At 52.7% G+C, this 57,671-nt stretch carries 45 protein-coding genes, 1 tRNA gene and 2 pseudogenes (1 of these 48 running past the window's edge); 28 read left to right on the plus strand and 20 right to left on the minus strand.

The features are described from left to right. A pseudogene (locus MKX42_RS32920) lies at positions 1-887 on the minus strand (collagen-like triple helix repeat-containing protein); the annotation flags it as partial. 250 nt (positions 888-1,137) lie between these two features. Then, positions 1,138-2,613 carry an ABC transporter substrate-binding protein gene (locus tag MKX42_RS32925; RefSeq protein WP_340757946.1) on the minus strand — a complete coding sequence of 492 codons (1,476 nt, stop codon included), beginning with the start codon at positions 2,611-2,613 and terminating at the stop codon, positions 1,138-1,140. Between the two features lie 79 nt (positions 2,614-2,692). Between MKX42_RS32925 and MKX42_RS32930 the strand changes: the two genes are divergently transcribed. Continuing rightward, positions 2,693-4,585 carry a sensor histidine kinase gene (locus MKX42_RS32930; RefSeq protein WP_340757948.1) on the plus strand — a complete coding sequence of 631 codons (1,893 nt, stop codon included), beginning with the start codon at positions 2,693-2,695 and terminating at the stop codon, positions 4,583-4,585. Continuing rightward, positions 4,560-6,176 (plus strand): response regulator, encoded by a 1,617-nt coding sequence (locus MKX42_RS32935; RefSeq protein WP_340757949.1) that lies wholly within the window; start codon positions 4,560-4,562, stop codon positions 6,174-6,176. The genes MKX42_RS32930 and MKX42_RS32935 overlap by 26 nt, the downstream gene beginning before the upstream one ends. Positions 6,177-6,188: 12 nt before the next feature. On the opposite strand, the gene MKX42_RS32940 is transcribed toward MKX42_RS32935, so the two are convergent. After that, on the minus strand, positions 6,189-6,917 hold the full coding sequence (locus tag MKX42_RS32940; RefSeq protein WP_340757951.1) for a protein-glutamine gamma-glutamyltransferase: 729 nt from the start codon (positions 6,915-6,917) through the stop codon (positions 6,189-6,191). A 123-nt stretch (positions 6,918-7,040) separates the two neighbouring features. Next, positions 7,041-8,741: a DUF4127 family protein gene (locus tag MKX42_RS32945; RefSeq protein ID WP_340757953.1), complete on the minus strand. Its 1,701-nt coding sequence runs from the start codon at positions 8,739-8,741 to the stop codon at positions 7,041-7,043. A 687-nt stretch (positions 8,742-9,428) separates the two neighbouring features. On the opposite strand from MKX42_RS32945, the gene MKX42_RS32950 reads away from it, so the two are divergent. Next, entirely contained in the window at positions 9,429-10,025 is a 597-nt protein-coding gene (locus MKX42_RS32950) for a lysozyme (RefSeq protein WP_340757954.1), read from the plus strand. A gap of 116 nt (positions 10,026-10,141) precedes the next feature. On the opposite strand, the pseudogene MKX42_RS32955 reads toward MKX42_RS32950, so the two are convergent. Both MKX42_RS32955 and MKX42_RS32960 read right to left on the minus strand, forming a co-directional pair. Continuing rightward, positions 10,142-11,702, minus strand: a pseudogene (locus MKX42_RS32955) (IS1182 family transposase). A 343-nt stretch (positions 11,703-12,045) separates the two neighbouring features. Beyond that, the gene (locus tag MKX42_RS32960; RefSeq protein ID WP_340757955.1) at positions 12,046-12,645 is read right to left on the minus strand and encodes a hypothetical protein; all 600 of its coding nucleotides are present in this window, start codon (positions 12,643-12,645) and stop codon (positions 12,046-12,048) included. Between the two features lie 494 nt (positions 12,646-13,139). Here MKX42_RS32960 and MKX42_RS32965 point away from each other — a divergent pair, with 494 nt between their 5' ends. Next, on the plus strand, positions 13,140-13,538 hold the full coding sequence (locus tag MKX42_RS32965; protein WP_340757956.1) for a GNAT family N-acetyltransferase: 399 nt from the start codon (positions 13,140-13,142) through the stop codon (positions 13,536-13,538). A 1-nt stretch (position 13,539) separates the two neighbouring features. On the opposite strand, the gene MKX42_RS32970 is transcribed toward MKX42_RS32965, so the two are convergent. Beyond that, on the minus strand, positions 13,540-14,808 hold the full coding sequence (locus tag MKX42_RS32970; RefSeq protein ID WP_340757957.1) for a PucR family transcriptional regulator: 1,269 nt from the start codon (positions 14,806-14,808) through the stop codon (positions 13,540-13,542). 326 nt (positions 14,809-15,134) lie between these two features. Continuing rightward, positions 15,135-16,268: an alanine dehydrogenase gene (ald, locus tag MKX42_RS32975; protein ID WP_340757958.1), complete on the minus strand. Its 1,134-nt coding sequence runs from the start codon at positions 16,266-16,268 to the stop codon at positions 15,135-15,137. A 311-nt stretch (positions 16,269-16,579) separates the two neighbouring features. On the opposite strand from ald, the gene MKX42_RS32980 reads away from it, so the two are divergent. The 5 genes from MKX42_RS32980 to MKX42_RS33000 all read left to right on the plus strand — a co-directional run bounded on the left by MKX42_RS32980 (position 16,580) and on the right by MKX42_RS33000 (position 23,072). Beyond that, a complete protein-coding gene (locus MKX42_RS32980) occupies positions 16,580-17,899 on the plus strand; it encodes an ABC transporter substrate-binding protein (protein ID WP_340757959.1) in 1,320 nt (439 codons plus the stop codon). Positions 17,900-18,529: 630 nt separating this feature from the next. Continuing rightward, on the plus strand, positions 18,530-20,302 hold the full coding sequence (locus MKX42_RS32985; RefSeq protein WP_340757960.1) for a sensor histidine kinase: 1,773 nt from the start codon (positions 18,530-18,532) through the stop codon (positions 20,300-20,302). Positions 20,303-20,329: 27 nt separating this feature from the next. Then, positions 20,330-21,121 (plus strand): response regulator, encoded by a 792-nt coding sequence (locus MKX42_RS32990; protein WP_340757961.1) that lies wholly within the window; start codon positions 20,330-20,332, stop codon positions 21,119-21,121. A gap of 229 nt (positions 21,122-21,350) precedes the next feature. After that, positions 21,351-22,232: a carbohydrate ABC transporter permease gene (locus MKX42_RS32995; RefSeq protein ID WP_340757963.1), complete on the plus strand. Its 882-nt coding sequence runs from the start codon at positions 21,351-21,353 to the stop codon at positions 22,230-22,232. 12 nt (positions 22,233-22,244) lie between these two features. Then, positions 22,245-23,072: a carbohydrate ABC transporter permease gene (locus MKX42_RS33000; RefSeq protein WP_340757964.1), complete on the plus strand. Its 828-nt coding sequence runs from the start codon at positions 22,245-22,247 to the stop codon at positions 23,070-23,072. Between the two features lie 189 nt (positions 23,073-23,261). On the opposite strand, the gene MKX42_RS33005 is transcribed toward MKX42_RS33000, so the two are convergent. Beyond that, on the minus strand, positions 23,262-23,993 hold the full coding sequence (locus MKX42_RS33005; protein WP_340757965.1) for a class I SAM-dependent methyltransferase: 732 nt from the start codon (positions 23,991-23,993) through the stop codon (positions 23,262-23,264). A gap of 379 nt (positions 23,994-24,372) precedes the next feature. Here MKX42_RS33005 and MKX42_RS33010 point away from each other — a divergent pair, with 379 nt between their 5' ends. Next, positions 24,373-25,296 (plus strand): hypothetical protein, encoded by a 924-nt coding sequence (locus tag MKX42_RS33010; RefSeq protein WP_340757966.1) that lies wholly within the window; start codon positions 24,373-24,375, stop codon positions 25,294-25,296. A 130-nt stretch (positions 25,297-25,426) separates the two neighbouring features. Here the strand turns inward: MKX42_RS33010 and MKX42_RS33015 are convergent, their stop codons facing one another. Further along, complete coding sequence (locus MKX42_RS33015; RefSeq protein WP_340757967.1) at positions 25,427-26,656, minus strand: Zn-dependent hydrolase; 1,230 nt, start codon at positions 26,654-26,656, stop codon at positions 25,427-25,429. A 195-nt stretch (positions 26,657-26,851) separates the two neighbouring features. On the opposite strand from MKX42_RS33015, the gene MKX42_RS33020 reads away from it, so the two are divergent. The 4 genes from MKX42_RS33020 (at position 26,852) to MKX42_RS33035 (ending at position 31,590) form a co-directional block, all read left to right on the plus strand. Beyond that, positions 26,852-27,727, plus strand: a complete 876-nt coding sequence (locus MKX42_RS33020; RefSeq protein ID WP_340757968.1) for an aldose 1-epimerase family protein — start codon at positions 26,852-26,854, stop codon at positions 27,725-27,727. Between the two features lie 211 nt (positions 27,728-27,938). After that, complete coding sequence (locus MKX42_RS33025; protein ID WP_340757969.1) at positions 27,939-28,928, plus strand: glycosyltransferase; 990 nt, start codon at positions 27,939-27,941, stop codon at positions 28,926-28,928. Then, positions 28,925-30,031: a polysaccharide pyruvyl transferase family protein gene (locus MKX42_RS33030; RefSeq protein ID WP_340757970.1), complete on the plus strand. Its 1,107-nt coding sequence runs from the start codon at positions 28,925-28,927 to the stop codon at positions 30,029-30,031. Before MKX42_RS33025 ends, MKX42_RS33030 begins: the two co-directional genes overlap by 4 nt. Positions 30,032-30,075: 44 nt before the next feature. Then, the gene (locus MKX42_RS33035) at positions 30,076-31,590 is read left to right on the plus strand and encodes an oligosaccharide flippase family protein (protein ID WP_340757971.1); all 1,515 of its coding nucleotides are present in this window, start codon (positions 30,076-30,078) and stop codon (positions 31,588-31,590) included. A gap of 167 nt (positions 31,591-31,757) precedes the next feature. Here the strand turns inward: MKX42_RS33035 and MKX42_RS33040 are convergent, their stop codons facing one another. Then, positions 31,758-32,849: a threonine aldolase family protein gene (locus tag MKX42_RS33040; RefSeq protein ID WP_340757973.1), complete on the minus strand. Its 1,092-nt coding sequence runs from the start codon at positions 32,847-32,849 to the stop codon at positions 31,758-31,760. Positions 32,850-33,044: 195 nt separating this feature from the next. On the opposite strand from MKX42_RS33040, the gene udk reads away from it, so the two are divergent. From udk to MKX42_RS33080, 8 genes are all read left to right on the plus strand, one after another. Beyond that, positions 33,045-33,674, plus strand: a complete 630-nt coding sequence (udk, locus tag MKX42_RS33045) for a uridine kinase (protein WP_340757974.1) — start codon at positions 33,045-33,047, stop codon at positions 33,672-33,674. Between the two features lie 103 nt (positions 33,675-33,777). Continuing rightward, a complete protein-coding gene (locus tag MKX42_RS33050; RefSeq protein ID WP_340757975.1) occupies positions 33,778-34,293 on the plus strand; it encodes a hypothetical protein in 516 nt (171 codons plus the stop codon). Positions 34,294-34,597: 304 nt separating this feature from the next. Beyond that, entirely contained in the window at positions 34,598-35,497 is a 900-nt protein-coding gene (locus MKX42_RS33055) for a carbohydrate ABC transporter permease (protein WP_340757978.1), read from the plus strand. Then, positions 35,494-36,372 carry a carbohydrate ABC transporter permease gene (locus tag MKX42_RS33060; RefSeq protein WP_340757979.1) on the plus strand — a complete coding sequence of 293 codons (879 nt, stop codon included), beginning with the start codon at positions 35,494-35,496 and terminating at the stop codon, positions 36,370-36,372. The genes MKX42_RS33055 and MKX42_RS33060 overlap by 4 nt, the downstream gene beginning before the upstream one ends. A 39-nt stretch (positions 36,373-36,411) precedes the next feature. Beyond that, positions 36,412-37,800: an ABC transporter substrate-binding protein gene (locus tag MKX42_RS33065; protein ID WP_340757981.1), complete on the plus strand. Its 1,389-nt coding sequence runs from the start codon at positions 36,412-36,414 to the stop codon at positions 37,798-37,800. A gap of 100 nt (positions 37,801-37,900) precedes the next feature. Next, complete coding sequence (locus MKX42_RS33070; protein ID WP_340757983.1) at positions 37,901-38,893, plus strand: LacI family DNA-binding transcriptional regulator; 993 nt, start codon at positions 37,901-37,903, stop codon at positions 38,891-38,893. A gap of 13 nt (positions 38,894-38,906) precedes the next feature. Continuing rightward, positions 38,907-39,902, plus strand: a complete 996-nt coding sequence (locus MKX42_RS33075; protein WP_340757985.1) for an N-acetylglucosamine kinase — start codon at positions 38,907-38,909, stop codon at positions 39,900-39,902. 6 nt (positions 39,903-39,908) lie between these two features. Next, a complete protein-coding gene (locus MKX42_RS33080; RefSeq protein WP_340757987.1) occupies positions 39,909-41,222 on the plus strand; it encodes a 6-phospho-beta-glucosidase in 1,314 nt (437 codons plus the stop codon). A gap of 64 nt (positions 41,223-41,286) precedes the next feature. Here MKX42_RS33080 and MKX42_RS33085 read toward each other — a convergent pair whose 3' ends face one another. Next, positions 41,287-42,006, minus strand: coding sequence for a bZIP transcription factor (locus MKX42_RS33085; RefSeq protein ID WP_340757989.1), 720 nt, complete (start codon positions 42,004-42,006; stop codon positions 41,287-41,289). Positions 42,007-42,131: 125 nt separating this feature from the next. After that, entirely contained in the window at positions 42,132-42,947 is an 816-nt protein-coding gene (locus tag MKX42_RS33090; protein WP_340757990.1) for an AraC family transcriptional regulator, read from the minus strand. A 126-nt stretch (positions 42,948-43,073) separates the two neighbouring features. Here MKX42_RS33090 and MKX42_RS33095 point away from each other — a divergent pair, with 126 nt between their 5' ends. After that, positions 43,074-44,360, plus strand: a complete 1,287-nt coding sequence (locus MKX42_RS33095) for a Gfo/Idh/MocA family protein (RefSeq protein ID WP_340757992.1) — start codon at positions 43,074-43,076, stop codon at positions 44,358-44,360. 203 nt (positions 44,361-44,563) lie between these two features. On the opposite strand, the gene MKX42_RS33100 is transcribed toward MKX42_RS33095, so the two are convergent. Continuing rightward, positions 44,564-44,647, minus strand: a tRNA-Leu gene (locus MKX42_RS33100). Between the two features lie 251 nt (positions 44,648-44,898). Here MKX42_RS33100 and MKX42_RS33105 point away from each other — a divergent pair. Further along, positions 44,899-46,692 carry a helix-turn-helix domain-containing protein gene (locus tag MKX42_RS33105; protein ID WP_340757993.1) on the plus strand — a complete coding sequence of 598 codons (1,794 nt, stop codon included), beginning with the start codon at positions 44,899-44,901 and terminating at the stop codon, positions 46,690-46,692. An 84-nt stretch (positions 46,693-46,776) separates the two neighbouring features. Here the strand turns inward: MKX42_RS33105 and MKX42_RS33110 are convergent, their stop codons facing one another. Both MKX42_RS33110 and MKX42_RS33115 read right to left on the minus strand, forming a co-directional pair. Next, positions 46,777-47,682 (minus strand): AraC family transcriptional regulator, encoded by a 906-nt coding sequence (locus MKX42_RS33110; RefSeq protein ID WP_340757995.1) that lies wholly within the window; start codon positions 47,680-47,682, stop codon positions 46,777-46,779. Between the two features lie 108 nt (positions 47,683-47,790). Continuing rightward, positions 47,791-48,678 carry a GNAT family N-acetyltransferase gene (locus MKX42_RS33115; RefSeq protein WP_340757997.1) on the minus strand — a complete coding sequence of 296 codons (888 nt, stop codon included), beginning with the start codon at positions 48,676-48,678 and terminating at the stop codon, positions 47,791-47,793. Between the two features lie 189 nt (positions 48,679-48,867). Here MKX42_RS33115 and MKX42_RS33120 point away from each other — a divergent pair, with 189 nt between their 5' ends. Beyond that, positions 48,868-49,257 (plus strand): hypothetical protein, encoded by a 390-nt coding sequence (locus tag MKX42_RS33120; protein WP_340757999.1) that lies wholly within the window; start codon positions 48,868-48,870, stop codon positions 49,255-49,257. 101 nt (positions 49,258-49,358) lie between these two features. On the opposite strand, the gene MKX42_RS33125 is transcribed toward MKX42_RS33120, so the two are convergent. The 3 genes from MKX42_RS33125 to MKX42_RS33135 all read right to left on the minus strand — a co-directional run bounded on the left by MKX42_RS33125 (position 49,359) and on the right by MKX42_RS33135 (position 54,105). Continuing rightward, a complete protein-coding gene (locus MKX42_RS33125) occupies positions 49,359-50,645 on the minus strand; it encodes a glycoside hydrolase family 18 protein (protein WP_340758001.1) in 1,287 nt (428 codons plus the stop codon). Between the two features lie 172 nt (positions 50,646-50,817). Beyond that, positions 50,818-53,604 (minus strand): glycoside hydrolase family 3 C-terminal domain-containing protein, encoded by a 2,787-nt coding sequence (locus tag MKX42_RS33130; RefSeq protein WP_340758003.1) that lies wholly within the window; start codon positions 53,602-53,604, stop codon positions 50,818-50,820. Between the two features lie 309 nt (positions 53,605-53,913). Beyond that, entirely contained in the window at positions 53,914-54,105 is a 192-nt protein-coding gene (locus MKX42_RS33135; protein ID WP_036726332.1) for a hypothetical protein, read from the minus strand. A gap of 194 nt (positions 54,106-54,299) precedes the next feature. Here MKX42_RS33135 and MKX42_RS33140 point away from each other — a divergent pair, with 194 nt between their 5' ends. The 3 genes from MKX42_RS33140 to MKX42_RS33150 all read left to right on the plus strand — a co-directional run bounded on the left by MKX42_RS33140 (position 54,300) and on the right by MKX42_RS33150 (position 57,280). Further along, complete coding sequence (locus tag MKX42_RS33140; protein ID WP_340758047.1) at positions 54,300-55,610, plus strand: putative DNA modification/repair radical SAM protein; 1,311 nt, start codon at positions 54,300-54,302, stop codon at positions 55,608-55,610. After that, a complete protein-coding gene (locus tag MKX42_RS33145) occupies positions 55,610-56,473 on the plus strand; it encodes a TIGR03915 family putative DNA repair protein (RefSeq protein ID WP_340758004.1) in 864 nt (287 codons plus the stop codon). Before MKX42_RS33140 ends, MKX42_RS33145 begins: the two co-directional genes overlap by 1 nt. 474 nt (positions 56,474-56,947) lie before the next feature. Then, positions 56,948-57,280 carry a hypothetical protein gene (locus tag MKX42_RS33150; protein ID WP_340758006.1) on the plus strand — a complete coding sequence of 111 codons (333 nt, stop codon included), beginning with the start codon at positions 56,948-56,950 and terminating at the stop codon, positions 57,278-57,280. Between the two features lie 313 nt (positions 57,281-57,593). Here MKX42_RS33150 and MKX42_RS33155 read toward each other — a convergent pair whose 3' ends face one another. Beyond that, positions 57,594-57,671, minus strand: the 3' end of a protein-coding gene (locus tag MKX42_RS33155; RefSeq protein ID WP_340758007.1) for a phosphoketolase family protein. It continues 2,307 nt past the right edge of the window; 78 of the gene's 2,385 nt are visible here — the last part of the coding sequence; its start codon lies beyond the right edge, outside the window; it ends in the stop codon at positions 57,594-57,596.

The raw sequence follows: 57,671 nt of genomic DNA on the forward strand, positions 1-57,671 counted from the left end.
GCCCCGGTCACTCCCACGCCTGTTGCGCCTGTCGGGCCCGTCACCCCGGTCGCTCCTGCTCCTGTTGCGCCTGTCGGGCCCGTCACCCCGGTCGCTCCCGTCACTCCTGCGCCTGTTGCACCTGTCGGGCCCGTCGCCCCGGTCACCCCTGCTCCTGTTGCACCTGTCGGGCCGGTCGCCCCGGTCACTCCTGCTCCAGTCGCGCCTGTTGCACCCGTCACCCCGGTCGCCCCGGTCACCCCTGCTCCCGTTGCGCCTGTCGGGCCGGTCACTCCAGTCGCTCCAGCACCAGTCGCCCCGGTTACTCCCACTCCCGTTGCGCCTGTGGGGCCAGTTACTCCGGTCGCACCCGTTGCTCCGGTCACTCCCGCGCCCGTTGCGCCTGTTGGACCCGTCACACCCGTTGCGCCGGTCGGGCCGGTCGCCCCGGTCGCCCCTGCTCCAGTCGCTCCCGTCACTCCCACTCCCGTAGCGCCTGCCGGTCCTGTGGCTCCGGTCGCCCCGTTCGCCCCAGTAGCCCCCGTTGCACCAGTATCACCCAGCAGTTCAGCCGAGACCAGCCGGTGGGCAGTGACAAGCTGTCCCGTGCTGCTCTTGCCCCATACGGAGATCTGAACCGGATCATCTACAGTTGCCGGAGTGGCAAACACAAATTCAAAGGCGTCCAGATCCGCATAGTAAGTATTAGTAATAGATCCATTGGCAGCTATATTAAGTGATTGACTGACATACAGTACCCGCATGTCTCCCTGCATATAATAGCCTTGTAAAGATACTGTAGAAGCTGCAACACTACTGCGGTTATCAATTCTGACCGTAACCTGTGTAGTGGGTCTTACTCCTCCAACTGCATTGTTTTCCAGTGGTCCTGTGGATAGTAGAGTCATTTCCCAGTCTCCTTTAACGACAGATTTGTATTGTTCTGATAGATTGTCCTTTCCTCGCTTAATCTATCTTTTAACTACATAGAAGCTAGCAGCAGAAAGATGGATCAATATAGTAATATTCTGCGATTCCGGCACGGTGTGTGCAGTAGAGCTAGATTCCGGCAGGCATCCCGTATAAATAGGAGACAACACAAAGAGAACCTCCCCTCAGCCGCAATGGCCGGGAAAGGTCCCTGAATATAAGCCTATTCTATTCCCGTCCGCTGCTTGAACGGCTCTGCAGACTCTCCCCCAATAACGGGGAACGGGGATCGAACTGCGGGTAGATATACTCCTCACGCCGAAAAGAATACCCGGTAGCTGCAATATCCAGCATCTGATTCAGCCGTTCACTCTCGCTGCCCAGTCCCTGGTCCAGCGGAATATCCCCCGCGATGATCCGCAGGTACAGCTGCATTCTTGGGCGGTCACCTGAATAACGCGGCTCCATCGACACCGTACTCGGGTCGTATTGGTCCATGATCTGCGGGGAGAGCGGATAGATCGATTCTGCTGCGGTGGGATAGAATTCCCTGAAGTGGCGCAGCCCATGTGAAGCGCCCGGCTTATCCATAATCCCGTCTGTCACCGGGAGGGCGAGCGCCTGCTGGTACAGCATGCCCAGGAAACCCTGCGATTGAAGAAATCGCCAGACCTTCACCGCAGCCTCCCGGCTCTGCGATGCACTGTTCACCACCAGCGGAGCATGAGGGACCATCATCAGGGCCCCGGCCCCGCGCCGTGACAGGTCCGCTGCCGGAGGGAGCGCTACCCCCCAGTCATCCTTAGGCATATACTCCTGCAGCCTTACATAATCTTTGCTGGTAACATACATCATGCCGATATTGCCGTCCGCGAATTGCCGGAGCGCACTGCTCAGCTTCAGCAGAGTCTCCCCCGGATAGAGACTGCCCTGCCGCTTCATCTCCCGTACCATTTGCAGCCAGGGAGCATACACACTCAGGTCATAACGGCCCGACCGGTAATCATAAAGATAATAACCGCTGTAGGTATTCGATAGCTCCAGTCCAGCCTGAAGACTGGCCCGGCTATCCCCGGCGGGCAACGCGAAGCCGTATTTGTTCACCGGTGCTCCGGCCCGGCTGATCTGCAGGGCTGCCTGCTCCAGTGCAGCGAAGGTAAGCGGAGGCTGCTCCGGGTCAAGTCCCGCGGTCCGGAACAATTGCTTATTGTAGATCAGTCGCACGGTATCAATACTGGAGGGCATGAAGTAGATTCCGCCCTTGAACAACGGGCCTGACGCGAACTTCCTGGCCCATACCGGGAAGCGCAGCAGCCATGCGGCATCCAGCTCCGCAGACAGATTAGCGAGATACCCCTTGTTGACATAAGTCGCCAGCCAAGCGTTATCGACACTGAACACATCCGGTCCCTGCCCGGAGGTCATCAGCATATTCAAGGTATCGTCGTATGCGTCTGTAGCAAGGTTCATCACTACAATCTCAATCTGATCGGGATTTGTTTTATTATAATGGCTGATGGCGTTCTTCACTTCCAGGTTCTCCATCCAGTCAGACAGGGCGATCCTCACCCGGGTGGCCTGTGCCGCCGGTACGGCCTTCTCATCCGGAGTGAGGTCCGGCAGCAGCGGGCGGTTATAACCAAGAGTGTAAATAGCCAGCCCGCAGCCTAAGACGGCAATAAGATAGAACAGTAACCTTTTCACACTGCACCTCCTGCGTTGACATCCTGACTTTACGCGTTTTACAATGTATACCAGTTATTACCTCGGAAGGAGGACTCCGATGAAGAAATATTACGATTCGTTGTCGAAGGCACTCTTCCTCTATAACTTCAGCATCCGCAGCCGCCTGATTCTCTACTTCCTCTTCCTTGTTCTTCTCCCGACTACGATCATCTCGGTCACCATCTATAACAAATCCGCCGGGATCATTACCCGGAATATGAATACATCGATTGAGAATAACTTCAATCTGGTTCAGGATAATCTGGCCCGGCGGTTCGAAGCCGCCAATCAATCCATGACTGCGCTGTACCTGAATTCTGAATTCGCGGACCTCATCTCCTCCAACCGGCCAACAGACAGTACCGGAATCATTAATGAACTGGCAGCCCTTAGCAAAATCCTTGAGGATTTCCCCGCGAACGGGACCTCCGGCAGCAACTTCGTTCCTATGCTCTATATGCTGAACCGGCCGGAATATACCCAATATAATTTCTCGCGGCGTGTATTCAATATCGATCTTATCACCTTGAAGCCCTGGTACTTAGGCATTCCGGCCAAAGCCGATTTTGCCGTGGTCGGCCTTAGCTCGCTGGATTCCAGATTCACCCTCAAATTCGCGAAGCGCCTGTTCGGCATCCGGCATGCACAGCTGCCCTATGTCGGACTGCTCACCCTCGATATCCCGGCGGCCGAATTCAGCACGCTCCTGGAGCATTATAAGCCCACGCCCGGCAGTAAGGTCTATATCGCAGACAAGGCCGGAACCATCGCCATCAGCCCTGAGCCGTCACTCATCGGCCAGAATATCGCTGCCCAGGATTATTACAGCAAGCTTAACCTGACTACAGACCATACTGACAACACCGGTAACCCATCCCCTCCAGACCACCCGTCCGCTCTGCATTCCTTCCGCCACTCCATCGGCAGCGAGGAGATGCTCGTCTCATACAAAACCCTGGAGAACACCGGCTGGACCATCCTGTCCTTCTCGCCTGTCCGCGAGCTTAACGGGGAGCTGATCTCCTTCCGCCGGGTGATGTACGTCGTCATTGTCATCTGCATGCTCGTCTCCTTCCTGATGGCGCTGCTGCTGTCCGAGAATATCTCCGCACCCATCCGCAAGTTCATCCAGTCGATGTCGCATGCCGAGAGCGGAAACTTCAATATCCCCATCCGCTACCGGCGCAAGGACGAATTCTCCTATTTATTCAACCGCTACAATAAGCTGCTCCAGCAGATTAAAGCGCTGATCGACAAGCTCTACGTCACCGAGCTGCGCAAAAAAGAAGCCGAACTGCAAATGCTCCAGGCCCAGATCAATCCGCATTTTCTCTACAATACCCTGGACTCCATTAACTGGATTGCCATTAACCACGATATACCCGAGATCAGCAGCATGGTCACCTCGCTCTCGGATTTCTTCCGGTACAGCCTGAGCAAGGGCCGCAATATTATCCCGCTCCGTGATGAGCTGCGGCAGGTCGAGAGCTATCTGCAGATTCAGCAGTTCCGCTTTCAGGACCGGCTTCACTATGAGCTGGAGGAGACGGACCGGGCGCTGGCAGAGGAATGTCTGGTGGTGAAGCTTAGTCTCCAGCCGCTGGTGGAGAATGCCCTGATTCACGGGATTCAGCAGCGGCGGGGCACCGGCACGATCCGCATCCGGGTAGAGCAGACGCAGGAGCTGCTTAGCATCTCCGTGTTCGACGATGGAATAGGCGCCGATCCCGCACGGCTGAACCAGCTGCTGGCAGACCCGCAGCCGGGCAATCAGTCTTACGGCATCCGCAATGTGCATATGCGGATCCGGCAGTTTTTTGGAGAGTCCTACGGCATCCGTTATTACGACAATACCGAAGACGACTGCGGTCTGCTGGCTGTCATCCGGTTCCCGGTGGTCACTACTTGGAATGAGGTGAATGAAGATGTTAACGATGATCATAGCAGATGACGAGCCGTTTATCCGCAGCAGTCTGATCCGTGTGTTCGATTGGCAGGAAGAGTTCGGGATTGAGATTATCGGGGAAGCCTCGGACGGGCTGGAAGCGTACGAATTATGCCTGAAGCTCCGGCCGGACATCCTGTTCACCGACATTATGATGCCGCTAATGGGGGGACTTGAGGTAGCAGAGAAGCTGCGGGAGGCAGGCTGTGCCACCCGGATTATTATTATCAGCGGCGCCCAGGACTTCTCCTACGCCCGGGAAGCACTGAAGGTGAACGCAGAGGGATATATTCTGAAGCCTGTCAAGCTGCCCGAGATCCGCAGTGTTTTCCTCCAGGCGGTGGCGAAGCTGACAGAGGAACGCGAGCAGCAGCTGGATATGAAGCAACTTAAGCAGCAGCTTCAAGACAATATGCCGCTGCTGCGGGAGAAATTCCTCCAGAATCTGATCGCTGGCCTCTACCGCAAGGAGGAGGAGATCTGGCAGAAGATACAGTATTTCGCCCTGCCCTTCCAGCAGGGGACGCTTCTCAGCGTCTGTGTGCTCCAGTTGGATGAATACCGGAGCGCGGTGGATAAATACTCGGAGGAGCACAAGCAGCTGCTTTATTTTTCTATCCAAAATATCATCCAGGAGAGCCTGGACAGCCACCCTTGCGCCATCAGCTTCGTGGCCAGCGAGAACGAGTTCATCCTGGTGTTCTGCACCCCGCAGACGCCTCCGTCCCACTCCATCTCCGGGACCTGCGGGCAGATTATTGCCAACATTCAGAAGTATCTGCGGCTGGATGCCTCCGTCGGCATCGGGCGGGCTTGTCCGCTGGCGGGCCAGCTTGAGGATTCCTATAAGGATGCGCTGGCCGCGCTGGTGTACAAATTCTATACTGGACCTGCCTCCGTCCTCTACATTAACGATATCCAGCCCGACACAGAGAAGCTGCAGAGCACCTTTATCTATAAACTCCAGGCCCGGCTGATGAATGAATTGAAGGCAGGACATACGGACTCCGTCACCCGGCTGATGGAGCAGCTCTTTGGCGGGCTGGCCGGGCCCAAGCATAGAATTGAATATGTGCAGAGCCTCTGCGCGGAGATGATTTTCACCTCCGCCAGAGCGCTATATGAGATAGATGAGGATATCGGGCAGGTGCTGAGCGACCGGATTAGCATCATGGATAAGCTGTATCAGCAGACCACGATCACCGGCCTTAAGGCGTATATGCTGTCGCTCCTGCATGACTTAAGCGCTTATGTAGCAGGCAAGAACACCTCCAGGAACAGCCGGATCGTCAGCAGCATCCGCACCATCGTTCAGGAGGGATACGCCTCGGAGCTGTCTGTGTCCAGGATTGCCGAGGAGGTGTTTCTGACACCTAACTACATCAGCCTGCTGTTCAAGAAGGAGACCGGCGGAACCATTACCGACTATATCACCCAAATCCGCATAGGCAAGGCGAAGGAGCTGCTGCTGACCACGGACCTGAAGGTCATGGAGATCTCGGAGCGGGTCGGCTATGAGAATCCCCATTATTTCAGTACTGTTTTCAAAAAAACCACCGGTCTGCACCCGCTCAAGTTCCGTTCGGCCAAGGATTAGACCGCCTCCGAGCTAGCGGATAATATAAGATTTCGTACCTATTCTGGAGAAGATGGCCGTTTTTGCATTCACTTTGGAGGAGAGCGGCGGGCTCAGCCGTGAGTTGCCAAGCGAAGCAATATAGGCAAAATCCGGGTGAAGCCCCTCATCCGCCAGATAGGCAGAGGTCCGGCTGCCCGGCACCCGCTCCCTGTTGAGCGAGGTTATCATCTGAGTGGCATTCTTAATTCCGAGCCCGTGTCCGTAGTAACTGTCTCTGGACAACATAATCGCGTTCTCCCCCTGCCATTCCGGCTTAGCCGGATCATGGTCGGGATTCTTGAAATAGACTACATCGCCCGGCTGTAGCTCATTCCTGTTGAACGTGGTAATCAGCTTCAGATTGCTGTCATAGTTCCAGTCCCACAGGTACAGGCCGGTGAAATATCGGTTGAAGGCCGCCTCTCCGATCATGTTGATGGTTGCTTTATAGAGAATCATCACCATCGCCATAGCACATTCGAAGGCATACAGCTGTCCATTGACAAAAATATCATTAATCGCCGCCGAAGGAGTGACATTTGCATTCAGCTCAAATCCACCGCCTCCTGTACGTGTCCAGTACCTCGGATTGCAGCGGGAATTCTCGAAGGTCGAGAAATCTGTCCCCCCTACATTCATTGCCCGGGCTGCCGCAATAATCTCCCCCCGCATTCTGCTCTCAAAGGCCATATCCGCCGGAGCCGCGTATCCATACCCCATTCTGCTTCCCCCTTTCGTCTTCTTGCCATGAAATATAGGTTATTGTACGTGTCGGGCCTCCTATTGGTGCGTAAACAGCCCCCCGTAATCTATCCACGGGGAGCTGCCGGTCAGAAACACCTATTATTCTAACGTGACATGAGGATTCAAAGTAATTTCAAAAGCGCGGCCCCAAATATAATCGGGATCATCGTATGGGAGAACTGCACTGGCGTATTCGGAGAAGACCCAATGGCCCCCCTTAATCTGCCGGATACTGCACGCCGGTTCGGCACTGCCGATCAGGAAGGCGCCCGTCCCGGCAAGCGCGGCTGTGTGTGTCTGCATCCGCTCTCTCAGCAGAGCCTGAAGATGAGCGTAGTCCTCCGGGCTATTGAACAACAACATGTTCTGATCTGTAAAAGTCGCAACATTCTCATACAATGAATGGGCTCTGGAGTACGTCCGGATTTCGCCAATCGCCAGCCTTTTGTAGAAGTAATCCTTCAGGAAGCGCTTGAACAATAGCGAGCCGTGAGCGTTAACTGCAAGATCCAGCGCCGCCGCATCGGTCTCTGTAACGACATAAGCATACCGGGCCTGGGCCATGCCCAGTGCGAGGCCGATTTTGTTCCCCGGCGTATTCCAGCCGCTGTATCCTAATAGCGCGCCAGTATGCCTGCTGCCCAGCAGAGCCTCAGTTATACTTGCATCTGCTGCACCTGCGCCGACACAGTCAATCACTACCGAAGGGATGAGGCGGGAATTGTTATCCTCGATACGGTTAACCGCAGCCAGCGCCTGATCCGCTGCTGTAATCGCGATAATCTCCACCTCACGGGCATCGCCTACCGCCTCTCCCCCCACAATATCCAGATGGCGCAGGATGTTCTGATGCACATCCATATATTCATACGGACTCGTAAGGGTAGAGCCATGCGGTCCGAAATATTCAACGGTATACCTGGTTGTGGCTCCGTTCCGGTAGAGCTGATTCGCCATCCGCGCCAGTAAGGACTGTCCCAGTCCGTCTGCATCCGGGAGAATGATGGCCCGGTCCGGATTTTGACCCTGAGTCCCGCCCAGCCATTCATTAATGCCTGCTTCCATATATTGAATCTCGTTAATCTGCACGCCCTGAGTATTGGCATCATCCACACCGATAGCAAGGAAATCAATAGAGCCCTCCTGCGCCAGCACCTCCAGAATATAGCGGTTCGTCTTGAACTTATGCGCTCTGGTATTGTAATACTGCTCTTTATCAAAAGTAGCTGTACTGCCATAGGCACCCGTCGGGGACAGGTTATATCCGGTAAGAATATCTTCGAACTGCGTGAAGCTTCTGCGCGGCTGAAGCATGAAATTACGGGACTCCGTATACGCCGCGAGGTCCAGCCCTTCCGCAAAAGAGGTGGTGGCCAGCCTCATAATCGTATCCATTACATACACCGGCTTGTCCGGGTAAGCTTGCTTCACTTCACGGATGACGTTCAGCAGATTTGTAATTGCAGCGTCATACGCCGGGTAGACACCGCCCGCATCCGCCCGGAGACGGCGGCTCCCAATCAATCCCCCGTAGGCAAGCATGTCCGCCGAGAGAATATAACCGTCCACGGACGCCGCATGATCCAGAATAAATTGCCGGATTTTGGCGGTATCTCCGTAGGCCGGTGAGGAGGTGGTCAGCAGGGTTGTGCCTGATGCTGTCTTTTGCGAATCCAGGCGATTCTTAAGATCCGTTACATCCGGTGTGATCACATCAATGCCCGCCGATCTCCCCTGCACAATCACATCATCCAAATTAACAGGCCGATCATCCAATGGTACATATAGCACTTTCTTCATTGATGTCACGCTCCCTCTAGTTAGCAGATAGGCTCAGAACAGATGCCTTCACTATATAAGGAGATTTACACAGATAGATTACAACCAGAACAATAATTTTTTTTTGCCACGCGTCCATAAAAGGGAATATACATTGACTCTAGTGTTTACAGTGTTAAAATACAGGAACATTTGTTCTTATTATTTGGAAAATGGTTGTAAAAAAGGAATCTCATCTCTCTTTATTGTGTAGGAAGGAACTCTTCAAGAGGAAGGGGGCAGACAATGAAACCGGATGATAGTTTAAATCGCCGTTTTATTTCGTACATGGCCAATCTTATCTATTACAACTCTATTAATTATGACAAAAAAAGAAGAATGAAGGACACTCGGTTATGTCTACAACCTTAAGGACGAGGAGATAGCCCGAAAATTGGGTTACACCCAACAAAATATCTCCAAACACCGGTTAAAAGCTTTAGAAAAATTGCGCCGGTTACTAACGGAGGGATGATAAGGAAATGTTTACTCAATTATTAGTACAAGCACAACGAGACAAGGATTCGGAGGCGACATTGCATATCCAGACTCATTTCTCTTTATATAATGTGAAGACAATATGGCATTGCAGAAAACTTGGGAATGGTGCTCTGGCTTTGATTCCTCCCTATTGTTCTTCTACTAAAAATAATTTCAGGAGTGATTATTATGGCAAATCTAGGCACTGGCGGAGCAGACCTTATCAAATCGCATGAGGGATTTTCCTTGAAATTTTATGGAGATCCTGTTGGGTATCCAACAGTTGGTTGGGGACATCTGATAACAAGGAATAAAACATATACTAAAAATACAACAGGTAATCCAAAGGATTCTCTTCTAACCCAAGCACAAGCTGATGCTCTATCAAGCTCTTTGAATCTAGGTTATACTTCACCAATTTCTCAGTCTAAGGCAAATACTTTTTTCACTGAGGATACTGCTAAGGCTGTAGCAGCAGTAAATAAATTGTCACTTCCTAATGGCCATACACTTTCGCAAAATCAGTTTGATGCCCTTGTTTCGCTCACTTTTAATGGAGGTTCTGGGGTGCTAGCAACCGCTGATGTACAAGCTATGCTTAAATATGAGCAAATATATCCATCTTTTTATGGCCCAATTTCAACAAATGAGCTTAATAATTGTTCGAAATTGGTCAGCAAAGCATTTTCATATGATAGAAGTTTACAAAGACGAAGAAATGAAGAAGCAACTTTATTCTGTAAAGGCAGACAGTATACTCACAAATATCCAGTATACACACTATAGTTTAATCGTTTTACGGCATAAACAAGGGGCTGTCCCAAAAGTAGATACTCTACTGGTGGGAAAAAATCCCATGCCTTCTTAAAAGATGAATTTGTAAGAAAGGGAGCGATTCTCCGTTATTGGAGGATCGCTCCCTTGCGTTTCTGGTCATTCGCTGCTTGCTTCAGCAGGTTGTGAGCAAGCGAAAGCCAACCGACCTCTAGCGTCACTTTTTCCATGCCGCGAAGCAGAAAGCGCCGGAAGCCCCGGTTATTCTTTAATTGTCCAAATACACTTTCCGGCTCCGTCATTCGACGTACGGCCAATAGATAGCCTTCCTCGCTTCGGAGGATTTCTTTCGCCTGTTTCTGGTATCTAAGCCGCTCCAAACTGACTGCGATTTCCCGGTTTCCGCTTCCCTTCGTGCAGTTTTCTTTTAGCGGACAACTTCCACAGCTTTGACTTTGGTAATGACGCTTCTTAATTTCGTATCCACTCTCTGTGGTTTCCTTGCTCTCTCGTTGGAAATCCAGCGGGTGTCCAGCTAAACACGTCCAGCGATCCTCGGATCCGTCGTAGGCCCAGTTCTCGATTTTTCCGACGTCGGCTTTCCAGGCTTTGCTCTTTTCTTTGTGGTAGGTGCTGTATTTCACGACGGCCTGTATCTCGCTCTTTTCCAGATAGGCGTAGTTTTCTTCACTTCCATAGCCGGCATCTGCAATGACCGTCTTTGGAAGTTTCCCGAGGAATTGCTTTGTTTTTGCCAGATGTGGTTCTAAACAGCGGGTGTCACCCGGTCTTTGATGGAGACTGTAGGCCACAATAAACTGGTTTTCGGTCCCGATCTGTAGATTATAACCTGGCTTCAGTTGGCCATTTCGCATGTGATCTTCTTTCATCCGCATAAACGTTGCCTCGGGATCGGTCTTGCTGAAACTGTTCCGGTCCCCAAGCAGCTTTTGATATTGTTCGTACTTCTGCAGTCGAGGGAGCAAATCCTTACGCAACGTCCGAACCGTCTTTTTTAGGGGCTTGTCTTTCGGTTTTTCGGCAAGCTGAGCTTCAAGCTTTTGCACGGCTTGTTCGAGTTTCTCACTGTCCATTTCCGAACCGGTGCTGAGTTCAGCCAGATCTTTGCCCTGGTTCTCTTGTTCTTCCTGCTCTTCCGCTGCGTCAATGTCAGCGAATAGGGCCTGTACCTTATCTTGCAGTTTCGCTTTGTGTTTGCTGACCGCTTTGCTCCAGACAAAGGTGTAGCGATTGGCATTCGCCTCGATCTTAGTGCCGTCCACAAAATAATGCTCCAGAGACACGTATTTTTCGTTAGCCAGAAACTGAAGCACGGCGGTAAATACCGTTTCGAGGACATTTCTCATCCGCTGGGAACGGAAGCGATTCAGCGTGCGGAAGTCGGGTCGCTGCCGTCCGGCCAGCCACATGAAGGGAATGTTCTCCCGGACCGCTTTGGCGATTTGGCGAGACGAATAGATTCGCTGAGTGTACGCGTAGATGATGACTTTGGTAAGCATTTTAGGATGGTAGCTGTCACGGCCGCCGCCGGGATAGGCCGCGTCAAAAATGGCGTTGTCCAGCCGATTGACGGCGGCATTCACGACACGAACGAGGTGATTTTTCGGGATATCTTCTTCCAGATCCCATTGGCAAGCAAAGTTGGTCCATGGTATATTGAATGTACAAAGAAACCTCTCCTTTGAAATGGTTGTGTGGTAACTCCATTTTAACAAAAGAGAGGTTTCTTTTTGTGATTTTAGAAAGATTTGAAGAAACTTTTCCCGCTTAAACAGCGGAGAGGACGGAACGACCTGCGGAAAAGCGGCAGCGGTCGCCTTGGTCTCCGGATTTTCACCGCTAAGGGGAATGAAAAAAATCTGGAGACCACAGCGACCCAAACAACGGTCCGTTTGCGCAGCGTTCACCCAAGTGCTCACGTTGATCCTACTACAAAATAAAGAGCTGTCCCAAGCAGCCATTTCATGGCTTTTGGGACAGCCTCTTGGCTTATTACATAACCTTAATTCATTTAATCAGTAATTTTTTTAAGCTCAAAAATAGTTGCCTCAGATAACAAGATAAGCCTATCGTTATTAATAACAAAAAAAGTTACACTTACAGGTATTCTAAGTTTTGTAGAAGGGTCACTTATATCCATTACTTTTAATACATCATTTATCTTTAAGTCCGGGATGTCTATTTTATATAATCTATAAAAAGCGTCAGAGTTATTGCATGTCGCTGTAATCTGATATAATGGATTTTTTAGCTCATATTGATAATCACTGTAGTTTTTAAGTCCTTTGGATGAAAAAAAGTCTTTATTGATGATAATTTCATCTCCAATAAATTTTTGCCCTGTTGGATATTCAGAAGCATCATTATATGAATTTGCAAATCCTAAAAGCTTCTCAACTCTCCAGGTTCCATAGAAATATTGTTCAGTTTCACTATCCAAGTTTATATTTTCTGCATTAAAACAATCGGATTTGTTTTCAGGAATAATAGCCTCCTGAGTTTCAGGTTTAGGCTCACTAGAAGTATTGGGATTTGATGCCTTTTCAACATTTCCACAAGCCGATGCTAACATCAACATAATCATCATACAAGCCAATATTGTTTTTTTCATATCTCACACTCCTACTATAAATTAATGTTTCCGCATGTTTACTCGCTATACTAATTGAATTAATCCGCGTATGGATTAAAATCTGTTCCATCTTTTTTTGTTCACTATGTACCTTCACTGTTGTATAACAAATCTCCTTTCGTCTGCCTTAGCAGAAATTATATCAGAGCAAATGAAATCATGAATGACATAATATTAACATTATTTACGATTTAAGTTAAATTCATGTCAATACTTTCTTTCTTTTTGGTACCATCTACCCGGATACAGTGTTGGATATACCCGTAAGTCTTCTCAACATAAAAGCCTACCCAGTTTAAAGGCAGACTCTCTATATTCATTCAGTATTATTCAGAAAAGTTAATACCACTTAACTTCCGTTCACAACCCCATCAAATGAACTATTTGTTATAGACGATGCAAGAATATTCTTTATCCAATTGTGTTCATTTATAGATTAGAATAATAAAAATGAATGTGAAAGGAGAGTCATTATGGCATTAGAATTCAAGGTCAATGAACAGCTGCTGCCTGAACAAATGGCCGAGGTGTTTAGATTATCGGGGCTTAAGCGGCCTTATAACGATTTAGACCGTATGGAGAAAATGATTGATCAGGCCGATATCATCATTAGCTGCTGGGACGGTGAGCGTGTAGTAGGCTTAGCACGGGCCATCACCGACTATTGCTACTGCTGTTATCTGTCGGATCTGGCCGTCATTAAGGAGTATCAGAAGCAGAATATAGGCAAAGACCTGGTGCAGCTGCTTCAGGAGACATTAGGAGATCAGGTGTCCATCGTGCTGCTGTCTTCCGAGGAAGCTCTATCGTTCTATCCTCAGATCGGTTTTGAACAGGCTAATAATGCGTTTCGGATCGCCCGGAAGCATTAAGCTACACTCCTGACCTGGAAGCCTCCTGGAACCATAGATTCACCTGCGCGGTCTCCTCGGTCAGAAGATCCAGGTAGATGGAGGTACGGTAGTCGGTCTCCTTGAGGCTCCTGCCTGTAATCTCGGTGATCCGGTTCAGGCGGTACATTAAGGTATTGGTATGAATATGCAGAAAAGCGGCCGATTCCTTCAGGTTCCCGTCCAGCGACAGATATACGGCTAGGGTCTTCAGGAGATCGCTCTTATGCTCACGGTCATGCTCCTTCAGCGGATAGAGAAGCAGGCTCCGGCGGGTCCGGGTCCGTTTCTGTTCCAGAATAGCCGGAAGGTACGCCCAGAACCCGATCTCTTCATAGAGCAGGAGCTCACGCGTATGATAAGGCAGCAGCTTCTTCATCTCCAGAATCTGTAGCGCTTCGCGGTATGCTTCAGCAGCTGAGGTATATTCGCGGTATTCAGCACTGCAGCCTGCTGTAAGCTTGCCGCCTTCGCTCTGGCCCAGCTCCACTAGCAGCTTGTGCAGGAACGAAGACAGACGCCCGGTCCCTTCCACCGGAAACATAAAGGAGAAAAGAATAATCAGCCGGTTCTGCTCGGCAGTCTGGAACAGCAGCCGCTGCCCGCTATAGGTGTCCATCACCCGGCGGAAGCTCTGCAGGAAATGCTCATCCACCGGCCCGTTGCTCTCAAGTACTCCGATGTAATAGCTCTCCGGCAGCAGGAGCGATCCGGCCTCTGCCTCCTGGCGGATATGGGTTTCGCTCTCATAATGCGAGGTCAGCAGCTTCCAGAAGAAGTCCTCCAGGGCCTTCTCCTGCTTCGTCTTCCAGCCGCGCTGCTTCAGCAGATAACGTCCGGCAATCCCGGCAGCCTTCTCCACGATACGCTCCGCATGACCTTCGGCAAGATTCCCACCGTCCACTACCCAGATATAGCCCAGAATCTCCTGCTGGTGCTTGATGCACATGGCCAGCCGCGGGCCCAGCCCGACCTCCATTACCGCAGGGATGCGAATCGGATGCGTGCTGCTCTCCAGCTCATGCATAACTCCCTTTTTGCGCAGGCCGATAATGACCGTGCTGGGCACCTTTTTGCCAATGATGGTCGATATCCGCGCCGGATCACTCTCCGTCTGATGGGAGCTGTACCCGATCACATGATGGTTGCTGTCCTCAATCGTAACCTGGGAATGGAGCGATTCGCTGAGCGTATCCGCCAGGGATTCCATACTGTCAAAAAAACGGTCAAATGACGGCTCTGATTGTGCCAATGTTCCCACCTCAACCTGAAGAATAGCAGAATAAGTGATTACATTATAGTACGCTGCCTGGCGGTTGCCTATAGGAATAAAACAAATTTCAGTAGAAAACCTGACATATCATGAAGAATTTGCGTCAAAAGCAAACTGGTGCGGTGCAAAACCTCACATGAATGAAGTACACGGCATATCTGCCTTCGCACCCTCGACATGCCCATTATGATCGGTTTTTCGATTACCTCCGGCCCGCACACCACAAAAAAAGCCCGATGATCACTCACCGGACTCCATCTCTGTCTATTGCGATACCCCTCTAGCCGACGTTTTATCTCTACAAATTAGATCAGCGTGAACTCCTGCTCTACAGCAGCCTCGACCGTGAAGTACTCTTCCCCAAGCGCTTCGGCTACGGCCTGGCAGGTGATTTTGCCGTTGGCTACGTTGACGCCGCTCTTCAGACCAGCATTGTCTTCGATGGCCTGGAATACGCCTTTGTTGGCAATTTGCAGAGCATATGGAACGGTGACATTGGTTAGGGCGATGGTCGAGGTTTTGGCGACTGCCCCCGGCATGTTGGCGACCGAATAGTGCAGGACTCCATGCTTCTCGAAGACAGGGTTATCGTGCGTGGTCACCCGGTCAATCGTCTCCACAATTCCGCCCTGGTCAATCGCCACATCAACAATGACCGAGCCCGGCTTCATCGTCTGCACCATTGCTTCCGTTACCAGTTTAGGCGCCTTCGCGCCTGGAATCAACACTGCCCCTACCAGGAGATCCGCTTCAGCAACAGCCTTAGCAATGTTGTACGGGTTAGAGATCAGGGTGCTGATCTGGGCCCCGAAGATGTCGTCGAGCTGGCGGAGCCGGTCTGCGCTCAGGTCGATAATGGTCACCTCGGCACCAAGTCCGATGGCCATCTTGGCTGCGTTCGTGCCGACCACACCGCCGCCAATAATGCTGACCTTGCCGCGGCTTACGCCGGGAACACCGGAGAGCAGGATACCCTGTCCGCCGTAGTTTTTTTGCAGGAATTGCGCACCGAGCTGTACAGCCATACGTCCGGCTACCTCGCTCATCGGGGTGAGCAGCGGCAAGGTACGTCCATCCACTACGGTCTCATAGCCGATGGCGAATACGCCTTTATCCTTCAGGGCAGCAGCAAGAGCAGGCTCTGGAGCCAGATGCAGATAAGTAAAAAGGATAAGTCCCGGGCGGAAGTAGCCGTATTCACTGCTCAGCGGTTCTTTTACCTTCATTACCATTTCAGCGGCAGCCCACACGGCGGCAGCTTCTGCAACCAGCTCAGCCCCGGCTGCGGCATACTCTTGATCCAGGAATCCGCTGCCTACACCAGCTCCAGCTTCCACCAGCACCTTATGGCCTTCTGCGCTCAGACTCACCACACCCGCAGGGGTAATCGCTACGCGGTTTTCGTTGTTTTTAATTTCTTTCGGTACGCCAATAATCATCTCTCATCGCTCCTGTCAGGTAGGGTTCTCTTATGTGAAGAATCATAACATACGGGTTGCTGCTGCATTTTGGGTAAAAAGAAAAAGATTATCTGCCATGATTGTGTTTTTACACAATGGGCTTGAAACGCCGCACCAGTTGCTCCCGGAATAGAACGTTTCCCTGCACTATTGCCGCCCTAGCCCTAATCCGGGAGATAATATAAAGTTATGTTCCATATTCTCCTGGTTTTTGTTCCTTCTGACGCTTCCGGCCATCTGCTATTCTTGAGTTGCAAGCTTATACAGTACACACAGGGAGGTTGTCGCTTTTGAACAAGAGCCGTGTTATTGCCGGAATCACTTCACTCGTTCTGATCACGGGCCTGGCCGCAGGCTGCGGGAACAGCAGCAATTCAACTTCAATGGACACAGAAAACTCTGCCACAGGTAAGAATACACCGGTAACGCTCAAAATGTGGGGCGGTGTCCCCCCGGAATCCGGTCCGCAGCAGGTCATGGACAACTGGAACAAGGAGCACCCCGATATTCAGGTGGAATATGTACGCTATGTCAATGATGATGACGGCAATCTGAAGCTGGACACGGCGATGATTACCGGCCAGGATGTGGATTTGTTCGTGAACTATACAATCTCCCATGCCGCCAAGCGGGTGGAATCCGGGCTGGCCCTCGACCTAAGCAGCTTCACCGATTACAACATTGAAGAGAAGATGGGCGCAGAGACGGAGAGCTGGAAGATTGACGGCAAGTTCTACGGCGTTCCGACGACCAAAAGCTCATTCTTCGTTGCCCTGAACAAAGACGCCCTGGACAAGGCCGGCCTGCCGGTTCCGAAGGAATGGACCTGGGATGAGCTGCGCGAGTATGCGAAGAAGCTGAAGAACGGCGATTCCTACGGTTTTATTCAAAATATGGAGCCCTTCGTGGACCCTCTTGACTCTGTACTGTCACAGGAAGGCTACACGAAGCCGGACGGCACCTCTAATCTGGATCATCCGCTGGTCAGACAATGGCTGGGGACGCTGAACGGGATGATGCAGGAGGATAAGACTACCCCGCCGCTCGGCGAACAGTTGACCTCCAAAATGCCGGTGGAGCAGGTCTTCCTCAGCGGAGAGGTGCCGATGCTCAATATCGGGGCGTGGCTGCTGCGCAGCTCGAATAACTTCACTGACTTCCCGCGTGATTTCAAAATTGCCTTCGCTCCGGTACCCCGGCTCGCCGAATCTGCCAGTGATTACGTGACCCGCGGGGGCCTCGGCGATTACATCTCCATTAACGCCAAGTCGGGGAAGCAGGAAGCGGCCTGGGAATTCCTGAAATGGTATTCCGATGGCGGCATGGCCCCGATGGCAGAGGGCGGGAGAATCCCGGCCTCCAAGGATGCCAAACAGGAGGATGCGCTCAAGAGCCTCGTCGGCGACAAAAGTGACTCCTACGATCTGGACTCCCTGATGTACGTCATGTTCGACAATAAGACGCCAACCTATGTCCGCAGCCTGCCGCAGGAGGTAATGGACCTGCGCTCACAGGAGTACGAGAAGTATTTCCTCGGCTCCCAGTCGCTTGACCAGACCGTGCAGGCCATGGCAGCCCGGCATAACGAGTATTTGAAGCAGAAGAAGTAGCGGCGAAGGTGAGGACGGAACTGGAAATAGAGAAATATAGCGCATCATACGGGAGGCTTGCCATGGGAATCATGGCGCCTCTCTTTCTTTTGTCTTGCCCTATCAGGAACAGGCTAAGCCTTGAATGAACGCGCAAGCCCCAGCCGTGTTCTTGCGGACTTGGATGCGCTTATTTGGGCAAATCCGGCTATTCTGGAGACTATGCGGACTCAGATGCGCTTAACTACCATTTTCCCCTTCATTTCCGGCTACCTGGAGTGATATAAAGGCCTCTCAGTCCGCCTGCCGGCATAAAGTTGGTCTTTTCGGCAAATAAGAGCACCTGAGTCCGTCGGTCCACAAATATAGGGGGTTAGTATCAGTGGGCACGAGGATTTTGGCCGAGAAATACCCCTGCATACTCCATCGGGTCCTTGACCATGCGGGGCGGATAACTATCCGTCCGCCTTGTCCCGCTGTCAAGCAGCCCAAGTAGAACAAATCTATGCATTTCCTCCCTTCCCCCATGCCTGCTGGAACAAATCCATGCAATTTGAAATATCGCCAATCCGGCGGAGGGAGTATGCTATAATCTAGCATATCAACCGGCCCGAACCGGGCAGGTTCAGTCAGGCTTGGAGGTGCTTCCCTGTGTCACAGCTGCTGCGTGTGCTGATTCCCCAGAAGTTGAAATACCGCCTGTTCGCCGCGTTTGTGTGCCTGATTCTGCTGCCGTTCGGCGCACTGAATGTCTATAATTATCAGCGCATTGAGACGCTGGTCCAGAAGAAAATCAGCCAGCAGAGCCACTATCAGCTGGAGCAGATGTACCGCACGCTGGAGGACCAGATCAGCATCGCCTTCAAAACGCTGCTGTTCCTGAAGCAGGATGACACTGTGAAGTCCGTGCTGCTCCATCCCGGACAGCGTAATGAGCTGGAGAATAAGCGGCTGATGGAGAATATTTTCAAGAATCTGAACAATAGCTTCTTCCTGTATAATCCTTCGGTCTACTTCATGATTCTGGACTTATCTGAAAGCGCATACACCTCATACCCGCCTAAGGATTCACTGGTATACTCCAAACTGCGGGCCAATCCGGGGTTCGACCGGAAGCAGATGGATAACAACTCCTATCACTGGGTACCCAATGATACTAACTACGTGCTGCGCGATGTCTCTACCAGCGCCTATCTTCTGTCCTTATACGCTTATCTGGAGGATGCCCGGAACCAGCCGTATGGCATGGCCCGGATCAGCATTGATTATACGTACTGGCTGCGCTCCATCCACAAGCAGTCCGATCTGGAGCAGCAGTATTTCCTGATCACCCGCTCGGGCGAGGATATCTCGCAGTCGGTTCCGGGCAGCCAATTATCCGGGAAGGTGAAAGCGGGCTTTGCCGGGCAGCCGGGACAGCAGTATTTCATCGACAAAGACTCGAATGCCCTGATTAATTATATCTATGTGGAGTCGCTGGACTGGTATATCGTCAACCGGATTCCGCTGTCTGTGCTGTTCGTGGAGATCGAGGGGCTGAAGCAGCAGTACTTCCTTACGTTCCTGGTGCTGACGAGCATCTTCCTGATGATGACCTTCGTGATTGCTACGACCATTACGCGGCCCTTGTCCCATCTGCAGAACAAGATGAAGGCGGCGGTGCAGAAAAGCCTGAAGATCCGCCTGCCGGAGCACAAATTCAGCGGCGAGATCCTTGAGCTGACCCAGACCTTCAATACAATGCTTGACGACACCCACCTGCTGATCCAGAAGCTGAAGGCGGAGGAGCGCCAGAAGGAGGCGGTACATTTTCAGATGCTGCTGGCCCAGACGAATCCCCACTTCCTGCTGAACACGCTGAATACGATCAAATGGATCGCCATCCGCGAGCATAACGAGGATATTACGAACATGACTCTGTCGCTCGGCAAGCTGCTGGAGGCCAGTCTGAACACCGATAAGGATCTGATCCATCTAAAAGATGAAATCGAGCTGGTTGAGGCCTATGTCCATATTCAGCAGGTCCGGTACGCGCACAAATTCGACTGTACGTTCACGTATGACGAGGACATTCTGTATGCTCTGGTGCCGAAGCTCAGCCTTCAGCCGCTGGTGGAGAACGCCATTATTCACGGAATCAGCAGACTGCCCGGCCACGGCCTCATTGAGCTGAACGTCCGCCGCGAAGAGCACAGGCTGATTGTCGAGATTAGGGATAACGGCGTAGGCATGGAGCAGACCGGCGGCACCAAGGCTCCGCGTAAGCGTCCGGGCATCGGACTGAGTAATATTCAGGAGCGGCTGCGGCTGCTTTTCCGGGAGGAGGGACAGCTTAAGGTTCTCTCATCCAGCGAAGGCGTTACGGTGCGCTTGACGCTGCCGCTGCTAATGTCCACGCCTTACGGCAACGAACATCCGGCTTAAGGCACATAACTACGGGAGGGATTACACATGTGGAAGGTACTGCTGGTGGAGGACGAGGTGTTCGTACGGGAAAGTGTGCGCGAGATTATCGCCTGGGAGGAGCTTGGCTTCACGGTCAGCGGAGAAGCGGGCAACGGGGCAGAAGCGCTGGAGATGATCCGCGGGGATACGCCCGATCTGGTGATTTCGGATATCGTCATGCCGGAGATAGATGGCGTCGAGCTGCTGCGCAGAACCCGTGAGGAAGGATTTGATTCCCGCTTTGTCATGCTGACCTGCATGAATGATTTCGAGAATGTGCGGCTGGCCATGGAATATGGGGCATCCAATTATATTCTGAAGCTGTCGATGAGCGTGAATTCACTCCGGGACACACTGCGCAAGATCAGCGGCGAGCTGGAGAAGAACCGCAAGGTTGAACCGGATAGCCCTCAGGAGTCTAAGGTGTCCCCGCCGGCCCATGAGGAGATTACGAGCCACCCGGAGATTCAGAAGATCCTGCACTATCTGCACGAACACTACGCTGAGGATATTACGGTGAAGTCGATGTCCCAGTATGTCATGATGGCCGAGAATTATGTCAGCACCCTGTTCAAAAAGAAAACCGGCCACACCCTCATCCACTATCTGCACCGTGTACGGGTAGATCAGGCGATCCGGCTCCTGACTGGCTCCGACTTGCCGGTCTATGAGATCGGCAACCGGGTCGGCTTCGTGAGCGACAACTACTTCATCAAGATCTTCAAGCGACTGACCGCGCAGACGCCCAGCCAGTACCGGTACAATTTGCGGGAGAAGCAGGACACACTAAGCCTTTAGCCTGCTTATACAACCGTATAGCCATACCGCTTCAGCGGCGTTCCCTCCGGGAATGCCGCTTTTTTGGCCTGAACACAGATAGAACATAACTCAGATTGAAACGCCTCCCACCGCTTGCGTAATTGTATATTTCTGTGCCATGAAGTGGGTGGTTTTGTTCCTTATCCCCCGGACGGACGCTTGCTATGCTTGTAATGTACTTATTAAGACCTGAAGGAGTGGGGCTATTGTGAAAGCAACCTGGATGCGACGTCAGCAGCTGCTGGGCTATCTGTTTATCGGGCCCAATATGATTGGCGTGATGCTGTTTTTTATCATACCGGCGATGTATTCGTTCTATCTCATGTTTACAGATTACAAGTTTATGAATCCCAATACCAAGTTCATCGGGCTGGCGAATATCCGGCGGATGCTGGGGGATGAAGTTTTCTATATTGCCATCAAGAACACGCTGCTGTTCCTGGTCTCCGTTCCCATATCGATTGGGCTGGCGTTCCTGGTGGCTGTCATTCTGAACCGTTCCGTCTATCTCAAAAAGCTGCTCCGCGCCCTGTACTTCATGCCCTACATTACCAGCGGCGTAGCCGTAGCCTTCGTCTGGATGCTGCTGTTCCACCCGAATAACGGGCCGATTAACGGCATTCTCCGCTCAATGGGCGTCGACAATCCTCCCGGCTGGCTGTCCACGATGGATACGTCCATGTATGCGATTGATATCATCTGGATCTGGTTCATGCTCGGCTATAACATGATTATCTACCTCGCCGCCTTGCAGGAGGTGTCCGGCGAGTTGCTGGAGGCAGCCACTATCGACGGTGCCCGCACCTGGCAGACGATCCGCAGCATTCTGTGGCCGCTGGTGAGTCCCACTACTTTTCTGCTGCTGATTACCGGGCTGATCATGTCGATCAAGCAGTTCGGCATCATCCAGGCGATTACGCAGGGCGGACCAGGGAACAGCACCACTGTATTATCCCTGTTCATCTATCAGAATGCCTTCCGCTATTACGAGATGGGCTATGCGTCAGCGGTCTCCTGGGCCCTGTTCCTGATCATTCTGATTTTCACCGTCATTCAATGGCTGGGCCAGAAACGCTGGGTTCACTACTAAGGAGCTGAGAATATGAATAAAGCCGCCGTTACCAAAATCATCACTACACTAATCATGCTGTTCTTCAGCATCGTCATGATTGTGCCCTTCCTCTGGATGATCAGCACCTCCTTCAAAACCCCATCCGAGGTATTCCGCTATCCGATCCAGTGGATTCCCGACCACTTCAACTGGAGTCATCATATCAAGGTGTGGTCCGGCCAAGGCAGCTTCGTGCCTTACTATCTGAATTCCCTTAAGGTCGCTGTGCTGAGCACCATCGGCGCTGTCGCCCTGTCCGCCTTGGCGGCCTACGGCTTTGCCCGGATTGAGTTCAAGGGACGCAACACGATGTTCCTGGTCTATCTGTCCATGATGATGGTTCCTCCGCAGGTGCTGTTCGTGCCCAAGTTCATCATGTTCGACTGGGCCGGCATCTATAACACCCACTGGGCGCTGATCCTGCCCGGTATGTTCACTATCTTCGGTGTATTCATGATGCGGCAGTTCTTCCTCTCCGTGCCCCATGAAATCTCGGAGGCCGCCTTCATCGACGGTGCCGGCCATTTCCGCATCTTCTCGCAGATTATCCTGCCGATGGCCAAGCCCTCGCTGGCAACCCTGGCGATTATCGACTTCTCCTGGCACTGGAACGATTATGAGAACGCGCTCGTCTTCCTGATCGACCAGGACCTGTTCACCGTTCCGCTCGGGCTGCAGAATTTCATCCTGGAGAACAATGTCGATTACAACGGCATGATGGCCGCCGCCACCGCCGGTATCATTCCGATGATTCTCGTCTTCCTGCTCGGCCAGAAGTACATCATTGAAGGAGTGGCCAGCTCGGCGGTGAAGGGATGACAACTGATTGTATTTCGTGCAATAGAAAACGTATAGCTGATCGTAAAATGATGTTCTATTGTATTTCATACAGTGGAATGTTGAGTTTTGGGTGAAAAATGGCCTTTTTTCAACATTCAACTGTACGGAATACAATAGATCCTATTTTGAAGCCTTTTTTACAGTATTCTATTGTACAAAGTGCAGTTGCTATCGTTCTAGCGCCTTCACCGCTACCCAGCTGTCAATCAGATAAGCGCCGAAGAACCGGGATATGGCCGTGAAGCCGGCCTCCTCCAGCAGCTTCTCCATCTCTGCGGCAGGAAGCGGATGGGAGATGACTCCGAACGATTGCTCGAAGGTCTGCCACTGTTCCTCTGCGATCCCGTTCCCCAGCATATGCAGCCGCCAGCCTGCCATCTGAAGCTCCCATGCAGGAGTACCCGGCACCCCGCAGATGGCGGACAGGCACAGCGGCGCGCCTGGCCGAAGCCGCGCGGCAATGCTGCGAAGGAGCGCCAGCTTACTCTCCCTCCCCTGCACGAAATGAAGCACCAGCATACAGGTTGCGGCATCGTATGCTCTAGTACAGCTCCAGGTACTAATCTCCGTATGATGCAGCCGCACTCTATCCAGCAGACCCGGTTGACCCGCAGCCTCCAGCCGCTGCTTGGCAGCCTGAAGCATACTCTGCGAGGTGTCCAGGCCGCTGAACCTCCAGGCCGGATGGCTTAGGCCCAGCTTCAGAATCTCCTGGCCCCCGCCTGCTCCAACGATCAGTAGCCTGGGCTTCTCCTGATTGTCCAGCCGCGCTGTTAGCAGCGTATCCATCAGGTCATATTGCAGCGTGTATCCGGGGATTTTGCGGCTGATATTCTGTACGTACTGATCTCCGTCTGCCTGCTCCCATGGGTTGGCTGCATTGGATATATGGTTCTTCATTTCATCCCCTCCGGTGTGGTCATCGGTATAATGACCGTAACGGCACAGTCATCCCCAATAACGAATAAGGTTCATTATTAGGGATATCGTCCGGAACCGCCATCCCACATAGCTGGGATCTATAGAACGGGCCGCTCATACTAATCCCCCGAAAGCCCCCGCCTTTAAAAAGCACAATAATCCGAACCTGCTTTGTTCCTACACCATTCGCGGCGGCACGCATCAGAGATACTGTGACGGCTCCACCAGGGCATGGGCTGATTACAGTGAAGGATATTCTCTACTAAACAGAAAACTAGTCAGTGATCGACAACTTCCGATGAAAAAAATGTATAATAATACCATATAAAGTTTTGTAACAATACGGGAGGTAAATATTTTGAAAAAAATATCACTTGATGAGTTTTTGAGATTAAGAAAACTGATTCACCGTAATGCTAGACCACTTGACTTTACAAAATGGAAGTATTTATTTGAAAACGGGAGCTGCGAGGAATTCCTTTCGGTTCTGTCCAGTTATCAAAATGAGGATGGCGGTTTTGGTTACAACATCGAGTGTAACAATTGGAATCCTAATTCTTCTCCCTATACAATATGTATAGCGTTGGATTATCTGGACACGGCAGATGATTCTATTAGCAGTATAAAAGATACAATTATTAGGGGTATCCTCAAATACCTTGATTCCGGTACATATTTGTTGGATGACGGCTGGGTGGGGATGCAAGGAATCCCCAGCAACAATGATTTCGCACATTTGCCATGGTTTCATTTCGACCCGAAGAAAGCCACGGAAGCTGATATTGGAGTAACAAAGAGACTTTCAGACTTTATACTCAAATATGCAGACGAAAACAGTGATATCTACCACAAAGCAGTGGCTTTAAAGGACAAGTATAAGCTCTGTGGTCAAATCCTACTCAATGGCGTCCCCGATTATGACCCGTTATCGTTGGAAATGAAATCTTTTGACCCTGCAACATGGCATTTTTGGTTGCCATTGCCAGTGTATTTTATTGGTTCACCAAAAAGCAGGTATTATCCAGAATTTAAACATGTTGTAGATATAAATCTGGATACGATTATAGACACACTGCATAATACAAATGAGATTCGAATAGCACCTGAGGAAGAATTAAACACATATGAACAGAATAACCCGCATCCGGACGGCAAACGATGGTGTGTCACTGAACAAGCCATCGGAAATTATTATTGGGGTACTCATAATATCACCTCCAATTTGGATATTTTGAGGAAGTTTGATAGATTGGATTTCAATTTACCTATTCACGCAAAATGAGCATAATAAAAAGTTAGCTTGGTTCGTAATCTTTATAAATTGCGAATTTAAAAGGAGGGAAAATTGCATCCCTCCTTTTAGCATATCCATATACCAATATTACTATCTAACTAAGCTTAGTACCCGCCGCTCAGTCGCGGGACAGCACCGACAGCACCGTCTCCAGCACCACATTCACGCCCATCTCACAATCCTCGTAGGAGGTGAGCTCTTCCTCGCAATGGCTTTTCCCGTTCACACTTGGGACGAAAATCATCGCCGACGGCAGGAACCCGGCCACGAACTGGGCATCATGCCCCGCGCCGCTCGCCAGCTTCCGGCTGCTGTAACCTAGCTTCTGCGCGGCCTGCTCCACCAGCGCACAGATCCCCGGATTAAACCATACCGTGTCGCGGCCCCACAGCTTCGTCTTCGACACGCTGCAATCCAGCAGCTCCTCCGGCAGGCCGTGAATGACTGCCTCGACCTCCCGAACCACATCCATATCCTTATGTCTCGCTTCCACGGTGAAGATCACCTTGTTCGGAATGACCGTATGGATATTCGGCAGCACATTCATCCGCCCCATCGTGTAAACCAGCTCAGGGTCCAGCACCGCCAGCTTGCGGCGCAGCTCCGTAATAATATCCGCAGCGGCAAATAGCGCATCCCGGCGCATATCCATCGGCGTAGTCCCGGCATGATCCGACTCCCCGGTCACTTCAATCTCATAGCAGGCCATGCCCACAACACAGTCAACCAGACCGATCTTAACGTTCTCCTTCTCCAGCACAGGGCCTTGCTCAATATGCAGCTCCAGATAAGCGGCCGCTTCGCTGATCCGGTTCTCAACCTCCCCGGCGTAACCGCTGGCCTCCAGCGCCTCGCCGAAGCTGATCCCCTCCGCATCCTTCTTCTCCAGCATAGCCGTCTTATTGAACCTGCCGGACAAGACGCCTGAGGCCATCATGGACGGCTCGAAGCGGGCACCTTCCTCATTGGTGAAGTTCATCACCGTGACAGGCAACCGGGGCCGAATCCCTTGATCCACCAAGGTTCTCACCACCTCAAGGCCGGCAATCACCCCGAGCACACCGTCGAATCTGCCACCCTTCTTCACGGTATCCAGATGTGAGCCTATCACTATCGGCGGCCTCTCTTCACTGCCAGCCAGAGTGGCATACATATTGCCCATATCATCCACCTTTACGGTCATGCCCAGCTCTTCACAGCAGGCGGTGAAATAGCCGCGCACCCGCACATCCTGCTCCGACAGCGATAACCGGGTAACTCCGTTATGGTCTGTCCGCCCGAAATCGGCAAAGGCCTCAATCGTATTCTTCAGCCGCTCACCGTTCACCAATAGTTGCTTAACCTGCACCGGCTTATTCCCCCGTTTCCGCTGATATGGAATGATTGCTATCCTTATATGTTAACGAATTCCACCTGTTTGTCATTGTACATACTGTAAAAATTATAGGCTGGAGAATTTCCGTTATTTGCTGGCACCTGCGGGGAAGTCTGTTAGAATATGAGACATCAGGATTACATATTGCAGGGCGAGAGGGGTAAAAGCATGAACACTATTTTGCGCAGCGGCCTGGCCGTGGCCGAGATCAGTTCACTCGGTGCTGAGCTGGTCAGCTTCAAAAGAACGGATACAGATACTGAATATATGTGGAACGGAGATGCCGCCTATTGGACAGGCCGTTCCCCGGTGCTGTTCCCAATGATCGGGGGAGCCGCAGGCGAAGCGGTCCGGGTAGACGGGCAGACGTATCCGCTGGCCCGGCACGGCTTCGCCAGACGCAGCGAATTCACGCTGGTGGAGTCCAGTGAGACACGGGCGGTCTTCCGCCTCTCCCACAGCGAAGATACGCTGGCCAGCTACCCGTATCCGTTCCATCTATCTCTGACCTATACTCTGAACGGCAGCACACTGGACATCGGCTACCGGGTGGAGAATCCCGGAGAAGGGGAGATGTTCTTCCAGCTTGGCACCCATCCGGCGTTCAACTGCCCGATTGGAGGAGAAGGCCGCTTCACCGACTACTATCTTGAGTTCGAACAGCCGGAGCGCCTGGAGCGCTTATTCCTGAATGAGAATGGCCTGATCACTCCGGGCCAGAGCGAGACTATGCTCGGCGGGGACAACAAGCTGCCGCTGAACCACGACATGTTCGCGCATGACGCCTTGGTCTTCCGCAATGTCCAGTCCAAATCGGTTGCCCTGAAAAGCAGACAGTCGGACCGGAGCGTAACAGTCGCCTTCACGGGCTTCCCCGATCTCGGCATCTGGCAGCCGAAGAATGCGCCGTTCGTGTGTATCGAGCCTTGGCATGGCGTGGCCGATCTCGAAGGCTTCACCGGCGATTTCCGGGAAAAGCAGAACGCCATCTCCCTGCCGCCGGACGGCCAGTTTACCAGCGCGCTGACGATTACATTTAACTAAATTTAAGCAGGCGAAAGGCCACAGTCACCCCATGGTGCTGCGGTCTTTTTGCTGCGGAACAGCGGCTTCCCGTCTGGCAGTCCACGCCCCTCCTCAAGCGATAAGTACACTTTAGTAGTATATACAACCTTTTGACGCGGATAGTAAGATATTCACAAATCAAGTGACGCGTAGACCCGAATCAGAACCGGGAAAGGAAGTGACTGCTCGAGTGAAGCCAGAGATAAGTATTATTGTGCCTATCTACAACGTGGAATTGTACCTGAGGAAGTGTGTGGATTCGATATTGGCGCAGACCTTCCGCAGCTTTGAATTGATTCTGGTCAATGACGGATCACCCGATAAGTGCGGCGAGATATGCGAGTATTACAAGGAACTGGACCCCCGTGTCGTCGTCATTCACAAGCAGAACGGCGGATTGTCCGATGCCCGCAACTATGGAATTGATGTGGCAGAGGGCCGGTATATCGGGTTCGTCGACAGCGATGACTGGATTGAACCGGACATGTACGAAGCCCTGCACGGACTCATCACCGCCCACAATGCAGATATCGCTGTATGCGGCCATTGCGAGGTACAGGATGATGTCAAGCTGGAAAAATCCTTCACGCACCAGGTGCGTGTATACGATAATGCGCAAGCCGTTGACAAGCTGCTTGAGGATACCGAGATCCAGAACCTTGCCTGGGATAAGCTGTATAAGGCCGAGCTGTTCAGCCAGGTAAGATATCCGGTCGGCCGGTATTTCGAGGACATTTTTACCACCTATAAATTATTCCTCCAGGCGAACAAGACCGTCTCGCTGGACTCACCCAAATACCTGTATCTGAAGCGAAGCGACAGCATCACCGGAGCGATGAACAACCGGAAATATTACGACCGCTTCCGTGCGGCACTGGAGATCTACGAGACGATTCAGGATAAAAACTATCCGCTCGCCAAAGAAATCTCGTTATCCCGGACCGTAACCGAAGGCATTGAGCTGTGCAACTTCCAGCTGATTACCGGCGAGACTGCAGTGAACAAGGAATATCTGGCCGAGCTGGGCGGGTTCCTGAGCAAGCATACCTCCGCGATCCTGCGCAACCGCATCATCCGCCGGGAGATGAAGACCGCAGCCCTGCTTATTCTGACCAGCTCCACAGTATACAAAATGCTGTATTATTCCAAACTCCGTTTGAAGGGAAGTAATATGATATGAGCCAAGCCCTTGAGAAGATCCTTCCGCTGTCTTTCCGCAATTATGTAAGCAATATTCCCGTCTATCAATATTATAAGGGCTATCTGAGCTACCGGAATGCATATAAAGACAAGACGAAAGCCATTTACGTCGTCGGCTCCCCCGAGCATGACAATCTGGGCGATCACGCCATCACTTATGCGCAGATGAATTTTTTGCGGAAAGCTTTTCCCGACTATACCCTGATTGAGATTGTCGCCAACCGGCTGATGCATAACATGAAGTGCCTGGAGGAATTCTGTTCCCCGGAGGATATCTTCGTGCTTCAGGGCGGGGGCAACTTCGGAATCGAGTATTTCCGCGAGGAAGAGGTGCGCCGCAAGATTATCTCTGAATTCCCAAATAACAAAATCATCGTCTTCCCGCAGACCATCTACTTCGGTGATACCGAGCTGGGGCGCGCGGAGTTCAAGAAAACACAGGACCTCTACGGTTCCCATAAGGACCTCACTCTGGTCGCCAGAGAAGCAACGTCGTACGAAATTATGAAAGCAGGTTTCAGAAACAACGCAGTGCTGTTAACGCCGGACATTGTCATGTCCCTGGATATCACTGACCCTCCCAAGGAGCGTCACGGTGCCCTTCTGTGTATTAGAGCCGATAAGGAAAGTATTTTCAGCGAGCAGGATAAAAAGGTCATTCAGGAGTACACCTCCAAGCACTACAGCACCACTACCTTCACGGATACCTGCATCCTCCGCCCTGTCTCGCTGGAAGACCGGGATCACGAGCTGAACACCTTATGGAACCAGTTCAAGGAGGCCGAGGTTGTGATTACGGACCGCCTGCACGGGATGATTTTTGCAGCGATTACGTCCACGCCTTGTATTGCGCTGGGGAATTACAATTATAAGGTCGTAGGCAGCTACGAATGGATCAAGCATCTGGGCTATGTGAAATTCACGAACGATGTGAAGCACATCCCGGCATTGCTGGAAGAACTGAAGACGATCCAGCGTCCCCGGTACAATAATGAATTCTCGTTCCAGCACTACAGCCAGATCATTGAATCCATGGCAAGCAGCAGCGCTAGAGAACCTGCTTCGTCTATCGTTACCGCTTAAGATAAGCACAAGACACTCTCTGTAGCGAGGAAGCGATCCCACCCTTGAAAACAAATATAAAACTTGCTGCAATCATAACCTATGCTTCGGTCTTTCTGGGCGTCATTATCTCCCTGGGCTCGACGCCGTTCATTGTGTCGACCCTGGGGAAATCCGAATATGGATTATTCGCGCTGGTGAACTCCATCATCGCCTATATCGTCCTGCTGGATCTGGGCTTCGGCAGCGCGGTCATCCGCTTCAATGCGAAATACATCTCTGAGAATGACTCCGCAGGCCAGCGCAATATTAACGGAATGTTCCTGCTGCTGTTCTCAGCCATCGGACTCCTCTCCTTACTTGCCAGTGTGATTCTGGTGTTCAATTTCGATTCGATCTTCAGCAGCCTCGATGCAGCTGAGCTCGGCATTCTGAAGACCATATTCATCATTGCTGCCATCAATGTGGCTGTCTCGTTCCCGCTGAATATCTTCAGCTCGATCATTACGGCCTATGAGCGGTTCGTCTATCTCAAAATCATCAACCTGATCCGCGTGGTCCTCTCTCCGGCCATGATGGTGCTGGTCCTGCTGTTCGACTTCAGATCGACAGGAATGGTTACCGTTGCGCTTGTGCTGAACCTGGCGATCGGCGTGATCAACGTGGTCTTTTGCCGCACCAAGCTGAATCTGAGGGTCCGGTTCCACGGCTTCGATACCAAGCTGTTCAAGGAGATCTTCAGCTATTCGTCCTATATCTTATTGTCGTCGATCGCCTTCCAGATCTATACGAATGCTGATCCGCTGATCATCGGGATGTTCCTCGGGGCTACGCCCATCGCCATCTTCGCCATCGCCGCCCAGCTCAACACGTATATTCTCAACTTCTCCAATGTGCTGGCCAGCTTCTATCTGCCGAAGCTCACCAAGATGATCGTCAAGGGTGCAGATCAGGCGGCCTTAATGCTGGAGCTGGTCAAAATTGGCAGAATACAGGCGCTGATCGTAGGCTACATCGTCTCGGGCTTCGTGTTATTCGGACAGAGCTTCATTCTGATCTGGCTCGGCCAGGATTACAAATATGCGTACACGGTTGCGCTGATCATCATCATTCCCCAGATCACGTCAATTGTGCAATCGCTGTTCGCCACCATGCTGGAAGCGATGAATATGCACAGGGTGAAGGCCTTCATCTATTTCTCTGTTGCTATTCTGAAGGTGGCCTTAACCTTCTGGTTCATCCGGATCTGGGGGATTACAGGCTGCGCCATTGCTACGGCTATCGGGATGATCATCAATGTATGCCTGAATAATGTGTACTACAAGTATAAATTGAAGTTCGATATCCTTCACTTCTGGCTGCAGATCATCCGCGTCTTCATTCCGGTGGTGCTGCTGTCCGGTGCGTGCGGGTTCCTGCTTAGCTTCGTGAGCATCACTTCTTACGTGTACCTGGGCATGTATGTCATCCTGTACTCCCTCATCTATGTGCTTACCATGTGGCTGTTCGGACTGAACGGGGCAGAGAAGAAGATGGTGGCCGGACCGGTGAGAAAAATGGCTCTGCGGAGTCAGGCCTAGTCTGCATCCTCCAAGAAGAAAGATAAGGAATTTTTGTTGCGCGATGCATATAAATTCTTATCTTTGAACCCAGGCGCTGCCTTTCGCTGTTCCTGCTTCCACCTGAACTGCAATCAGCAAACAGCCTCTGCGGACTTCCGCAGAGGCTTGTTACCTGTCTAACAGAGTCAGAGCAGCTTCAGCCGCTCATCCAGCAGCCGGAATGCTTCCCTCAGAGCCGTCTTGGAGACGCCGCCGTAGACATCGCCTATGTTCAGCTCATAGTAACAGGCGGTCTCTCCGGTTGGCTTGAGCCGTGGTGTCAGGCCAATGCCGGTCTCGTTATAGATCCCAATCAATACGGGGGCGAGTTGCTCCTGCGGCAGCGCGAAATGAATATGGAACATATTCGAGACCGGAACCTCCGGCAGTGTAGATACTTTATGGCAGCTGTTGAATAAGGCCGCCAGCTCCTTGGCCTGCTCATAGTATTCTGGCATCCTGCTAATTCGCTGCCGGTAATAATACCGGGCCGGGACAATATAGGGATAGAGACTGATCAGGTCACCGCCGTGGCGGCGTTTCCAGATCTTCGACTCCTCTGTGAAGTCCCGGCTCCCGGCTAAGATCGCTCCGGCAATCCCGCCAATGCCCTTGTACAGGGAGACATACACGCTATCGAACAGCGCGCAGACCTCGGCCGCCGTCTTGCCGTAGTAAGGCAGCACCTCGAACAGCCGCGCCCCGTCCAGATGGAGCTTGATTCCCTGCTCCCGGCAATACGCCGATATCGCTTCCAGTTCCGTATACTCCGGCAGCTGTCCGCCGATCTCCCGCTGCGGCAGCTCCAGCAGCAGACAGGCGATCCCCGGACCCATCCCCTTCACATCCCCGAGGGTAATCAGCCGGTCTGCACTGCCCAGCAGCAGCGGCTCCAGATGATGCAGCTCCTTCAGGCCGTCCTGCTCATGAATCTCCAGATGGCATAGCGGGTGATAAGCGACCCTTTTGCTGCCTTCACGGTCACTCCAGATCCGCAGGGCAATCTGCTGGGCCATCGTGCCGCTGGGGAAGAACACGCTGCAGTCTTTGCCCAGCACCTCTGCCATCTCCGCCTGGAACTCCTCAATCACCGTCCCTGTCCCGTACAAGTCCGCAGCGAGGGTAGCCTCTACACTGGCCAGCGCTTTTTTGAGTACCGCTGCATCCCGTCTGCCATGTCCTGCAAGCTGCACCTGCGTCCTGCCGAACGCCTCCATTAAAGCATTCTCCTCGTTCATTTTGTTATCCCAGCCCCCTTCTCCGTAGCATCCGAACTGAATGAATCCTTGAAATTATATCATTCCCCTACAAAATAACCGAATGTTTTGAATATTCACATGATATTCCTCTCCAGCAAGGTGAAATAAGTTGACCGCTGTGCTACAATATTGGAATTGCAAAGGCAATTGCTTAGGGAGGTTTATAAATTCACCATGCTTATTATTGGTATCGCCGGCGGGACCGGCTCCGGCAAGACAACGGTAGCGCGCTCCGTGATTGACCGTCTTGGCTCTGACAAAGTAACATTCATATCCCAGGATAACTACTATAAAGACCATTCTTACCTCAACATGGCTGAACGCGGTGCAATTAACTATGACCACCCGCTGGCCTTTGACACGGAACTGCTGATCGAGCATCTGGATTGTCTCAAAGCGGGACAAGCCGCCTTCGCTCCCGTGTATGACTTCACGGTTCATGCCCGTTCAACCGAGAAGACTGTGGAGCTTGCCCCGAATAATATCGTCATTCTAGAAGGACTGCATGTGCTGTCCGATGAGAAGCTGCGCGAGCAGCTCAACATCAAGGTGTTCGTGGACACCGATCCCGATGTGCGCATTCTGCGCCGGGTGCTGCGGGATATCGAGGAACGCGGGCGAACCATCCGTTCAATTCATACGCAATACCTCACCACGGTGAAGCCGATGCACGAGGCTTTCATCGAGCCCTCCAAGAAATACGCCGACCTGATCATCCCGGAAGGCGGACAGAATCAGGTCGGAATCGAGCTGCTGTCGGTACTGACCGAGAAGTATCTGTCCGGCGATCATCAGTGGAACTGAATTAAGCTGCGCACCAGCTGTTAGGGGTGCAAGGACCGTCCGGCAATGCCGGACGGTTTTTTGTTGTTCCGGGGAGTATAATGTAATCGGAAAACCGATTACATTGGGCAGCGCGAGGGCTGACGGGCTGATTGTAATCGGTTTTCCGATTACATCGGGCAGCGCGAGGGCTGACGGGCTGATTGTAATCGGAAAACCGATTACATTGGGTGGCGCGAGGGCTACCGGGACGATTGTAATCGGAAAACCGATTACATCGGGCAGCGCGAGGGCTGACGGGCTGATTGTAATCGGAAAACCGATTACATTGGGTGGCGCGATGGCTGACGGGGCGATTGTCGTCGGAAAACCGATTACACCGGGCAGCGCGAGGGCTGCCAGGCTGATTGTAATCGGAAAACCGATTATATTGGGTGGCGCGAGGGCTACCGGGACGATTGTAATCGGAAAACCGATTACATCGGGCAGCTCGAGGGCTTCCAGGCTGATTGTAATCGGAAAACCGATTACATTGGGCGGCGCGAGGGCTGCCAGGCTGATTGTAATCGGAAAACCGATTACATTGGGCGGCGCGTTGACTGACAGGCACTTTGTATGCAAATCTGTCGCCCGAAGGTGAGCTGATCCAAAAATCGCGCTCATAAGTCACATAACCTGACACAAAATTCTTATTAACACTAGAATTTTCATCATTTTCAGCAAACTAATTCATTCACTTGTTATATTTTCTGACTGATAGCGCTTTATCCCCTAAATAAAGGGTTGATTATTTCCGTTTCATCCACTATGATTAGGGAAACAGACAGCATTAAAGTTAAAGCGATTTAACTTATGATTTTGTTTTACCTACTTATATTGCATATTTCGATTTTTATTTACTGCTAAAGTTAAAGCGCTTATACTTTATAGGAAGAAAGGCTGGTGTGTTCGTGATTAAGAGTGAGAGCCGGCGGCAGACATTCTACATGTATCTGTTCATTTCCCCCTGGCTGGTCGGCTTCCTGATCTTCGCCCTGTACCCGATCCTGTCATCGCTGTATTACAGCTTCACCGACTATGACATCATTCATCCGCCCCAATTCATCGGCCTCGCTAACTACACGGAGATGTTCCACAATGAGCTATTCTGGCGTTCCGTGAAGGTCACCCTGAGATATACCTTCATCAGCGTTCCGGTACAGCTGCTGCTTGGCCTGGGATTCGCCCTGCTGCTGCATCAGACTCTTCCCTGGCGCGGCTTCTTCCGGACAGCGATGTATTTCCCCAGCATGGTCTCGGGCGTGGCCATGTCGCTCCTCTGGTACTGGATCTTTAATCCGCAGATCGGCCTCTTCAATTATATGCTCTCCTGGTTCGGCATTCAGGGCCCGGCCTGGCTGATGAACCCCGATACAGCGCTGTATGCCCTAATTATCATGTCTCTCTGGACAGCAGGCTCGGGCATGATCCTCTTCCTTGCCGGTCTGCAGGGCGTCCCGGCCAGCCTGATCGAAGCTGCCAATCTGGACGGCGCAGGACGCTTCCGCATTTTCCTGAATATTACGCTGCCAATGATCTCGCCTGTCCTGCTGTTCCAGCTGATTATGGGTCTGATCGACTCCTTCCAGGTGTTCACGCAAGCCTTCGTCATGACGCAGGGCGGCCCCAACTACTCTACCTGGTTCTACGTCTACAATCTGTATACCAGTGCCTTCAAGGAATACCGCGCCGGATACTCCTCCGCGCTTGCCTGGGTCCTGCTGATTGTCGTCATGCTGTTCACGGCGGTCATTATGAGGCTGTCGCGCCGTTATGTCCATTATGAAGGAGGCAGCCGCCGATGAGTACCGTTAAGGCCACCCGCCCGCTTGGCCCGCCCTCCCGGCTGCGCCGGAGATTCAAGCCTGTTAAGCTTGCCAGCTTCATCACGCTGCTCCTTACAACATTCCTCATGCTGCTGCCGCTGTTCTTCATGGTCTCCACCTCGCTGAAGTCGAAACGGGAGATGCTGAAGTTCCCGCCGACCTTTCTGCCGGAGAGCTGGGCCTGGAGCAATTATACCGATATTTTCGAGACGCTCCAGTTCGGCACCATGTACAAGAACAGCCTGATTATCGCCGGCCTCTCCGTGCTGGGCACCCTGCTCTCTTCGGCGCTGGTCGCTTACGGGTTCGCCAGATACCGGGGACGCGGCAACAACTTCTGGTTCATCCTGCTGCTGAGCACGATGATGCTGCCTTATCCGGCTATTATGATTCCGCAGTTCGTGCTCTTCTCCAAAATGCAGTGGATCGACACCTTCCTGCCGCTGATTGTGCCTGCCTTCTTCGGCTCGGCGTATAACATCTTCCTGCTGCGGCAGTTCTTCTCCACGCTGCCTGAGGAACTGTTCGACGCGGGACGCATGGACGGCTGCGGCGAGCTGAGGATGTGGCGGACGATCGCGCTGCCGTTGTCGGCGCCGGCGCTGGCAACGGTTGCGATCTTTGCTTTTATCTATAGCTGGAATGATCTGTTGACCCCTGTACTCTATCTAAGCTCATCGGACAAATTCACGCTTCCGGTCGGGATGGCCTCCCTCACCTCATCACGCTTCCGCATTCCGCCTTGGCATCTGCTGATGGTCGCCTCCGTCCTGGCTATGGTTCCAATCGTCACCCTGTTCGCCATCGCCCAGAAGCAGTTCGTCGAAGGCATCGTACTGACGGGCATCAAATAATCTTGTCCACAACATTTGAAACCATGGAGGGATTGAACAATGAAGAAGATCGTGAAGAGCAAGAGGACGGCAATTCTGCTGACAACTGCCCTGACGGCAATGCTAGCTCTATCAGGCTGCGGCGGCGGCAAATCGGCAGGCAATGTGGCGGCTGGGGGCAGCGGAGCCGGGAATACCAGCGGTTCGGGGGAGCAAGTGACGATATCCCACTATACGATTGATTCTGAGGACCGGACTTTTATCGAGAAGCTGATCCCGGATTTCGAGAAGGCGCATCCGAACATCAAGGTCAAGGTAGAGAAGGCACCATATGAGCAGTTCGACAGCAAGCTGCAGACACTGATTGCCGGCGGTAATTCCCCGGATGTGACGAGCCACTACGGATACGGCGGTTTTGCCGAATATTATAACAAGGGTATGCTGCTGGATCTGACGGACCTCATTAAGGAAGACGGCTTCAAGGCGGAGGACTACAATATCCCTGAGAATCTGATGAAAATCTATACCGTAAACGGTCATACCTACGGCATACCAGTCAATATGTACGTCACCCTGATGCTCTACAACAAGGATATGTTCGATGCTGCGGGCGTCTCCTACCCGCCAAGTGATTATGAAGATAAGAGCTGGACGTTTGACCGCATGGTGGAGGATGCCAAGAAGATGACGCTCGTCTCGGACGATATTGCCAAAACACAGTACGGCGTAGACTTCACCTGGGCGGAGCGGGATATGCGGCCGCTGTACTTCGGGGCAGAACCTTACTCTGAGGATACCTGGACCAACGGCGGCGTCCCTTCCGAGACGCATTTTGATTCCCCCGAGGTGATTGCCGCATACCAGAAGCTGTTCGACCTTGTATTCAAGGAGAAGGTATCCCCGACCTCCGAGTGGAGCAAAAGCGTTGCCGGACAAAACGGCGATCCGTTCGTCGCAGGCAAGATCGGCATGTCCATCGGCGGCTCCTGGAACCTTGCCGGGGCTAACGACTTCCCGTTCAAAATAGGCGTAGCCGCTGTGCCCTGGGGAGGCAACGACAAGGTGCGCAGCACGCTGTTCGTTGATCCGCTGCTCATTCTGAAGGACTCGAAGCATCCGAAGGAGGCTTTTGAATGGATCAAATACCTCATGACCACTGAAGTCCAGGAGAAGTCCATTGCGCTGAGCGGCGGCAATCCGCCAGTCAACACGGAAGCGGCTGAGGTGTATTACAAGCATTTTGACGGCATTGATCCGGGGGATGTGAAGAAGGTCTACGAGGGCGCGGTCAAATACGGCTATGAATCCTACAACCATCTGATCACCAACTACTCGCAGATCAACGACATGTTCATCAATGAGCTGCAGCCGGTCGAGACGGGACACAAGACCCTCGAAGAGGTTATGCCGGTGATTCAGAAGAAGGTTACGGAGATCATCAGGCGATAGCGCCCCGGCGAGGGTTATATGTTTAGCGGAACCCCGGTGCGGCCTGTATACTGGAGATAGAATATAAGCACCGGCAAATCCGCCGCAAGGAGCGCTTGAGATGAAAGTAAGTATTTTTGATGTAGCCAAAAAATCAGGGCTGTCCGTGGTCACCGTATCGCGGGTATTAAACGGAGCAACCTCTGTGCGGGAGAACAACCGCCAGAAGGTGCTCGACGCAATCAAGGAGCTGGATTACCGCCCGAATGCGGCAGCCCGTAGTCTAGCCAGCGGCAAGACCGGCATCATTGGCCTAGTTGTAACGACCTTGCAGGATTCCTTCTTCGATGCCGTGGTTAAGGAGCTGAATGAGACGCTGGCCCTGCACGGGTATTATCTGGCCATCTCTGTGTCGGATGGCATCGGCTCCGGCGAGAGCCACTACCTGATTCAGGAGGACCGGGTGGACGGACTCATCCTGCTCTCCCCGATCAAAGAGGACAATTATATTGTCGAGCTGAAGCGGCGGGGCATTCCCTATGTGCTGATCGACAACCAGCTGCCGGAGAATGACAGCTATTCCATTACCATCGACAACTTCAAAGGCGGGTATGCCGCAGCCTGCCACCTGCTGGAGCTGGGGCACACCTCCATCGCCCATCTCTGCGGGCAGGAGATGTTCCGCAGTACGCGTGAACGGCGTGCGGGCTTCCTGCAGGCGCTGCAGGAGCAGGGCCTCGTCCCGTTCGAGATCGTGCCCGGTGAATTCGAGATCGCCATGGGCTACGATACGGCGCAGCGCTGGCTTGCGGAGGGCAAGCTGCCAGGGGCCGTATTCGCCGGAGATGACAATATCGCCCTCGGGGTGATCAATGCCCTGATGGAGGCTGGCGTAAGAGTGCCGGAGGAGGTTGCTGTAGTCGGTTACGACGACCACTATATCGCCTCCCAGCTCCACCCGCATCTGACCACTGTGCGCCAGCCGGCGGACAAAATCGGAGTCGCCGCCGCCGACATGCTGCTGCGCCGGATCAGCGGGGAGATGAAGCGCGGCTCCGCTGTCCGGATCGACCCGGAGCTGATCGTGCGGGAATCCACGAAGACAAAACTCTAGGAGTGACAAATCATTGGCTTATTATATGGGAATCGACGGGGGCGGCAGCAAAACCTACGCCCTCATATGCGATGAACAAGGCCGCATCCTCGGCAAAGGCCGGAGCGGCAATGGCAATCACCAGATCAGCGTACAGCAGGCGGAAGCAAGCATCCGCGAAGCAGCCTTCGGCGCGCTGGCCGAAGCCGGGCTCCGGCTGGACCAGCTCCGCCATGCCTACCTCGGGCTGGCCGGGGCGGACCGCCAGACCGATTATAATATTCTTCATCCGATGATCCGCCGGATCGGTTTCACGCAGCACACGATCAGCGCCGATACGATGATCGGCCTGCGGGCGGGGACGGACCGCCCCTGCGGCGTAGCCCTGATCTGCGGCACCGGCACTAATGCGGCAGGCCTGAGTCCGCAGGGCCGACACTTTCAGTGCGGCGGCTTCGATTATATGTACGGCGATTTCGGCGGCGGCGGCGCGCTGAACATCGAGGTGTTCCGCACAGTCATCCGGGCCTGGGATGGCCGCGAGATCCCCACGCTGCTAACGGAGCCGCTCCTCAGGCTGCTAGGCTATGAGCAGGTGGACGATATGTACGATGACTTCCTGGATCACGGGAAGCAGGTACCGCTGGATGCGGCCCGCCTACTCTTCCCGGCAGCGGCTGAGGGCGATGCCCCAGCGCTTGCAATCCTGAACCGCCAAGGCGTAGAGCTGGGCAAGGCCGCGGCGGCCGTCATTCATCGTCTCGGCATGGAGAACGATGAATTCGATGTGGTGCTGGCCGGAAGCCTGCTGACCCGGGGCGACCGGGGCTGGATTCGCGGGCCGATTGAGCAGGCAGTACATGAAGCGGCACCAGGCGCGTCAGTAGTCACCCTCTCCACCGAGCCCGTGGTCGGCGCTCTCTGGTCTGCGCTGGAGCAGGACGGGATCACCGTCAGCCAGGCTATGTATGAGACGATGCGTGCTTACCAGGATTTCGAGCTTATTCCCACTACCACCAGACAGGAGTGATTCATTTTGACAGCGAACCAAGGTCTTAAGATTGCCGTCATCGGCGGAGGGTCTTCTTATACCCCCGAACTGGTAGAAGGCTTCATTCTGCATCATAAGGAGCTTCCTGTCCGGGAGCTGTGGCTTGTAGACATTGAGGCTGGTCTGCATAAGCTGAACATCGTAGGCGCTCTGGCGAAGCGTATGGTGGAGAAGTCCGGCCTTCCGATCGAGGTCCATCTTACCACGGACCGCCGCGAGGCCATTGCCGGTGCGGACTTTGTCAGCACGCAGATCCGTGTCGGGATGCTGGATGCCCGTGCCCGTGACGAGTCGATTCCGCTGAAATACGGCGTGATCGGCCAAGAGACGACCGGCCCCGGCGGTATGCTGAAGGCGCTGCGCACCATCCCGGTTATCCTCGGCATCTGCCGCGATATCGAGGAGCTGGCACCGGACGCCTGGCTGCTCAACTTCACCAATCCCGCTGGCATGGTCACCGAAGCCGTGCTGCGGTACTCCAAGGTGAAGAGTATCGGTCTCTGCAATGCCCCGATTGGCCTGATCAAGCAGGTGTCGGCCAAATACAGCGCCGCACCGGACCGGATCTACGCCGAGTTCGTCGGCCTGAATCACCTGCACTGGATTACCCGCATTGATGTGGAGGGGGAAGACAAGCTGCAGGAGATGCTGGAGGATACCGCAGTCTACAGTGCGAAGAATGTTCCGGCACGCGAATGGAACCCGGAGTTCCTGCAATCGCTGCACGCCTTGCCTTCGTATTATCTGAAGTACTTCTACATGACCGATGCGATGCTCGCGGAGCAGCAGGAAGCCGCAGCGCAAGGCGGGAACCGTGCCGAAGTCGTCAAGCGTGTGGAGGAGGAGCTGTTCGCTATCTACAGCGACCTTGCGCTGAATGAGAAGCCGAAGCAGCTGGAGCAGCGCGGCGGAGCCTTTTATTCCGAAGCGGCCGTGAACCTGATGCGCTCGCTCTATAACGGGACCAATGACATCCAGACGCTGAATGTAGCGAACCGGGGCATCCTTGACTTCCTGCCGGACGATGCCAGCATCGAGGTGAACTGCGTCGTCACGAAGACTGGCCCCCTCCCGCTGCCGCTGACCCGGATTCCGCCGATGGCCAAGGGACTGATTCATGCCGTCAAAGTCTACGAGCAGCTCGCCATCGACGCCGCCGTCACCGGAGACCGCAGCCTGGCGATCCAGGCGCTGGCCCATCACCCGCTCGTCCCTTCCGTGGAAGTAGCGATCGTCATGCTGGATGAGATGCTGGAGGCGAACAGGGAGTATCTGCCGGCTTTTTTCGGGCAGGACTAATCTCTTAACATCAATAAAGAGCCTGCTAACCACAGTTCACTCTGCGGCCGTACAGGCTCTTCTCTTATTTCGCAATGGTATAACGGTAGGTTTCGCCCCCGATGCTGAAGTCGGCATATAGCGGCTTGCCGCTGGACTTCACTTCATCAGGCACCTCGGCCAGGAACACCAGCGTGCCGTTCTTCAGTGGTTCGATCTCCGACAGACTGGTATAGGCGAAGTCTTCCCCGCCCTTCTCTTCCATGGTATCAAAGGTACTATACTTGTATTTGTTGTCGTAGGTAACCTCCACATCCGCTACATCCTCTGCATCCATAGCCTCACCTGCCAGGTTCTTCACCTTCAAGGTGATCGCCAGATAGATTGTCCCTGGTTCCTTGGCTTCATAGTAGGTGTAGAAGGACCCCGGATTGGAAGGACTAATCTTTTTGCCAAAAGAAGTCTTAGTTACGGTATACTCACCCGTCCCCTCAATAACCAGCGGCGTGCCTTTTACGATCAGCTTGTGGTCATTACCGGAATCCGGCGCTGCCGGGCTGTTCCCGTCATTTACAAGTTCAGCCGAACCGCCCTCCTCTTCTGCTGTCACAGGCTTTACCAGGCTCTCCTTTAACATCTCATTCTGTTCTTTTAGGAATTTGTTCTCCTTTTGCAGCTCACTAATCTCTGTCTTCAGCCTGTCCAGGTCTTCTGGTGCGGGACCCGCCTTGTCCGAGGAGCACCCGGTTACGGATACGGCAAGCATGGCAGCAGCAAGCCAGAGGCCCCCTGATTTCATTTTCATAACACACCCCAATATTTGTATTTTAATCTTCCCTATTATAGGGCAAATCCTGAGTAAAAGATTGAAAAATATGTAATACTTCCGCAGCGATTGTCGAATGAAACAGCGGATGCGAACCGTAGTCGTCATCCCCTGTGCTGCTTGCGGTACTGGAGAGGGGAACGCCTTGTAATCGCCTTGAACACCCGCCCGAAATGCGCAATGCTCTCAAATCCCGTCTCCGCCGACACCCGGGTGATCGGCCACTTCGTCTGCGTGAGCAGTACCTTCGCCTCACGGATGCGGACATAGTTAAGGTATTCGATGATGGTGAAGCCTGTCGTCTGCTTGAAAATCCGGCACAGATACGTTGCGCTTATGAAGAACTGCTCGGCAATCCCCCCAAGACTCAGCCGCTCGCTGTAATGGTTGTCCAGATATTCGATAATGCTGTACACCCGGCGCTGCCCCTCGCTCTGCTCCGGGGAGACCAGGGCGGGCTTCGCCCTCCTTATCCGCTCCAGCGTAATCAGCAATTGTAGCAGCAGCATCCTTGTATATTCAGTGCTCCAGCGCAGCCCCTCCTTCTGTTCCTCCTGCATCGCCTGGAGCAGATCTGTAATGACTCCCTGTTCATGCGCCGTGGGCCGCAGCAGGAAGCTCCCCCCTTCGAACACATTCATCCAATCTGCCCCGGGTGCCACCGGCTCCAGATAGGCATCATTGAAGCTGATCAGCACCCGCTCATGCGGCAGATGGCTTCCGCCTGTTGTGCGGTGGAGGTGATTTTTGTTAATAAACACGAGGTCTCCGGCCTCCAGCGCGTACATTCCATTCCGGATATAATAGTGCCGCTGCCCGGATAACAGATAATATATTTCGTAGAAATCATGGAAATGGTCGGTGTCCATATTGAAATGCCCGATGCGCCGCAGCTGCTCAATCTGAAAGATAGGTTCCACCTTCACCAAGCCCCCCGCCAGGATAAGATATACACAGTTTTGAGCAAAATAGACTAAATACCGTTCACTTTCTGCATTTTCTATACTATAAAATAGAATCAAATCCAAGTAAATGGAGTGATCCCCTTGTCCAAAAAGAAATATGCACTTGTCGGCACCGGCGGCCGGGCTGAATTTTTCTATGGCGCCATTGTTACCGCTTACAACGAAACCTCCGAGCTGGTGGCCTTCTGCGATGTCAATCAGACGCGGATGAATTTCGCCAATCATATGCTTACAGACAAATACCATTACCATGAGGTCCCTACGTACAAGGCAGAAGACTTCGACCGGATGATCACCGAGACCCGGCCCGACTTCGTGCTGGTGACTACGATTGACCGGACGCATCACAAGTATATCATCCGCGCGATGGAGCTGGGCTGTGATGTCATTTCCGAGAAGCCGATGACGATTGACGAGGAGAAATGCCGGGAGATCTTCGATGCGATTGAGCATACCGGCCGGAATCTGCGGGTAACCTTCAACTACCGCTATGCGCCGCATAACACGAAGATTCGTGAGGTCATTATGGATGGCGTGCTGGGCGAAATTCTGTCCGTGAACTTCGAGTGGCTGCTGAATACCCAGCATGGAGCGGACTATTTCCGCAGATGGCACCGCGACAAGCGGAACAGCGGCGGCCTGCTGGTGCATAAATCGACGCATCACTTCGACCTGATGAACTTCTGGCTGGGGTCGCAGCCGGACACGGTTTTTGCCATGGGGGACCTGCGCTTCTACGGCAGAGAGAATGCCGAGAAACGGGGCATTACCGAGTTCTATCAGCGTGCCTACGGCAGCAAGGCTGCCGAGAACGACCCGTTCGCGCTACACCTGGACCGTAATGAACACCTGAAGAGCATGTACCTGGATGCCGAGCACGAGGACGGGTACCAGCGCGACCAGAGTGTGTTCGGGGACAATATCAGCATCGAGGACACTATGAACGTCATGGTCAAGTACAAGAACAAGACTGTCATGAACTATTCGCTTAACGCATATATGCCGTGGGAGGGCTTCATCATCGTGTTCAATGGTACACAGGGCCGGATGGAGGTGCGGATTACTGAGCAGTCCTACGTCAATTCCGGCGGCAAAAAAGAAAACGAAGGCGCGTTGGAAGGTGTCAGCATTATGATCTATCCGCACTTCAAGGAGCCTTACAGCGTGGAGTTCGAGAGCAGCAGTGGCGGACATGGCGGCGGCGATCCGGTGCTGCTGAGCGATATTTTTGATAAAAAGCAGGAGGACCGCTTCAACCGCGCAGCTTCGCACAAGGACGGCGCGATGTCCATTATGACCGGCATTGCTGCCAACCGCTCCATGAAAACCGGCCAGTCGGTGCGGATTGCTGACCTCTGGCAGGGATAATCTAGCGCGTGTATCACAGCAGCCCCCTTTGATCACGGGTACGTGGTGGAAGGGGGGCTGTGTTCGGTTTTCCGCACTCATCCGGCCCGCTCGCTTTGGCGAGAGCATATTGTGTTCGGTTTTTCGCATACAATCATTTCTCAGCAAAAAAAAGACCCTTCATATAAGAAGGGCCTTCGCTTGCATTACGGTTAAAACCATTATGCGGTCAAGAGGACTCGAACCTCCACGATATTGCTACCACTGGCACCTGAAGCCAGCGCGTCTGCCAATTCCGCCATGACCGCAAAGAAAACATTCAATGCAACGCAAGAAGTAATATATCATGAATTCTTCAGAAGAACAAGTCTTTTTTTTATTATGGTTAAGGAGGAACATAGCCGCATGGGGAGGGGGTTAACTGGCGCATCATAGTTTGCCTCAACCTACAGTTGATTTTGTTATGCTGCGTGCCCTACTCCAGTATATGGGTTATTTCGAGAGCTGATATTATAATAGACTTACGACGTCGGAATCCATTATAGGAGTTGTATTGCGCATGATCGTTAGCGAAAAAGTTGGTAAACGGATTGCTACCCTCCGCAAAACAAAAGGCTTGTCACAGGAACAATTAGCGGAACTGCTCCATGTCAGCGCCCAAGCAGTATCCAAATGGGAGACCGGCAAGTCTCTGCCGGAAACAGCCACACTTCCCTTGCTATCCGCCGCATTAAATCACTCGATTGACAGCATTCTGCTGCCCCAGGAGCTCGTGGTGCTCTCTGCGATCTATACGGATGGACAGCAGGAGCTGGATGTTACCCAGCTTGTGAACCAGTTCGTAGCCTCAGACCGCTTAAGCTTAATTCCTGGGGAGCACCTCTTTCCCCACTCATGGAATGACGGCCGCCTGAAGCTGCTGCTTGTCACCTATGAGACCCCTGACGGCATGTACTCGACCTTTGTGCTGAAGGACCAGTTGCTTAAGATAGACATCCATTCGAACGGATATGTCTCAAGCAGTAATGAGCTGCAGATTATTGCTGCGCATTATGGGAATGAACAGGCACACCGCAGCGTTGCGGACAAAATGAAGCATTATGAGCATTTCCGCTGGACTCAGTTCACCGCCACACATGAGCTGTTTCCCAGTCTAGTCGACTGCGGGGGTCAGGACTACCTGCTGCTGGTCTACCTGAATGCCGAAGGTATTCATGCCATAAGCTGTGCGGAAGGTGAACAGATTCATTACAGCCAGGACCGCTGCCATTTCTATCAGACCCGCTCCTCCCGGGATCAATGCATCATTGAAGGGATTCCGCGGCTGGGCTTCGGGCAGGGTCAGGATTGCTCCTGGGCAGGAGCCATGATGCTCGCTCTTACCGCCAGAGGCATAGAGACCACCTATGAGCAGGTGATGGGCTATTCGGGAGCCTGCTGGAGAGTGGCTTTTGAACCGGTATGGGACTACAGTTCTGCAGATGCCCTCGTCGTCTATGACTACTCCATCCCCGCCTGTAAGGCTTATGGACTTATTGCCCACCGGGCCAACCGCTTAGAGCCGCAGCAGCGCACAGCCGAGAAGCTGGCGATTCTGGAAGATATCCGCCAAGGCAGACTGCCCCTTGCCATTAACCTCAGGGTAGCGCCGGAGTGGGGAGTCATTACAGGATATCTGGCGGAGGGGGATGTGCTGCTGTGCCGCAGTTATTTTGACGATGAGACCTTCAGTGAGCTTGAAGTTGATCCTGAATTCCAGGCTCATATGAGGATAAGTCAAGGATATCTCCATGTGGATCAATGGCCTTACCGGTTGATTCGCCTTAGCGATCAGTCAGAAGCCCCGTCTGCGCTTGAGAATCTGTATGCATCGCTCCGCGTTAAGCTGGAATCTATGAAGGCTGAGGCCATAGCCAACAACGGCACTTATGCTGTAGGATACAAAGCGCTGGAGCTATGGAGAGAGGGGCTCCTGGATCAACCATGGTATACCGCAGCGGACGAAGAAGCCTTCAGCCGCAGGTTATCAGTCAATCACTTCTGCATGATGGCCCTGGCAGATGCCCGCCGCTGCGCCGCCGCCTACTTGCGCAACTCTCTGCCGCTGGTGTATGACCCGCAACAACAGGCAGCCTTGGAAGAGATGGCTGCATTGTATGAAGCAATGGCAGCTTTGCTGGAAGACTTATATGAGGCGTTACCCGACCCTGCTGTCCTCCGAAAGAAAGGCGCCTCCTCCAGACTCAGCTGGACCTCCCGGCAACGCGGGCAGCAGGCGGAATTACTGACGCGGATAGCCTCAATGGAGCACCGGGGAGATACTCTTGCACAAACGGTGCTGAGCCTCGCCTAAGGTAACGTTGTTGTGTAACCTAACAGGCAGCAGCTTAAGCAGAAGCGCCGGACGCTTTTGCTTAAGCCAGACTGCTGTTCGGAGTTAAACTAACTTACGGACCGGCCGCAGCACCGCATACCCGTAACCCTCCGGGAAATGCCGCTGATAATCCTGTTTCTCCTCTTCGTCCCACATATAGCCCATAACCGCAGGATCATAATTCCAGGCCACTTCTTCAACGATACGCATTACCTGCCCATTATCCTGCAAGTAATCAAAGGGCGGATGAAAAAAGACCAGATACTCCGATTCCGGGATATCCCAACACTCCATGCCCTCCGGAACCGCCCCGTCATAGTCAGCCGCGACAAGGATACCATACAGATAGCCTTTGCGCCCCTCCTGATAGAACCAGCCTGCCGTCTGGCCCAGTTGACCAGGAAGCTTAAGGTGCGACATACTCTCCAGAGTTCCGGAGACCTCATCGCAGTCATGCCCATTCTCCCAGAATCCTCCGTAATTGTTAGAGCCGATATCGCGGATGCCGATAAACTTATGCGCCGGTATCCACTCAAGCTTAATCTCAGCTTCCTGCAAATGTACCTTTCTCATTCTATCCCGCTCCCTGATCAGATAATGATAAGGAGAGAACACCTCGGCACGAATGGCAAGCGGGATCGGCTGTGGAGCCTGGCGGTAGGCATGTGGAGTGAGCTTGAAGGCTCTGAGAAAAGCCCGCGTGAACGCCTCCTGGGAGGAAAATCCGAACTTCACGGCAATATCAAGAATTCGCGCATCCGTGTCCCTAAGCTCCAGTGCCGCCCGGCCAATCCGGCGCTGCCAGACATAGTCCCGCAGCGTCATCCCGGTCAGCGCATGAAATTGCCTGGTGCAGTAATACGGCGAATACCCTAAATGTCTCGACATCTCCAGCAGCGTAGGCGAAGCCGCAAGATCCTCCTCCACCCAGTCAATCATGCGCTGAACCATCTCATTCCATTCGTACATTGTTGTCCTCCTCCTTTCATTGTTGATTTTAGCAGAGGCCTAGAGTGTAGATATGACTTGAGTTGTGGTGCCTATAATCCTATTTGTATCTTCACAATTTGTATATTTTTAGAACATCCCGCCCCCGATAAGGATATGCCTCATGACACGGTCCCTGGTGAACCCGTTCTTGTCGTAGAAGCGGATGGCGGCTGTATTCTCTTCACCGACAACCAAACTGATACCCGAATAACCCAGCGCTTTGTATTTCTCTGCCAGACAGGCAATCAGTTGCCTGCCTATGCCCCGGCTTCTCTCTTCGGGCCGGGTACACAGGTACTCCAGATGAAGGGTGCCGGTCCGCGCATTTTTTCTAACGATTATGTATCCGGTGAATAGGCCCTCGTTAAGGACAGCGTGAACGTCATATTCACTATTGCTGTTGTCTTCTATCTCTGCAGTAATCTCCTCCGGGGTGAGAATTGCACCTTGAAATTGCTGATTATGCAGATCGAGAATCTCCCCGGTCCACCTGGAGGCAGGTTCTGTGATGGGCAGCAGGGACAAGCCAGGGTGCATGTGGCGGCGGCTGTCAGGCGCTGATGCCATAGCGATCGAGTAGTGGTAGTGCGTGTTCACTTTCTCGGCCCGATAGCGGGCAACATATTCAATGAGCGCAGTATTATCATCACTAATAAAAAGATGGACGTACCTTATAGCTTCAGCTTGAGCGGTCTCACTCAGATAGTTGAATAAGAGCTGGAGCTCTTCTTCAGGGTGAGCTGAATAATAAGGGCCCCATACCTCAATATCCTCTTGCCCGCCCCCAACATCATAGATGTCCAGGATAATCGCACCAGTAATACGTTCTCCTTCATACAGCACCAGACTGGCTTCCTCCATACCATTACTAAGGTCATACATAACATCATCCAGCGTACTGCCTACATACCCGCACTGCTGGTCTCCTGTATTGCGGGCGCAGATGAACGCCGCTAACTTCCCGATATCGGTCAAACGATTCTCCCCCTAATCATAGAATGACTAGTATAAGTTAATTCCACCTATCTACTAATAGTACGTTATCCCGCGCCCAAAGACAGCCCCGGGTTGTTCAAAAATAATCCGCAGAACTCCATACCCGCACAAGCCGCCCCCCAGGTTCTGAGTAAAATAAAGTAAATAGAACAGTGAGGTGAATGACGAATGGCAAATTCAACAAAGCTCCGCAAGCGGGCACAGCAGCTGAAAGGCCAGCCGGTCTGCATCACTTTGCATAATGGGCGTTCCTACGTAGGGTGGATTACAGACCTGAACCAGGAGGCGGTGATTCTGTCCAGACCCAGCACGCGTAAGGGGCCGCACCCGAAACGGAAATCCTCTTCAGCTGCTCGCAGAGCAGAGGTATCCGGCTTCATGCCTCTACTCGGCTCGCTGATGGGCGGTGGAGGCGGGGCTGCCAGTATCGGAGGGCTGGGACGGTTCATGGGCATGTTCGGAATGGTACAGAAGGCTATGCCGGTAATGAAGATGGGCTACAATATGATTAAGTCAATCCGGCCTTTTCTGGGCGGGCTCAAAGGCTTAATGGGCTAATACGTATATTTAAAAAAACGGATGTGCCGCCATTACGCATGGGCACATCCGTTTTGGTGTGTAGCTTCTTACGCCGCTTGCTGGCCTCACGGGTCTCCGGTCTATTTTTTAACCACCTTGAAGTTATCCGTAAGCAGCAGCCAATTCTGCGGAAAAGGCAGGCCCAGCTTCCAGTAGCTGATGCCCCGCAGCCTGAGCTCCTTGATCAGATCGAACTTGGCCTGAATCGAGCGGGCATCCTCAAACCATACCTTATGCTGCCGCCCCTCGTCATCGGTGTAATTGAAATGCGGTGCCTCTGCTCTATAGTCATATTGAATGGCCGCATTCCTGTTCCTTGCCAGATCAATGGCCGCCTGCGGGCTGAGCGCTTTGGCATATTGCCCGCCCGCTACAAAAGGTAACGTCCAATCATAACCGTACAGATTCTGGCCCATCATGATTTTACCGGCTGGCATCTCGCTTGCTGCATAGGTCAACACCTGACGGACAGGCCCGATGGGCGAGACAGGCATCGCCGGTCCCCCGCTGTAGCCCCATTCATACGTCATAATAATGACGAAGTCGGCCACCTCACCGTGGACCTTGTAGTCATGCGCGGTATACCAGGCCCCAACCTGTGACGCGCTAGTCTTGGGGGCAAGGGCGGTGGACAACAGGAAGCCCTCCTTGTGAATGACCTCTGCCGCTTTCCGCAGAAAAGTATTGTATGCTTCACGGTCCTCCGGCCGGAGAAACTCCAGATCAAAGTGGATATCCCGGAAGTTCAGCCGCTTCGCTTCCGCAATGATGTTCTCAAGCAGCCGGTCCTGGACCTCCTGATCATTCATAATGATGCGCCCGAGCTCCGAGCTGAACTGGGCATCCTCCAGATTCGTCACGACCATCATCAGCGTCACCTGATGCTCTGCGGCAATGGAGGCGAGGCCGTCCAGAGGCGGCGGTACCAGCGTTCCGTCCCGCTTGATCCGGAAGCTGAACGGTGCGAGATACGTCAACTCAGGAGCAGCCTCACGCGCAGCATTCTGCAGCGGCTCGGAGACACTCTCCCCCCGGGGCTCCACATAAGCGTTCACTTCCGCCTGCCGCCTGGGTCCAGGGGGAAGGTACAACCGGAGCCCGACTTGTAGCGGCTGATTCAGCGTCAGCCCGTTCACCTCCGCCAGCCCGCTTGCCTTCAGGCCGAACCGCTTGGCGATGCTGTAGTAGCTGTCGCCCGGCTGCACCCAATAATATTGCCCGGCAATCGGAATTACCAGCGCCTGCCCTGCCACCAGCCTTCCCGGCGCAGAGAGCTGATTCGCCTCAGTTATCGTATCTGTGCTGATTCCGTAGGCCTGCGCAATGCCATACAGCGTCTGGCCCGGCTGCACTACATGTATTTGCATATCGTTCTTGCCATCCCTTCATAGTAGCCGTTTTATCTCTATTTTATTCGGCGGCCCTGCGGGTATGCGGAATCAGGCGGATCATGTAAATTCAATATTTGCAAAAAAAGACACCCCGGAGGGTGCCTTGATGCTGGTGCTATCAATGGTTACTGATACAATGATGCTGATACTATACCTGCTTGAACTCAATCCATTCAATCTGCAGTCCCGGCTTGACGAAGTCCAGCTTCAGCTCATACCGTCCGGCTTCCAGCTCAACCTTGACGAGCTTCTGTCTGATCCACCGGCCTTCCGTTCCGTTCGTCTGAATGGTGGTTACCGCTTGTCCATTCAGAGTCAGGTTGCAGGCGCTCTGTGCAAGCTCTGGCTCAGGAGACATGATGCTGACAATAATGCGGTACTGGCCCGCCTCGTCTGCCTGAATGTAGGTCGGACCGGACACCGCAGGCGTTACCTGTGCGTTCTCGTTCAGCACCTGTACCTGCTCAGCCCCGATAGCCGGATCAGCCTTGAACGTATCAACCGCTTCAATAATCTCGTGCTTTCTGGAGAATACCGGCGCCTTCATAATGAACTCACAGATGTTGATCGCCGAGCGCTGAAGCTCCCCGCGGGTAAGCGTGCCGTTCTCCAGTGATGCGATCGTATTATCATCGTAAGCGTTCACTTCCGCCCCGTAATTGCTGACGACCATGTACACATCGTTCTGGGCACGGACCATCCAGTTCATATTCTTACGGTCTGCCGGTCCGCCGTTCACCACATCGTTCATGATGGCCCACCAGTCGGTCATGACGATCCCCTGGAAGCCCCATTCGCCGCGAAGCAGCGTGGTGTTGAGGTCGTAGTTGGAAGCCGCCCAATGCCCGTTTACCGGATTGTAGGAGGTCATGATCGAGTTAGCTCCGCCCTGCTTGACTGCGATTTCGAAGCCCTTCAGATAGATCTCACGAAGCGCGCGTTCCGATACGACAGCATCGACCTTACTGCGGTGCTTCTCCTGATTGTTGCAGGCAAAATGCTTCAGCGTCGCATTAGAGCCGCCCTTCATAATTCCGCGTGTGCATGCGGCAGCGAATATCCCCGAAATCAGCGGGTCTTCGGAGAAATATTCGAAGTTACGCCCGTTCAGCGGGCTGCGCCGGATATTCAGCCCCGGTCCCAGCAGCGCATCCACCTGGTTGCGCAATAATTCCTGGCCTTCCATGACATACAGGGCTTCCACCAGCTCTGCATTCCATGTAGCGGCAAGCAGGGTGCCAATCGATACCTGTGTAGCCTTCGCTCCACTGTCCATACGGATACCGGATGGGCCGTCCGCTGTAGCTGCAACCGGAATGCCGTAGCTGAACAGACTGTCGCTAACGCCCCCGAAGGCCGAAGCCGTACCCGGAGTCACCAGCGGGCTGCTCATCCCTTCGCCCCGGACAATCGCCGCCAGGTCTTGGTCGCTTAGCTGGGCAATGAAAGTGCTCATGCTGACTTTTCCGTCATGGACATCTCGCAGGGTATATCCCTGATTGCCGGTCTGCTCAAGCGTCTGCGGCAGATTGCGTTCAATCCGCTCCGCCAGATCCACCTTGCGTGTTGGCACCTCAGAGGAGGCCAGCTCATAAGAACCATCTTCCTTGCGGGAACCCGGCTTCATCCGCATGAAGCTCTCGGTAGGCGCCATCGCTTCTTCCAGCTGTTCCACGACCTTAAGCTCTTCCAGCACATAACCTTCTTGTCCATCCAGAAGCACTGCTGACACTGCTTTGACACTGGTGCCAACATAGAAACGGTAGGTCCCGGCTTCCAGCACATAAGCGGAAGCATGCCCGGTCACTCCGGCGTCATCATAGGAGGCTATGGAATGAAGCGGGAAGGTCACGGTAAGGTGCTGAGACTCACCAGGCTCCAGCAGCTTGGTCTTAGCAAAGGCTGCCAGCGCTTTGGCTGGTTGACCCAGCTGTCCCTGCGGCGCTTCGTAATACACCTGCACTACTTCTTTACCGGCATATACGGCTCCCGTATTCGTTACGGTAACGCCGATTTCAATCTGCGGCTCACCCGCCTGGTTCACCAGCTTCGCTTCCTCCGGCTCCAGCCTGAAGGTCGTGTAAGAGATCCCGTAGCCGAATTCATACTGAACCTTATCAGGGCAGAAGGTTTCGAAATAACGGTAGCCTACATAGATATCTTCCTCGTACAGGTTCTTGAACTCATTGCCGTAGTTGCGGGTCGACGGGTAATCTTCAATGGAATACGCGATGGTGTCCGTCAGCTTGCCGCTTGGCGTAACCTCTCCGGCCAGAACATCGGCGATTGCGTGGCCGCCCTCCATACCGCCATGCCAGGAATAGATCACAGCAGAGATAGGATTCACATAAGCAGCGTCATTTACCCAGCTCATATCCATAATGTTGGACACGTTAAGCACCACAATCGTCTGTTCAAAATGAGCCGTAACCGAGACAAGCATCGCCTTCTCATCTTCCGTCAGCCGGTAGCTGCCTGCGGTATCGGCATTATCCTGATCCTCGCCCGCTGTACGTCCAATCACCACAACCGCCTTGGCTGACTGGCTTCGTGCTTGTTTGACCAGCTCATCTGTAAGCGGCATTTCCTTCTGGTTCCACGGCTCCGCAGCCCATACCTTCCCGCCGTCATCGAACGGATTAAGCCCGATCCAGGCCTCGTAGGCTGCAGCCAGCTCTTCATTCACGCTAATGTTCTTCTTGCTGCGCAGTCCATCCAGCAGATTCGTCGTATATGCAACGTGAACGCTACCGCCCGATCCTGTACCGCTGCGGTAATAATTCACCTGTATTCTCCCAAAAACAGCAACGCTCTCACCGTTACCCAGCGGAAGCACCTTTCCCTCATTCTTAAGCAGTACTGCACCTTCTGCGGCTACCGTCCGGCTAAATTCTGCAAAACCCTCTAACGGCACTCCAATGTTCTGTGTACTCAATTGGTTTCCTCCTGTATGTTCATTTCCCATGCTGTGGGTTGATTCTATAAATAACGCCCTCCCGAAGGGAATGTACGTTACCTTGAATCTGTATGGTCTTCATATAGCATATCCTTCTAAGAATATAAGCTCCAGCCATATTATTCAAGCACCGCTTGCCGGATCGCCGGGATACACACCTGTCTGCATAAATTTATTTAGTAAAAAAGACAGTGCTAAAATAAAAAGACACCTGTGCGGGCGTCTCTCAAGCCTGTTCCTATGCAATCCGCTCCGCTCGAATAGATACGTCCGGATCTTCTATTTATTTTATCTGCGGCGGCGGCCCTTCATCATGCGGTTGTACATAATAAGTGCAGCAACAATCATGCCCAGCATGGCTACACTGCCTGCCGATTCCTGCGACATGCCGAACATAAGGCAAATACTTGTCACTAACTGTCTTGTCAGCAGAGCAACCGCAATCAGCATGATGGGCCGCCATATGTTATATCCTCTCACTTCAGCAACACTCCTAACCCGATTTTCAATAACCGTATGATTCCTCATTCGATGAACCATCAATTTCTATTATAGCACAAGAAGGAATGCGCATACATTTTGCAGGCGGCCAGGGAGATGGTTTACGCTTTTGACAAGAACGTACGTTCGGTATATAATGCTCACATATGAGGGGGATTGAGACCGTGGATGTAATGGAGAAACTAGAGATTCTGACCGCTTCCGCCAAATACGATGTGGCGTGCACATCAAGCGGTTCCGACCGCAAGGGCCAGGCCGGGGCACTCGGCAACACCTCCGCGATGGGCATCTGTCACAGCTTCGCGGCGGACGGCCGCTGTATCTCGCTGCTGAAGGTGCTAATGACCAACGGTTGTGTATATGATTGTGCCTATTGCATTAACCGCAAGTCCAACCCCATCCGCCGGGCTGCCTTCACCCCCGAAGAGATCGCAGATATCACCATGCAATTCTACCGCCGTAATTATATAGAAGGATTATTTCTCAGCTCAGGCATTATGCGCAGTCCGGACTACACCACCGAGCAGTTAATCGCCGCACTTGAGCTGCTTCGCAATGTCTATCATTTTAACGGTTATATTCATGTAAAAGCTATCCCTGGAGCAGACGAAGCCCTGCTGTCCAGACTGGGGCTGCTCGCCGACCGCATGAGCGTCAACATCGAACTGCCCTCCCAGGAGAGCCTCGGACGGCTCGCTCCCGATAAGAGCAAGGTGTCCATCCTGAAGCCGATGGGGCTGATTACGAACCGGATCAAGGAGAACCGCTCCGATATCGTCCGGTATAATCATGCGCCCCGCTTCGCTCCGGCTGGACAAAGCACCCAGATGATCGTGGGAGCAACGCCAGATACAGATTACCAGATCCTTAATCTGACGGAAGGCTTATACCGTAAATACTCGCTCAAGCGCGTCTTCTTCTCCGCCTATACCCCTGTAGTAGAGGATTCCCTCCTGCCCGCTCTAGACACCAAGCCGCCGCTGCTGCGGGAACACCGGCTCTATCAAGCCGATTGGCTCCTGCGCTTCTACGGCTTCAAGGCGAATGAATTATTGGATGAGGCCGTGCCGAACTTCAACCCGCTGCTGGACCCCAAATGCAGCTGGGCCGTTAACCACCGGGAGCAGTTCCCCGTTGAGATCAACCGCGCCCCGTACGAGATGCTGCTGCGTGTACCCGGCATCGGCGTAAGAAGCGCTCAGCGGATCGTAAAGGCCAGACGGGCCGGATCGCTCGATTTCCATGCGCTGAAGAAGCTGGGAGTGGTCCTCAAGCGTGCCCAGTTCTTCATCACCTGTAAGGACAAGCCGCTGGAGGGGCTGAAGGTAAGCGAGCATACGCTGCTTCGCTCACTCATGTCCGGGGAGCAGCTGGCTCTCCAGCAGCCGAAGGTGGAACAGCTCACGCTGTTCGACGACTTCAACCTGTCAGCCCTTCCGGCAGCAGATGGCTGGAACCTGCTCAAGAAGGGAGCGAAGGCCTGATGTTCAAGCCATCCGCACTGGCGTACACCTATGACGGAAGCTTCGGGGGTCTGCTGTGCTGTGTATTTGAGAGCTATGCCTGGAAGGAGATTCCGCTGGCGATTCATGCTGAAGGCGGTGAAGCAGGCCTGTTGCTGGAAGCCAAATGGATTGAGACCGACAAGGAGAAGGCAGCGCGGGTACTGAAGTCCCTGCCGCTGCGGATCAGCCGCGAAGCCGAGGAGCTGGTGCGTCTGGGCTTCTGGAGCTGCGCCCCCGATAAGGAAATGCTGCTGCTGAACTTCCTGTACCTAGGCTTCCGGCATGGCCGCAAGGTGATGAATATGCTGGCTGATGATACTGTTAATAGGCTGATGAAGGCCGTTCAACAACTCCGGCGGGAAGCGCATCTATATACGGGTTTCGTCCGCTTCTCTGTATACGGACCGGTCATGGCCGCAGTCATTGAGCCGCAGGGCTATGTGCTTCCTGTGATTCAGGAGCACTTCTGCGACCGGTTCCAAGGGGAGAGCTTCATGATCTACGACCAGACGCATGGGGCTGCGCTGATTCATGAGCCCGGGCGGGAGGCCATCGTGCCGTTAAGCGGGTGGACCCCGCCCGAGCCCGATGAGACGGAGGAAGCGTACCGCCGCTTATGGACCGGATTCTACAATGCCATCGGCATCAAGGAGCGCAAGAGCGACCGGCTGCGCTCCTCACTGATGCCGAAGCGCTACTGGAAGCACATGGTGGAGATGAATGGGAGGGGTGGGGTGCCTGTACTCACCGCGGGGCAGCGGAAGAGGGCATTGCAGCCGGAGGTCCCGGAGACCAACGCCCCATCTACGGATGTACTCCAACTAATAGATACTCATATTTGAGCTTATCGGAGTCCTTGAAATTTGTTTCGCTGTTTCAATAGCAGTTCGATATTATTATGAATAAAATTAAAATTACTTTTTCTTAAATACTTGGGTAGTATTCCTTTAACAAGGTTTTATCTTGGGGATTGTCACTTACTCCAGCAGGAATAGCTGCTTTTGGACCATAAGTCACCGTTTCAGCATTGAATGGTAGTGTGACTACAGCTTCTGGACTTACACACTTTTTAAATGGAGCAAATATTTACGCCCCTCACAATCAGCCCTCTAATTATTCATTTCATGGGAGTATATCAACTTACCGTAACAATTTCGGTGGGAATTCACACCTAGAGTCAGGTGATACTATAGGTATTACGTTTAAGATTGATAGTGCGAGAGCAGGAGGTTTAGTATCAGTTTCATGCTTGGTTCCTTAATATGAAAAGATTTAGATATACTACATTATATATATTGTAACAAGGAGGCTTTGACTTGGGCGATGGACATAACACCGATGACTACTCTTCTCACTTCATCAAAGAAGAGAATCAGAGGGTAAACAAAAAAGATATCCGCTGGTTTAAAGAAATGATCAATTTCGATACTATGCGTGAAGCAGAAGAATGGGTTTATAGTGGCGACGCTTTTAATAAAATAGGTACCGAATTTGAAGGATATATTACTGGTGACCCTAAATTAGCGTTTGCATTACTTTATAACCTTATACGAGAAAAAACACTAAACTCCAATCAACGCTTTTTCAATGTTTTTGCTGATGAAGAGAATGTAGATGGTCAAACCTTATATATGGTCTGGGTAAAGTAATACCTAACAATGATTCACATAGAGACTCTATGTGAATCATTGTTGATGAATCCTCATACTCCTTCAGTCTCCGTTAGAATGTAGAAGAGCCTCTTCAATGCCTTATGCCTGCCTGAACGATTCTTCTAAGTTCCTGTTCCGCCACATATGCGAGCATGCAGAAGAACTAATCCCCCATAATCTTTTTAATGTCACCAATACATCTACGATTTACCACAAAAAAAGCGCCCCGCAGCCATCAACATGACTAACCGGAGCGCTCCTTGATTGAAGCCTACTAAATTATTAATGAAATGACACTATCATCATGAGCTTAGTTCAAAGACTTCCATACCCAGTTCTCAACCTCTGGAAGGTCGATGCCTTCTTCGCGGATGTATGCATGATGCTT

Origin of the sequence: Paenibacillus sp. FSL R7-0204, from assembly GCF_038002225.1 — a bacterium.
Classification (GTDB): domain Bacteria; phylum Bacillota; class Bacilli; order Paenibacillales; family Paenibacillaceae; genus Paenibacillus_AQ.

Coding starts and splice junctions, on each gene's coding strand:
- MKX42_RS33085 (WP_340757989.1), bottom strand. CDS start 42,006: ATGAAAATGAAATCAGGGGGCCTCTGGCTTGCTGCTGCCATGCTTGCC.
- MKX42_RS33065 (WP_340757981.1), top strand. CDS start 36,412: ATGAAGAAGATCGTGAAGAGCAAGAGGACGGCAATTCTGCTGACAACT.
- MKX42_RS33020 (WP_340757968.1), top strand. CDS start 26,852: ATGAACACTATTTTGCGCAGCGGCCTGGCCGTGGCCGAGATCAGTTCA.
- MKX42_RS33040 (WP_340757973.1), bottom strand. CDS start 32,849: ATGAACGAGGAGAATGCTTTAATGGAGGCGTTCGGCAGGACGCAGGTG.
- MKX42_RS33070 (WP_340757983.1), top strand. CDS start 37,901: ATGAAAGTAAGTATTTTTGATGTAGCCAAAAAATCAGGGCTGTCCGTG.
- MKX42_RS32960 (WP_340757955.1), bottom strand. CDS start 12,645: ATGAAAAAAACAATATTGGCTTGTATGATGATTATGTTGATGTTAGCA.
- MKX42_RS32950 (WP_340757954.1), top strand. CDS start 9,429: ATGGCAAATCTAGGCACTGGCGGAGCAGACCTTATCAAATCGCATGAG.
- MKX42_RS33140 (WP_340758047.1), top strand. CDS start 54,300: ATGGAGAAACTAGAGATTCTGACCGCTTCCGCCAAATACGATGTGGCG.
- MKX42_RS32930 (WP_340757948.1), top strand. CDS start 2,693: ATGAAGAAATATTACGATTCGTTGTCGAAGGCACTCTTCCTCTATAAC.
- MKX42_RS32990 (WP_340757961.1), top strand. CDS start 20,330: ATGTGGAAGGTACTGCTGGTGGAGGACGAGGTGTTCGTACGGGAAAGT.
- MKX42_RS33005 (WP_340757965.1), bottom strand. CDS start 23,993: ATGAAGAACCATATATCCAATGCAGCCAACCCATGGGAGCAGGCAGAC.
- MKX42_RS32935 (WP_340757949.1), top strand. CDS start 4,560: ATGTTAACGATGATCATAGCAGATGACGAGCCGTTTATCCGCAGCAGT.
- MKX42_RS33120 (WP_340757999.1), top strand. CDS start 48,868: ATGGCAAATTCAACAAAGCTCCGCAAGCGGGCACAGCAGCTGAAAGGC.
- udk (WP_340757974.1), top strand. CDS start 33,045: ATGCTTATTATTGGTATCGCCGGCGGGACCGGCTCCGGCAAGACAACG.
- MKX42_RS33030 (WP_340757970.1), top strand. CDS start 28,925: ATGAGCCAAGCCCTTGAGAAGATCCTTCCGCTGTCTTTCCGCAATTAT.
- MKX42_RS32940 (WP_340757951.1), bottom strand. CDS start 6,917: ATGGGGTATGGATACGCGGCTCCGGCGGATATGGCCTTTGAGAGCAGA.
- MKX42_RS33060 (WP_340757979.1), top strand. CDS start 35,494: ATGAGTACCGTTAAGGCCACCCGCCCGCTTGGCCCGCCCTCCCGGCTG.
- MKX42_RS32965 (WP_340757956.1), top strand. CDS start 13,140: ATGGCATTAGAATTCAAGGTCAATGAACAGCTGCTGCCTGAACAAATG.
- MKX42_RS33110 (WP_340757995.1), bottom strand. CDS start 47,682: ATGTACGAATGGAATGAGATGGTTCAGCGCATGATTGACTGGGTGGAG.
- MKX42_RS33000 (WP_340757964.1), top strand. CDS start 22,245: ATGAATAAAGCCGCCGTTACCAAAATCATCACTACACTAATCATGCTG.
- MKX42_RS33145 (WP_340758004.1), top strand. CDS start 55,610: ATGTTCAAGCCATCCGCACTGGCGTACACCTATGACGGAAGCTTCGGG.
- MKX42_RS33105 (WP_340757993.1), top strand. CDS start 44,899: ATGATCGTTAGCGAAAAAGTTGGTAAACGGATTGCTACCCTCCGCAAA.
- MKX42_RS32945 (WP_340757953.1), bottom strand. CDS start 8,741: ATGAAGAAAGTGCTATATGTACCATTGGATGATCGGCCTGTTAATTTG.
- ald (WP_340757958.1), bottom strand. CDS start 16,268: ATGATTATTGGCGTACCGAAAGAAATTAAAAACAACGAAAACCGCGTA.
- MKX42_RS33125 (WP_340758001.1), bottom strand. CDS start 50,645: ATGCAAATACATGTAGTGCAGCCGGGCCAGACGCTGTATGGCATTGCG.